59 protein-coding genes and 4 tRNA genes are annotated in these 46,408 nt (G+C 52.0%); 47 read left to right on the top strand and 16 right to left on the bottom strand.

The window, feature by feature from the left end; translation table 11 throughout:
• The first annotated feature begins 440 nt into the window (after positions 1–440).
• Positions 441–842, top strand: a complete 402-nt coding sequence (gene stpA, locus A7098_RS02175) for a DNA-binding protein StpA (RefSeq protein ID WP_000115375.1) — start codon at positions 441–443, stop codon at positions 840–842.
• A 46-nt stretch (positions 843–888) separates the two neighbouring features.
• Here the strand turns inward: stpA and A7098_RS02180 are convergent, their stop codons facing one another.
• Together A7098_RS02180 and A7098_RS02185 are read right to left on the bottom strand one after the other, a co-directional pair.
• Positions 889–1,413, bottom strand: a complete 525-nt coding sequence (locus A7098_RS02180; protein ID WP_105280263.1) for a rhodanese family protein — start codon at positions 1,411–1,413, stop codon at positions 889–891.
• Positions 1,414–1,422: 9 nt separating this feature from the next.
• Positions 1,423–1,722 carry a helix-turn-helix transcriptional regulator gene (locus tag A7098_RS02185; RefSeq protein WP_000137274.1) on the bottom strand — a complete coding sequence of 100 codons (300 nt, stop codon included), beginning with the start codon at positions 1,720–1,722 and terminating at the stop codon, positions 1,423–1,425.
• A 182-nt stretch (positions 1,723–1,904) separates the two neighbouring features.
• Here A7098_RS02185 and A7098_RS02190 point away from each other — a divergent pair, with 182 nt between their 5' ends.
• Positions 1,905–2,063, top strand: a complete 159-nt coding sequence (locus A7098_RS02190) for a YqaE/Pmp3 family membrane protein (protein ID WP_000508177.1) — start codon at positions 1,905–1,907, stop codon at positions 2,061–2,063.
• An 82-nt stretch (positions 2,064–2,145) separates the two neighbouring features.
• Entirely contained in the window at positions 2,146–2,595 is a 450-nt protein-coding gene (gene kbp / locus A7098_RS02195; RefSeq protein ID WP_000522419.1) for a potassium binding protein Kbp, read from the top strand.
• On the opposite strand, the gene csiR is transcribed toward kbp, so the two are convergent.
• The 14 genes from csiR to A7098_RS02275 form a co-directional block, all read right to left on the bottom strand.
• The gene (gene csiR, locus A7098_RS02200; protein WP_000156829.1) at positions 2,596–3,258 is read right to left on the bottom strand and encodes a DNA-binding transcriptional regulator CsiR; all 663 of its coding nucleotides are present in this window, start codon (positions 3,256–3,258) and stop codon (positions 2,596–2,598) included.
• Positions 3,259–3,278: 20 nt separating this feature from the next.
• Positions 3,279–4,679, bottom strand: a complete 1,401-nt coding sequence (gabP, locus tag A7098_RS02205) for a GABA permease (protein ID WP_010345708.1) — start codon at positions 4,677–4,679, stop codon at positions 3,279–3,281.
• Positions 4,680–4,927: 248 nt separating this feature from the next.
• Entirely contained in the window at positions 4,928–6,208 is a 1,281-nt protein-coding gene (gene gabT, locus A7098_RS02210; RefSeq protein ID WP_105280264.1) for a 4-aminobutyrate--2-oxoglutarate transaminase, read from the bottom strand.
• Between the two features lie 13 nt (positions 6,209–6,221).
• The gene (gene gabD / locus A7098_RS02215; RefSeq protein WP_105280265.1) at positions 6,222–7,670 is read right to left on the bottom strand and encodes an NADP-dependent succinate-semialdehyde dehydrogenase; all 1,449 of its coding nucleotides are present in this window, start codon (positions 7,668–7,670) and stop codon (positions 6,222–6,224) included.
• A 22-nt stretch (positions 7,671–7,692) separates the two neighbouring features.
• The gene (gene lhgO / locus A7098_RS02220) at positions 7,693–8,961 is read right to left on the bottom strand and encodes an L-2-hydroxyglutarate oxidase (protein WP_105280266.1); all 1,269 of its coding nucleotides are present in this window, start codon (positions 8,959–8,961) and stop codon (positions 7,693–7,695) included.
• Positions 8,962–8,980: 19 nt separating this feature from the next.
• Positions 8,981–9,958, bottom strand: a complete 978-nt coding sequence (gene glaH, locus A7098_RS02225; protein WP_105280267.1) for a glutarate dioxygenase GlaH — start codon at positions 9,956–9,958, stop codon at positions 8,981–8,983.
• A 794-nt stretch (positions 9,959–10,752) separates the two neighbouring features.
• Positions 10,753–11,439: an RloB family protein gene (locus A7098_RS02230; RefSeq protein ID WP_032211342.1), complete on the bottom strand. Its 687-nt coding sequence runs from the start codon at positions 11,437–11,439 to the stop codon at positions 10,753–10,755.
• Positions 11,439–12,704, bottom strand: a complete 1,266-nt coding sequence (locus A7098_RS02235; RefSeq protein ID WP_044527605.1) for an ATP/GTP-binding protein — start codon at positions 12,702–12,704, stop codon at positions 11,439–11,441. The genes A7098_RS02230 and A7098_RS02235 overlap by 1 nt, the downstream gene beginning before the upstream one ends.
• Before the next feature lie 190 nt (positions 12,705–12,894).
• On the bottom strand, positions 12,895–14,091 hold the full coding sequence (locus A7098_RS02240) for a site-specific integrase (protein WP_105280268.1): 1,197 nt from the start codon (positions 14,089–14,091) through the stop codon (positions 12,895–12,897).
• Complete coding sequence (locus A7098_RS02245; protein WP_001331174.1) at positions 14,052–14,258, bottom strand: hypothetical protein; 207 nt, start codon at positions 14,256–14,258, stop codon at positions 14,052–14,054. The genes A7098_RS02240 and A7098_RS02245 overlap by 40 nt, the downstream gene beginning before the upstream one ends.
• 59 nt (positions 14,259–14,317) lie before the next feature.
• Positions 14,318–14,533, bottom strand: a complete 216-nt coding sequence (locus A7098_RS02250) for a hypothetical protein (RefSeq protein ID WP_001331173.1) — start codon at positions 14,531–14,533, stop codon at positions 14,318–14,320.
• Positions 14,530–14,892 (bottom strand): hypothetical protein, encoded by a 363-nt coding sequence (locus A7098_RS02255; RefSeq protein WP_089566732.1) that lies wholly within the window; start codon positions 14,890–14,892, stop codon positions 14,530–14,532. The genes A7098_RS02250 and A7098_RS02255 overlap by 4 nt, the downstream gene beginning before the upstream one ends.
• Positions 14,883–15,419: a 5'-deoxynucleotidase gene (gene yfdR, locus A7098_RS02260; protein ID WP_105280269.1), complete on the bottom strand. Its 537-nt coding sequence runs from the start codon at positions 15,417–15,419 to the stop codon at positions 14,883–14,885. The genes A7098_RS02255 and yfdR overlap by 10 nt, the downstream gene beginning before the upstream one ends.
• Positions 15,420–16,163: 744 nt before the next feature.
• Positions 16,164–16,838, bottom strand: a complete 675-nt coding sequence (locus A7098_RS02275; RefSeq protein ID WP_000859460.1) for a LexA family transcriptional regulator — start codon at positions 16,836–16,838, stop codon at positions 16,164–16,166.
• 90 nt (positions 16,839–16,928) lie between these two features.
• On the opposite strand from A7098_RS02275, the gene A7098_RS02280 reads away from it, so the two are divergent.
• The 44 genes from A7098_RS02280 to A7098_RS02500 all read left to right on the top strand — a co-directional run.
• Positions 16,929–17,129 carry a YdaS family helix-turn-helix protein gene (locus A7098_RS02280; protein ID WP_000649477.1) on the top strand — a complete coding sequence of 67 codons (201 nt, stop codon included), beginning with the start codon at positions 16,929–16,931 and terminating at the stop codon, positions 17,127–17,129.
• A gap of 43 nt (positions 17,130–17,172) precedes the next feature.
• Entirely contained in the window at positions 17,173–17,724 is a 552-nt protein-coding gene (gene ymfL / locus A7098_RS02285; protein ID WP_000515860.1) for a protein YmfL, read from the top strand.
• A 145-nt stretch (positions 17,725–17,869) separates the two neighbouring features.
• Entirely contained in the window at positions 17,870–18,049 is a 180-nt protein-coding gene (locus A7098_RS24110; protein WP_016570095.1) for a DUF4222 domain-containing protein, read from the top strand.
• Positions 18,012–18,557, top strand: a complete 546-nt coding sequence (locus tag A7098_RS02290) for an ash family protein (protein ID WP_001542463.1) — start codon at positions 18,012–18,014, stop codon at positions 18,555–18,557. Before A7098_RS24110 ends, A7098_RS02290 begins: the two co-directional genes overlap by 38 nt.
• Positions 18,550–18,786: a hypothetical protein gene (locus A7098_RS02295; RefSeq protein ID WP_000933949.1), complete on the top strand. Its 237-nt coding sequence runs from the start codon at positions 18,550–18,552 to the stop codon at positions 18,784–18,786. The genes A7098_RS02290 and A7098_RS02295 overlap by 8 nt, the downstream gene beginning before the upstream one ends.
• On the top strand, positions 18,783–19,601 hold the full coding sequence (locus A7098_RS02300) for a helix-turn-helix domain-containing protein (RefSeq protein ID WP_105280270.1): 819 nt from the start codon (positions 18,783–18,785) through the stop codon (positions 19,599–19,601). The genes A7098_RS02295 and A7098_RS02300 overlap by 4 nt, the downstream gene beginning before the upstream one ends.
• A complete protein-coding gene (locus tag A7098_RS02305) occupies positions 19,598–20,092 on the top strand; it encodes a PerC family transcriptional regulator (RefSeq protein WP_072108508.1) in 495 nt (164 codons plus the stop codon). The genes A7098_RS02300 and A7098_RS02305 overlap by 4 nt, the downstream gene beginning before the upstream one ends.
• The gene (locus A7098_RS02310; RefSeq protein WP_105280271.1) at positions 20,092–20,745 is read left to right on the top strand and encodes a phage N-6-adenine-methyltransferase; all 654 of its coding nucleotides are present in this window, start codon (positions 20,092–20,094) and stop codon (positions 20,743–20,745) included. The genes A7098_RS02305 and A7098_RS02310 overlap by 1 nt, the downstream gene beginning before the upstream one ends.
• Positions 20,742–21,068 carry a LexA family transcriptional regulator gene (locus A7098_RS02315; RefSeq protein ID WP_105280272.1) on the top strand — a complete coding sequence of 109 codons (327 nt, stop codon included), beginning with the start codon at positions 20,742–20,744 and terminating at the stop codon, positions 21,066–21,068. The genes A7098_RS02310 and A7098_RS02315 overlap by 4 nt, the downstream gene beginning before the upstream one ends.
• Positions 21,065–21,454, top strand: a complete 390-nt coding sequence (locus A7098_RS02320; protein WP_000767114.1) for a RusA family crossover junction endodeoxyribonuclease — start codon at positions 21,065–21,067, stop codon at positions 21,452–21,454. Before A7098_RS02315 ends, A7098_RS02320 begins: the two co-directional genes overlap by 4 nt.
• A gap of 19 nt (positions 21,455–21,473) precedes the next feature.
• Positions 21,474–22,283: a KilA-N domain-containing protein gene (locus tag A7098_RS02325; protein ID WP_044687610.1), complete on the top strand. Its 810-nt coding sequence runs from the start codon at positions 21,474–21,476 to the stop codon at positions 22,281–22,283.
• 7 nt (positions 22,284–22,290) lie between these two features.
• Positions 22,291–23,280, top strand: coding sequence for a DUF968 domain-containing protein (locus tag A7098_RS02330; RefSeq protein ID WP_001360050.1), 990 nt, complete (start codon positions 22,291–22,293; stop codon positions 23,278–23,280).
• A gap of 13 nt (positions 23,281–23,293) precedes the next feature.
• Positions 23,294–24,046: an antitermination protein gene (locus tag A7098_RS02335; RefSeq protein ID WP_001047102.1), complete on the top strand. Its 753-nt coding sequence runs from the start codon at positions 23,294–23,296 to the stop codon at positions 24,044–24,046.
• A gap of 280 nt (positions 24,047–24,326) precedes the next feature.
• A complete protein-coding gene (locus A7098_RS02340) occupies positions 24,327–24,752 on the top strand; it encodes a hypothetical protein (RefSeq protein WP_000115362.1) in 426 nt (141 codons plus the stop codon).
• 220 nt (positions 24,753–24,972) lie between these two features.
• Positions 24,973–25,048, top strand: a tRNA-Ile gene (locus A7098_RS02345).
• Between the two features lies 1 nt (position 25,049).
• A tRNA-Lys gene (locus A7098_RS02350) sits at positions 25,050–25,126 on the top strand.
• A 2-nt stretch (positions 25,127–25,128) separates the two neighbouring features.
• Positions 25,129–25,204: transfer RNA gene (locus A7098_RS02355), tRNA-Thr, on the top strand.
• Between the two features lie 3 nt (positions 25,205–25,207).
• A tRNA-Gly gene (locus tag A7098_RS02360) sits at positions 25,208–25,282 on the top strand.
• 291 nt (positions 25,283–25,573) lie between these two features.
• On the top strand, positions 25,574–25,789 hold the full coding sequence (locus A7098_RS02365) for a class II holin family protein (protein WP_000839572.1): 216 nt from the start codon (positions 25,574–25,576) through the stop codon (positions 25,787–25,789).
• Positions 25,790–25,793: 4 nt separating this feature from the next.
• Complete coding sequence (locus A7098_RS02370; RefSeq protein WP_059336916.1) at positions 25,794–26,108, top strand: YdfR family protein; 315 nt, start codon at positions 25,794–25,796, stop codon at positions 26,106–26,108.
• Positions 26,109–26,163: 55 nt separating this feature from the next.
• The gene (locus tag A7098_RS02375; protein ID WP_059336915.1) at positions 26,164–26,697 is read left to right on the top strand and encodes a lysozyme; all 534 of its coding nucleotides are present in this window, start codon (positions 26,164–26,166) and stop codon (positions 26,695–26,697) included.
• Complete coding sequence (locus A7098_RS02380; RefSeq protein WP_001300226.1) at positions 26,694–27,161, top strand: lysis protein; 468 nt, start codon at positions 26,694–26,696, stop codon at positions 27,159–27,161. Before A7098_RS02375 ends, A7098_RS02380 begins: the two co-directional genes overlap by 4 nt.
• Entirely contained in the window at positions 27,149–27,301 is a 153-nt protein-coding gene (locus tag A7098_RS02385; protein ID WP_001139681.1) for a hypothetical protein, read from the top strand. The genes A7098_RS02380 and A7098_RS02385 overlap by 13 nt, the downstream gene beginning before the upstream one ends.
• 653 nt (positions 27,302–27,954) lie before the next feature.
• Positions 27,955–28,200, top strand: a complete 246-nt coding sequence (locus A7098_RS02400) for a hypothetical protein (protein ID WP_000122986.1) — start codon at positions 27,955–27,957, stop codon at positions 28,198–28,200.
• A 264-nt stretch (positions 28,201–28,464) separates the two neighbouring features.
• Complete coding sequence (locus A7098_RS02405) at positions 28,465–29,010, top strand: DNA-packaging protein (RefSeq protein WP_105280273.1); 546 nt, start codon at positions 28,465–28,467, stop codon at positions 29,008–29,010.
• Positions 28,985–30,910, top strand: coding sequence for a phage terminase large subunit family protein (locus tag A7098_RS02410; protein ID WP_105280274.1), 1,926 nt, complete (start codon positions 28,985–28,987; stop codon positions 30,908–30,910). Before A7098_RS02405 ends, A7098_RS02410 begins: the two co-directional genes overlap by 26 nt.
• Positions 30,907–31,113, top strand: a complete 207-nt coding sequence (locus tag A7098_RS02415) for a phage head-tail joining protein (protein WP_105280275.1) — start codon at positions 30,907–30,909, stop codon at positions 31,111–31,113. The genes A7098_RS02410 and A7098_RS02415 overlap by 4 nt, the downstream gene beginning before the upstream one ends.
• A complete protein-coding gene (locus A7098_RS02420) occupies positions 31,110–32,711 on the top strand; it encodes a phage portal protein (RefSeq protein ID WP_016234376.1) in 1,602 nt (533 codons plus the stop codon). The genes A7098_RS02415 and A7098_RS02420 overlap by 4 nt, the downstream gene beginning before the upstream one ends.
• Complete coding sequence (locus A7098_RS02425; protein WP_063120722.1) at positions 32,692–34,011, top strand: S49 family peptidase; 1,320 nt, start codon at positions 32,692–32,694, stop codon at positions 34,009–34,011. Before A7098_RS02420 ends, A7098_RS02425 begins: the two co-directional genes overlap by 20 nt.
• 9 nt (positions 34,012–34,020) lie before the next feature.
• Complete coding sequence (locus A7098_RS02430; protein ID WP_001345004.1) at positions 34,021–34,353, top strand: head decoration protein; 333 nt, start codon at positions 34,021–34,023, stop codon at positions 34,351–34,353.
• A 56-nt stretch (positions 34,354–34,409) separates the two neighbouring features.
• The gene (locus A7098_RS02435; RefSeq protein ID WP_000063252.1) at positions 34,410–35,435 is read left to right on the top strand and encodes a major capsid protein; all 1,026 of its coding nucleotides are present in this window, start codon (positions 34,410–34,412) and stop codon (positions 35,433–35,435) included.
• Positions 35,436–35,476: 41 nt separating this feature from the next.
• The gene (locus tag A7098_RS02440; protein WP_074152574.1) at positions 35,477–35,875 is read left to right on the top strand and encodes a DNA-packaging protein FI; all 399 of its coding nucleotides are present in this window, start codon (positions 35,477–35,479) and stop codon (positions 35,873–35,875) included.
• A gap of 11 nt (positions 35,876–35,886) precedes the next feature.
• Complete coding sequence (locus A7098_RS02445; protein ID WP_000752975.1) at positions 35,887–36,240, top strand: head-tail joining protein; 354 nt, start codon at positions 35,887–35,889, stop codon at positions 36,238–36,240.
• Positions 36,241–36,251: 11 nt separating this feature from the next.
• Entirely contained in the window at positions 36,252–36,830 is a 579-nt protein-coding gene (locus A7098_RS02450; protein ID WP_000975081.1) for a phage tail protein, read from the top strand.
• Positions 36,827–37,222, top strand: a complete 396-nt coding sequence (locus A7098_RS02455) for a phage minor tail U family protein (protein ID WP_000683128.1) — start codon at positions 36,827–36,829, stop codon at positions 37,220–37,222. The genes A7098_RS02450 and A7098_RS02455 overlap by 4 nt, the downstream gene beginning before the upstream one ends.
• Before the next feature lie 7 nt (positions 37,223–37,229).
• Positions 37,230–37,970, top strand: coding sequence for a phage tail protein (locus A7098_RS02460; RefSeq protein ID WP_097762128.1), 741 nt, complete (start codon positions 37,230–37,232; stop codon positions 37,968–37,970).
• A 15-nt stretch (positions 37,971–37,985) separates the two neighbouring features.
• Positions 37,986–38,408, top strand: coding sequence for a phage minor tail protein G (locus A7098_RS02465; protein ID WP_000479177.1), 423 nt, complete (start codon positions 37,986–37,988; stop codon positions 38,406–38,408).
• The gene (locus A7098_RS02470; RefSeq protein ID WP_021544911.1) at positions 38,390–38,824 is read left to right on the top strand and encodes a phage tail assembly protein T; all 435 of its coding nucleotides are present in this window, start codon (positions 38,390–38,392) and stop codon (positions 38,822–38,824) included. The genes A7098_RS02465 and A7098_RS02470 overlap by 19 nt, the downstream gene beginning before the upstream one ends.
• Positions 38,817–41,378, top strand: a complete 2,562-nt coding sequence (locus tag A7098_RS02475; protein ID WP_105280276.1) for a phage tail tape measure protein — start codon at positions 38,817–38,819, stop codon at positions 41,376–41,378. Before A7098_RS02470 ends, A7098_RS02475 begins: the two co-directional genes overlap by 8 nt.
• Positions 41,375–41,704 (top strand): phage tail protein, encoded by a 330-nt coding sequence (locus A7098_RS02480; protein ID WP_000847364.1) that lies wholly within the window; start codon positions 41,375–41,377, stop codon positions 41,702–41,704. Before A7098_RS02475 ends, A7098_RS02480 begins: the two co-directional genes overlap by 4 nt.
• Positions 41,704–42,402, top strand: a complete 699-nt coding sequence (locus A7098_RS02485; protein WP_105280277.1) for a phage minor tail protein L — start codon at positions 41,704–41,706, stop codon at positions 42,400–42,402. Before A7098_RS02480 ends, A7098_RS02485 begins: the two co-directional genes overlap by 1 nt.
• A 5-nt stretch (positions 42,403–42,407) precedes the next feature.
• Positions 42,408–43,151 (top strand): C40 family peptidase, encoded by a 744-nt coding sequence (locus tag A7098_RS02490; protein WP_105280278.1) that lies wholly within the window; start codon positions 42,408–42,410, stop codon positions 43,149–43,151.
• Positions 43,148–43,720, top strand: coding sequence for a tail assembly protein (locus A7098_RS02495; protein WP_000847666.1), 573 nt, complete (start codon positions 43,148–43,150; stop codon positions 43,718–43,720). The genes A7098_RS02490 and A7098_RS02495 overlap by 4 nt, the downstream gene beginning before the upstream one ends.
• 60 nt (positions 43,721–43,780) lie before the next feature.
• A partial coding sequence (locus tag A7098_RS02500; protein WP_105280279.1) for a host specificity protein J occupies positions 43,781–46,408 on the top strand: 2,628 nt, incomplete at its 3' end.

Consider the following 46,408-nt stretch of genomic DNA (forward strand, 5'->3'; position numbering starts at 1 on the left):
ATTACGTGGTCATTGTGAACTGTGCTGGTGGGGCGGTTAAGGGCTGTTAACGCCGTAAAGCGTAGACAATCCGGCTTAAGTAGCGGGTTGAGCTCATTTAGCATTTTTAATGACCTGAAGCCACTAATGCCAGCATAAAACTTCAGTTACTGAAACTTTGTTTTTATTCTTTATGTATGCATTTTTATTCAGTTTTCTTTAATCTACCTTCGGTGATGATGGCACAGAGGGCATCCGATTATTCGCAAATGTCTGCAATGATAAGTCAAATGGCTAATATATAAACCGAAAATAATTATTAATCTGTCTGGAAATAACGGTTGAAATAATATCGCGCGCGACTGTAAATAGATTAAATTTTGTGGAAATATAATAAGTGATCGCTTACACTACGCGACGAAATACTTTTTTTGTTTTGGCGTTAAAAGGTTTTCTTTATTATGTCCGTAATGTTACAAAGTTTAAATAACATTCGCACCCTCCGTGCGATGGCTCGCGAATTCTCCATTGACGTTCTTGAAGAAATGCTCGAAAAATTCAGGGTTGTCACTAAAGAAAGACGTGAAGAAGAAGAACAGCAGCAGCGTGAACTGGCAGAGCGCCAGGAGAAAATTAGCACCTGGCTGGAGCTGATGAAGGCTGACGGAATTAACCCGGAAGAGTTATTCGGTAATAATTCTGCTGCACCGCGTGCAGGTAAAAAACGCCAGCCGCGTCCGGCAAAATATCAATTCACCGATTTTAATGGTGAAGTCAAAACCTGGACCGGCCAGGGTCGTACACCGAAACCGATCGCTCAGGCACTGGCTGAAGGTAAATCTCTCGACGATTTCCTGATCTAATGACTGCTGCCGGATGCTGCCACTATGGCGCGTCCGGCGTCGCTTCTTACGCTCGCTGATTCCACGGCATCTTATCTAACAACCTTGCCATCCCGCAAAAACCGCTGATGCCCGCAAACATTAATCCCGCACCGACAAAGCCGCTTAATAAGAAGAACGCGCTATTCACGGCATAACCCAATACGACGCCGATTAATATTAAGCCACCAGCTGTGATCTGTACCTGACGCATTAATGGTAAAGGCTGCGATTTATTTTCAGCTACCGGCAATCCCGCTTTTTTCCAGCCATCAATACCGCCCTCCAGTAAAAAGATATCTGCGGGAGCGGCAATCGCTGCTAATTTTTGTGCATTATTACTGGTGCGTTTTCCTGCCTGACAGTGGAATATAATTTGTTCGCTACGTAATTTTGTCGGAAGACCAGACTGTTCCAGTACGGATAATGGCGCCAGATCCGCTTCAGGAATATGTTCACGAAGATATTCATCGGCATCGCGAATATCGATTAACTTTGCACCGCGTGAGATTAATTCTTGTGCATCAAGCGGTGGAATTGTTGTTAAAGCCATTGCTACTCCTTACGGACAATAGACGTTTTTCAGGGTGGCGATAATGGCATTTACCGCCTCATTTTTAATGAAATAAAGAATGCGTTGGGCATCCCGTTGGCTGTCGATAAGCCCTTCGTCACGCATCCGTGCCAGATGCTGTGACGTTGCAGAGGCACTCAGTCCGGTAATGCGCGCCAGTTCACCGGCGCTGGTGCCGGGGGAACCGCAAATCATGCACAGAATCAGCAACCGTTTGGGGTGACTCATTGCTTTCAGTAAGGCCGCAGCCTGTTCGGCGCTGGCCTGTAGTTGGGCTAGTTCAGTCATATTTATTTAAGTGTTTTCTAAATTAAGTAAACTCTAAACTAAAAATGCAACGTATACCAGCGTCAGCAGCGTAAATGAGGGTAAAAGCATGGGCTGAAACGGGCAGACTCCGCTAAAATTACTATGCTTAAGAGATAAAATCTCTTTTTAAACAATGAGTAATTTTCTTATAGGGAGGACGTATGGGGTTCTGGAGAATCGTCATCACCATCATTTTGCCACCGCTCGGCGTGCTGCTGGGGAAAGGATTTGGTTGGGCATTCATTATTAATATTTTGCTGACACTTCTTGGCTATATCCCTGGTTTAATTCACGCTTTCTGGGTGCAAACCCGCGATTGATTCTGTGCTCATCCTGCGGCGTTAACGCGCCGCGTTCCTCTGCTACACTTTCTGAGTGTTTCCATTAACGAATGAGGTAGTTATGGGTCTGTTCAATTTTGTGAAAGATGCCGGAGAAAAGCTCTGGGACGCGGTCACTGGTCAGCATGATAAAGACGATCAGGCGAAGAAGGTGCAGGAACATCTGAACAAAACCGGTATACCTGATGCCGATAAAGTGAATATTCAGATTGTCGATGGTAAAGCGACGGTTACAGGTGACGGCTTAAGTCAGGAAGCGAAGGAAAAAATCCTTGTTGCAGTGGGGAATATTTCCGGTATTGCCAGCGTGGACGATCAGGTAAAAACGGCGACGCCAGGCACTGCCAGCCAGTTTTATACCGTTAAGTCTGGTGACACTCTGAGTGCTATTTCCAAACAGGTTTACGGTAACGCCAATCTCTACAATAAAATCTTCGAAGCGAATAAACCGATGCTAAAAAGCCCGGATAAAATTTACCCGGGGCAGGTGTTGCGTATTCCTGAAGAGTAGTTAATTGCCAGCCATCGCCTGCTGGATAATCGGAATTGGCGTCAGTAAATGCTGGCGCATTAACTCACTGGCGCGCGCCGTATCTCGCGCCAGTACCGCCTTAGTCAGGGTCTGGTGCTGTTCATGTTTATCTTCCAGCATTTCTACAGAAAGCACCGTTTGCCGCAGCCAGATGAACCGATAGCGCGCCGCCAGATCAAACAACCGTTCACGCATTTGCAGTAAATAGTGGGAGCCACAGCCCGCCACAATTGCAGTATGAAATGCCTGATGGCGCTGGTCCCATTCATCAAGCATTTTCTCGCTGGCGTCACAAGCCTCAAGCTTACTGAGCAAATGCGCTTTTGCGAGAACGTCAGCCTCCCACTCATCGCCGCCACGGGCAATTGCCAGACTCACCAGCATCGCTTCCATATTGGCGCGGGCGTCGAAAATATCGAGCAGTTCTTGCTCTGACATAGACGCCACCCGATACCCTTTTTGATTCACCACCGTGACCAGCCGTTCCGCCACCAGTTGCGAAAGGGCTTCCCGCAACGGCCCGACGCCGAGTGCATAACGCGACGTTAGCGAACTCATCCGTAATTTTTCATCTGGCTGAAAATTGCCGCGAATAATATCGTTTTTCAACCAGCGGTAGCCATCCAGAGACGTAATGGTCATGGTGTGACTCCTGAACATTATCAGCGTGTATTATGAACGGGTGTTTTTTGCCACAATATCAGCTTTTTCCAGCGTGCCATAATTGGCACGGTACAGATAATCCCTATCGCTAATAAGCCGGTGGAAATTACCTCCAGTTGCTGCGCCGGGCGGAATAACATCACCACCAGTACAAAGGTAATAAAGCCAATCACCAGCCAGGTGAGCCACGGATAAAGCCACATGCGCAGGCGAATTTCGCCGCCTTCCGCCAGCAGGATTTTACGCATCCGCAATTGCGAAACGGCGATGACTAAATAAACCAGCAGGGCAATAGCGCCGGAGCTGTCGATCAGGAATTTAAACACTTTCGCAGGCGCGTAATAGTTCACTACCACCGTTAAAAACGCCGCGCCGGTCGAGAGTAATACTGCCACATACGGGGTTTTGCTGCGGTTGATTTTACCCATTGCCGCTGGCGCATCCCCGCGACGGCTTAAGGAGTAGAGCATCCTTGAGGCGGTATACAGAGCCGAGTTCAGACAACTGGTCACCGACAGCAAAATAACGCAGTCCATAATGAATTTTGCATGTGGAATATTCAGCAGCTCCAGCACGGAACGGTAGGAACCCACGGTTTTCAGTCCTGGCATATTCCACGGAATGAGTGCCACGACGACAAAAATAGAACACAAATAGAAAATGGAGATACGCCAGATAACCGAGTTGGTGGCGCGGACAATATGTTTATCCGGCGTGTCGGATTCGGCTGCCGCAATGGTGACAATCTCTGCCCCCATAAAAGAAAACATGGTTATCAGCATCGCGCTTAATACCGCGCCAAAGCCGTTCGGCATAAAGCCGCCGCTATCCCACAATCTTGAAATACCGCTCACTTCGGCATAAGGGTAAAAACCGCTAATTGCTACAGCTCCAAGGAAAATAAACGCCAGAATGGCAATCACTTTGCATATCGCCAGCCAGAATTCAAATTCACCGTAGTTTTTAACGCTTAATAAATTACTGCCGGTTAAGGCGAGGGTAATGACCAGGGAAAATAACCAGATGGGAATACCTGGAACCCACGAATGCAGGATCATGGCGGCGATGTTGGCTTCCAGCGGGATAACCAGTACCCAAAACCACCAGTACAGCCAGCCGATGGTATAGCCCGCCCAGCGACCAATGGCTTTATCGGCGTAGGTGGAAAAGGAGCCGGTGTCGGGCGTGGCGACCGCCATTTCTGCCAGCATCCGCATAATCATAACCACCAGTAATCCGGCGAACAGATAAGCCAGTAATACCGCAGGGCCCGCTTCGGCGATGGCGACGCTCGAACCGACAAACAGACTTGCGCCGATAACACCGGCAATAGACAACATGGTGACGTGGCGTGATTTCAGCCCGCCGCCTAGCTCATGTGGTTGCGATGATTGCCCCATCCTGAATCCTCTCGAAAGTGTGTCACTTGGGAGAGCGCCCCGACATTTCCCGCGTCGGGTCACGCGTTTAATTGAGGCGGTCAACAAAATCTTAAAAGCGAAAGCGTGATGGTTTTCTCCCTCTCCCCAGAGGGGCGAGGGGACAGTCCGCAGTCATTTTTAACTTTGTCGATCGCCTCATCGTTATTATTTTTTACTGTATCGTTATCATTCCCTTAGCAACGGTTAACTCTTACAAACAGACATAGCTATTGTTTCGCCTCATCAAAACACTGAGCGATGATCTCCAGACCCTGACGAATCTGAGCATCTTCAATAGTGAGCGGCACAAGGATGCGCAGCACGTTGTAATACGGGCCGCAGGAGAGAAGAATCAGGCCTTTGTCACGGGCGCGCGCCACGATCTCAGCGGTGAGTCTGGCGTTGGGTTTACTGTGATCGCCATCTTCAAACAGCTCGATGGCGATCATCGCCCCTAGCCCGCGAACGTCGCCGATCTCGGTGTGTTTTTCGGCGATCGCCAATAATCCGTCTTTTAGCTTCTGGCCCAGGTCGTTGGCTTTTTGCAGCAGATTTTCCTGCTCGAACACCTTCAACACTTCCAGCGCGGCTACGCAGGCAATCGGGTTACCGGCATAGGTGCCGCCCAGACCGCCAGGTGCGACCGCGTCCATCACTTCGGCGCGCCCGGTGACGCCCGCCAGCGGGAAGCCGCCCGCGATCGATTTCGCAAAGGTGGTAAGATCCGCCGCACCCCCCATTTGCTCCATCGCAAACAACGTGCCGGTACGCCCCGCGCCGCTCTGCACTTCATCGGCAATCAGCATGATTCCGTGCTCGTCACACAGTGCGCGTAAACGCTGCATAAAGGCTGGCGTCGCGGCGTAGAAACCACCTTCGCCCTGAACCGGCTCAATCACGATGGCAGCGATATCTTCCGGTGCCGCATCATTTTTGAAGATTCGGTGGATACTGGCGATAGCGTCATCTTCACTGATGCCGTGCAGCGGGCAAGGATAAAGCGCGCGATAAACATGCCCCGGCATCAGGCCCATGCCCGCAGAGTACGGATTCACCTTGCCGGTCAGCGCCAGCGTGTAGTGCGTGCGCCCGTGATAAGCGCCGCTAAAGGCGATGGTGCCGCTGCGTTTGGTGGCAGCGCGGGCGATTTTCACCGCGTTTTCCACCGCTTCGGAACCGGTCGTTACCAGCAGCGTTTTTTTGGCGAAATCGCCCGGCACCCTCTGATTCATTATTTCGCACAACTCCAGATACGGCTCGTAAGCCAGCACCTGGAAGCAGGTATGCGACAGTTTTTTCAGTTGCGCTTCTACCGCCGCCACCACTTTCGGATGCAGGTGCCCGGTGTTGAGCACCGCAATCCCGCCCGCGAAATCAAGATACTCACGGCCTTCAACGTCCCACACCCGGCAGTTTTCCGCACGATCAGCGAAAATCGGATGAATCTGCCCAACGCCACGAGGAACTGCCTGACTGCGGCGCTGCATTAACTCTTTATTGCTGCTCATTCGCGTTCTCCAGTTAAAGACCGATGCACATATATTTGATTTCTAAGTAATCTTCGATACCATACTTCGAACCTTCACGACCCAGGCCTGAGGCTTTGATACCGCCGAACGGGGCGACTTCATTGGAAATAATGCCGGTATTGATGCCGACGATGCCGTACTCCAGCGCCTCGCCCACGCGGAAGACGCGGCTTAAATCGCGGGCGTAGAAATAGGCGGCAAGACCAAATTCGGTATCGTTGGCCTGCGTAATCACGTCGGCTTCATCTTTAAAGCGGAACAGCGGGGCGAGGGGGCCAAACGTCTCTTCTTTCGACACTTTGGCGTTGGCTGGAACGTCCACCAGAATGGTTGGCTGGAAGAAGTTGCCGCCGCGTTCGTGCGCTTTACCACCGCAAACCACGCGCGCGCCTTTCTCCAGCGCATCGGCAATATGCTCTTCCACTTTTGCTACCGCTTTTTCATCGATCAGCGGCCCGATGGTGACGCCTTTATCCAGCCCGTCGCCGATCTGTAGTTTGCTCACCGCCTGCTGTAATTTTTCGGCAAAGCGGTCATACACGCCGTCCTGCACATACAAGCGGTTAGCGCAGACGCAGGTTTGCCCGGCATTGCGGAATTTCGAAGCCAGCGCGCCTTCCACGGCTTTGTCGAGATCGGCATCGTCAAAGACGATAAACGGCGCGTTGCCGCCGAGCTCCAGCGACACTTTTTTGATGTCTTTCGCGCACTGTTCCATCAACTGGCGGCCAATTTCGGTCGAGCCGGTAAACGACAGCTTGCGCACCAGCGGATTGCTGGTCAGTTCGTTACCGACCGCGCCCGCCGAACCGGTGACCACGTTAAATACGCCAGCCGGAACGCCCGCGCGGATCGCCAGCTCTGCCAGCGCCAGCGCGGAGAACGGTGTCTGACTGGCGGGCTTCAGCACCATCGTACAGCCAGCAGCCAGCGCCGGACCGGCTTTACGGGTAATCATCGCTGCCGGGAAGTTCCACGGCGTGATAGCGGCGGTAACGCCAATCGGCTGCTTGATAACAATCAGGCGTTTATCGGCCTGATGACCAGGAATGGTGTCGCCATAAATACGCTTGCCTTCTTCGGCAAACCACTCAATAAAGGAGGCGGCGTAGCTGATTTCGCCTTTCGCTTCAGCCAGCGGTTTGCCCTGTTCGAGGGTCATCAGGCGCGCTAAATCGTCCTGATGCTCCATCATCAAATTGAACCAGTTACGCAGAATGTTGGCACGTTCTTTGGCGGTGAGCGCGCGCCAGGCGGGCAGGGCGCGGTTGGCGGCGTCGATAGCGGCGCGGGTTTCATCTGCGCCCATTTTGGGTACGCTACCCAGCTTGTCGCCGTTCGCCGGATTGGTGACGTCGATGACTTCACCATTGTTAGCGTCCAGCCATTCCCCGTTAATCAACGCCTGCTGGCGGAATAAGTTACTGTCGTTAAGTTTCATCGTTACGTCCTGTTTTCAAAGGTTATTGATTAAATGCGGCGTGTAAGGCATCCACACTACGTGCCGCTCGCAGCGTGCGTCCGGGGTTACTCTGGCTTGCCAACAGCGTTTGTACCTTGCTGACAATATGCGCACCAATAGGAATTGCTGATGTCGCTGCCGGGGAGGGCGCATTGCAGGTGTGGATCGTGCGCGGGGTGGTGACAAACAGAAAATCGTCAATCAGCTTACCGTCTGGCGATACCGCCTGCGCCCGCACACCGGCAGGCCAGGGCTGGAGATCGCTTAACGAAAGCCGGGGACAATACTTTTGCACCAGCCGCAGATAGCCGCTTTTGCACAGCGAGTTTTTCATCTCGCCCAGTCCTGAGCGTAGATGGTTTTGCAGCACCCGGCGAATCCCCGACGAGCCCAAAATCTCCAGCGTGTCGCTAAATGAGAAGTCGCGCTTGCGATAGCCTTCACGTTTGAAAGCCAGCACCGCGTTTGGCCCAACGGTCACGCTGCCGTCGATCATCCGGGTGAGATGAACGCCTAAAAAGGGCATTGCCGGGTCGGGAATGGGGTAAATCAGGTGGTTAACAATCTGGTTATGCTCCGGCGCGAGGCGGAAATACTCGCCTCGGAACGGGCAGATGATAAAGCCCGGTTCGAGGCCGAGCATTTTCACCAGCCGGTCAGCCATCAGCCCGGAACAGCTAATCAGCGTCGACGCTTCATATTCGCCGCCCTGACGGGTACGTATCACCACGCCATTCTTATGCTCATTAAGGCCGCTGACTTCGGCGTTATAGATAATCTCACCGCCTCTGGCCTGGAAGATTTTTGCCATCGCCGCTGTCACTTCGCAGTAGCTGACAATGCCGCTGGACGGCACAAAAATACCGCCGAGCCCGGTGATATTCGGTTCGCGCTCGCGCAGTTCGTCGGCGTTTAGCCATTCGCGCTCGATACCGTTCGCCGCTGTGCGTTCCCATAGCGCGCGCATCCGTTCCATTTCGAGTGCGGATGTGGCGACTAGCATCTTGCCGCAGTTGTCGTAGCGGATGCCGTTTTGATCGCAAAAGGCTTTGGTGGCGCGGTTCCCCGCCAGGCAAAACTGCGCTTTCAGGCTGCCGGGTGTGTAATAGACCCCGGCATGGATCACGCCGCTGTTGTGGCCCGTCTGATGAAAGGCCGGGCCGGACTCTTTTTCCAGCAACGCAATGCGGGCATCCGGATAAACATCAATCAGTTGCATGGCGGTCGACATGCCGATGATGCCGCCGCCAATAATCACAAAATCATACATCCGCTCAATTCCTTTGCGCTTACTGATGCGTCTGGTAGTGGTTAGTGGCGTAAGCGAAATAGCCACGCTGACGCATCAGTTCACGGCGCAGATCCGGGTGCGGAGTAAAGCGGTCGCGACCGTGCAGCCAGAACAGATTGTTAATCAACAGGAATTTGCCAACGGGAACGGGCACAGAAAGAATGCCTTTGCTGGTTTCAATGGCATCGGAAAGCTCACTCAGCCACACGCCTTCTTCGAAGTCTTTTGGCTGGACGAACTGGTCGATATAGCGCATCACCGGGCGACCCTGCTGATCGACGTCGAACACCGGATGGAAGACATCTTTGCTGACGTTTTTACTTGGCGGCGCGGCAAAGCGCATCGGACGGCGCGCCAGCGGATGGCTGAAAAAGTGGTCCAGATGTTCCCAGTCATCGAGATGCAGCAGCAGCGAGTTTCCGCCCTGCATGTTCTGTTCGTCGATTTTCATCATCAGCACGTAATCAGTGATTTCTTCAACGTAGGTGCCGTCGTTATGCAGTTCCATTACGCGGTGCGGCTGGCGCAGATAGCTATCTGAGTTATCGACATTTTTCACTACAAAACGCGCGTAATACTGACCGCTCATGGCATCGAAATTGGAACGACCAATCAGATGCGCTACCGCCGTTGCCAGCTTCACCATCTCATCCGCTTGCTTCACATCATCGACACCCACCGCATTGATCAACAACGCACCTTCAGCGCGGTTTAGCAACGTCTTCAACAGCAGTGGTTGCAGCTGATTTGCACACAAGTCGTCAAGAATTTTGCCTACCCGAAAACGCAGAAACGATTTGTACTCCAGTGCCTGCACGGGCCACTCGGCGACCTGTTCAAGGAACTGTTTGGTCGTCTGTTCAGAGAAGGTAAGTTCCAGCAGGCGAGGGGATTGCGCCGACGGGGTGAGGGTGAATCCGCTATAGTCCTGGCCTGAATCGACAGCGTTAGTGTGTACGGCGGTCAGTGCATTCATCAGAAGCGATCCTCTTATGAGATGTAGGGTGACATGGCGATGCTCATTTCGTAGCCATAATCTAAAAATATCTACATTTCTGAAAAATGCGCACAAAAGTGACATATTGTTTTCTTATTGTGATCGAAAACAACAAATGGTTAACATTTGATTTGGTGAGTGCCAGATGCTTTTTTAGGGGAATAACGAGTTAAAACAATGCACTATTGTGGATTGTAAGGGCGTGTATAAGCATGATTTCAAACTTTAAAATAAACTTACCCTGCGATTTAATACAAGGTGAGTCAATTTGAGATAACTCATTGTAAGCAGGGTATTTTTAGTACTGCATTCTTCTTGCAAGGGGGGAGAGCAATGTGTGTCTCTATGCTTTTAGGCTCAACGAACACAAGGGGATTTTAATGGGCTAAAAAATTCGGGTTTAAGTCAGGAACGTATTAATACAATTCAGTACGGGGCACAGAGAATACAACCAGATATTTGTTACATTGGCGATGGTTTTCTCTCTATTGAAAAAGGAGTGAGAAGACTGTGATTGTAAAGCAGAAGAGCAATACGGAGTCGTTAAATCCGTCGCCATTTTGCTGCCACAATCAAAGAAAAAGGGACTACGCTTTCACGTAACCCCTTGATTTATTTGGTGGAGCTGGCGGGAGTTGAACCCGCGTCAAAATTTATATAATCTTTTGTAAAATATACGTTTTTTCTATTGTTTTTGATCCGCGTATACTTCGCGTACACTTTGCCATTTGAACTTAAACATGCTGCCGTCGCTACATCATGACATGTTATTTTTACTTCTCATTTTCAAAGTCATCACGAATGTTAATTAGATCTGTAATCAAAGCGCCAACTTTAGTTGAAGGATTTATCGAACCGTCTTTTTTGGCGGCATCTTCGACTCTTTTAGCATTGATTAATGCCGTATCGAGCCGATCTTGCAATTTATTAAATACACCTGATGCCTTTTTCTCATAATCTGGCATGTATTTTTTTAACTCAGCTAGCATTTGTGCGCCTTCACTTTTGCCTTTCTGAGGTGAAAATGATTTTCGGGTGTATCCAAAATGTAGTATCAGCCAGTACTCGAAACATGGTATGGAAGTTATAGCAACAAAAATCCCTTTTGGATTTAAGGAATTAATCCTGCTAAGAGCTTCATCATAGTTAGGGTGAGCGTCTCTATCAAAGACACAATAAACCTTATCATAAGGGTCGCTCCTTTTTTTTTCCGTATTATATTTTTCTTTTGCCCAAGATACCACATTCATAGGGCTTGAGCCGCACTCTCCAGAAATCTCAACTATGCTTGCCGTGCTTATACGGCAATGTTTTATAAAATCTGTAAAATATGCGGGCTCAGTCTTCTCTCCCTCACAGACGATAAGAATTTTCTTCATTTGAGCTCGTGCTTTACTAACTCGTTTGAATTCATTATTACGCCGAGCCTTTCTTTTTTTGAACAGATCTTCGCTTCCCATTAATATCTCTCCCATTTCCCAATGAGTGGTAAAGCCCCATATCTACCGTCAAGATAAGAAGCTTCTAAATTCTCCCTTCCTTTTCTTGGACTAAAATCCGTAAGTGGGAAAAGATTTGTTTGCTTTGAATTGTCTTTTTCTACAAACCAAATCTGATCTCGTCTGAAAACATCTTGATTTAAAATAGACGTCTCATGAGTTGTAAAGATTAACTGGGCACCATTCTTATTGATATTTTTATCGTGAAATAAACCTACAATAAACTCAACTAATTTGGGGTGTAAGTTATCATTTAATTCATCAATAAACAGGATGTTTCCTGTCTCGAGTGAATGTGATAAGGGACCTGCGAAACTAAAGATTTTTCTAGTTCCATGCGATTCATCTTTTAAATCGAATGGAATTGGCTCTCCATCCTCATTATTATGAAGTGTTTTAATGACATATTCTTCCTTGCCTTGCATATTCTTAATTACTAGTTCCTTGATGGCTGCAGGCATATCATCAGGAAGAGCATTGGGATTGAATTTTTCTTTTGTTACATGAATGTCATCAATACCTACATCGGCAGCTTTTAAAAAATTGAGAATCTCATCTTTCTTATCATTTAAGCATTGCTTTGCACTGTAATCACTATCCCAACCTGTTAATTCAGTAAATTTAACTTTGTAATAAAACCAATCGTATACAGGTTTTAGTTGTACACTGTTTAATTGTACTGCTGTAGAAAGAAAGAGCGCATTAGGCCTAGTTGATTTCAACCATGTTTGTTTTTCTCCTGTCAACGATGGCCCCAACTCCCATTCATGGGTTTGTTTTTCTTCATCCCATAGACGTAAAAACCATTTTTGTGGTCTGCCTTTGGGGAATGCAAATAACCATTCGTCGTGAATAAAATCTTCTGTTGCAGAAAAACCATACTGGTATCTGATGCCTTCGGAAATAAAGTTAATTTCAAATTCAGATGGTTGATTAATCTTCTTTGAGTCTAGTCTAAAAGGCGTGATATCAAGTTTATCACCACTTTTATAACCTGTAGCAGACCGGACAATAAGTTCAGCCATAGTTGTAATAGCGTTAATAATGTTTGATTTTCCGGCAGCATTAGGGCCATAAATCACAGCACTTTTAAGCAATTCAAGAGATTTAGGTTCATCAATACTGAACAGATTATTAGGCAAATCGTTAAGTTTTGATGCAACTAAACTCAGTGTTTGTTTCTCTGAAATAGATTTATAGTTTTGTACTGTAAACTCAATCAACATAATTTATACCCTTTTAACTTCCCATAGCTTAAAAACCACTAAAAGTGATTTTATAGCACAAATTTGACAAAAAACGTCAAATCTTTGCATTTAATGCACACTAAAACCATTGTACACTATCCTCATCATCCTGCTAACATTCTTGTAAGCTTTACTGTTTTGCGAAGGGGGGCTAGTGCTATCGGGCGTTTTACTTCTCAATTTTCATGTTCTCCGGATTTTTTGATACTTGGTCCTTACAAGCTGTCTTGCCATCATAGTCTACGAGATACGAACCATAATGCCTGAAAAGCATTTCCGGCCCTTTATGCCCCATTTGAGCTGCAAGCCAAAACAGATTTGCTCCTCGGCTGATATGGCTGGTGGCGAATGTATGCCTAGTTTGATATGGATTTCTGTATCGAATACCTGCTTTCCGTAATGTTGGCACCCATGCTTTTTTCCTGATTGCATCAGCACTTGCCCAAGGCTTATTGGTCTTTGGGTCTTCAAAGACAGTAGCATCCTTCATGAATGTAAATGGCTTCTGATTTATCAGCGCCAACATTGCCTCTTCTGTCAGTTCAACTTTACGAGTACCTGCTTTTGTCTTTGTCCCTTTGATAATACCGACAACACTTGCGCTCTGGACATGGGCAGTTTTTCCAACAAAGTCGATATCACGCCATCGAAGGGCACATAATTCAGAACTACGCAGGCCTGTATGTATAGCGAACCGGAACAGATTCTCCCATTGTTTGTTTCCGGCTGCTGCTAGTAATGCATCAACTTCTGTTGGTGATAGCGGATCAACCACGTAGCTGCTTTCTGCTTCTGACTTATCACTTTGGTAGCGCGAAGCAGTTACCAACGATACGGGGTTAATTTGAAGTACCCCATCGGTTACGGCTTCATCAAGTGCTGACCGCAGGAAAGATAACTGGTTGCGAATTGTTTTTAAGGTCGTTTTCTGGCTTTGAATCCACGCTTTCAGGATTGCTGGTGTTAATTCACTTGCAGGGCAAATGTGGAGTGAGGCTAACGCACTACGGCATTTTTTATAACCACCAATCGTAGATGGTGAAAGTTTTCTCGTTTCGCAGATTTCAAGGTATTCGTCCAGGTACATTTTTACCGTTTTGCCTGCAGCAGCATTACCAAAAATTTTCAAACGAGCAGAACGGGGAAAATATTCCGCATAAATGAATGTTCCCCTTTCGATCTTATTATGAATTTCGCCGAGTGTGCGCTCGGCGTATTTAATGTTCTTTGGTGTTACTTCCAGATTGGAAAGTGGCTCACGACATTTAACTCCTTTGTAGGTGAAAGTTATATTGATCGTTTCTCCCTGACGGTGTTTTCTGATTGTTACGCCGCGCGGTAGTTTGAGCAGTTTTGTCTGGCCCATTTTGCAACCTCACTAAGATCAATCCACCTCTCCTTAACGCCTTCAACCTTTAAAACCTGAACACCTTCACGCCAAACACCGCGCTGTACACGTTTGTTTATTGCTTCAGGAGTTTCGCCAGTTTCTTTGCAATAAGTTGAGATAGGAACGCAATCGAGGTTCAGCATATGTTTCTCCACTTAGCCCGCTGCACACGGGCAGTAATATCAAATTCCAGTCCTGATAATTAATTTTGTTCTCTGGTTGCTACCTGTTTTATTGGCCTGATGCTGTCCAGGAGCAGACGGCGACGCATGTTTGGCGCACCCCAACGGTAACCAGTCTTTTTGTCGTAGGATTCACAACGTCCGGCAACCCAGGACGTTTCAGTGGAATGTAATTTCATCCGCTTTTCACCGTCTCGGGTGATAACAATTCCTGTATGAGTTTTTATCACGCTCATTTCTTAGTCTCTGGTGCTTTCGGCATTACTGCCCAGTGAGTGATATTGACGTTTTCAAGGTCCCCGACCTGAAATGTCCACTGCCATTCTCCGGTTTCTTTTTGCCCCCATGTGTACCAGAGAGAACGCCAGCCAATCAGCCAGCCTTCTCCATTAGCATCAAATAACAGAACACTTTCATTTGCTGGCGGCAGTTCAGCTGACACTGGTATTACTTTGTTTTCCAGAGCCGCACATTTAGCTTCAAGCGCATCGAATTTACGTACCAGATACTCAGCATTTGTTTCATTCACTTTCAGATCTCGCGGTACACATTTCCCGCGAAGAACCCCTTCCATTTCGAAAACATTCATGCGCATTTGCGTAACTCCGATAACTCGTTAAAACGTTCCATAAACATCCCATAGGCATGGCCTGGCGACAGTGGAATAACTTTGAACATCTCTGTTGCCGGGATACCTTCCAGTACGGGCCAGAAAGAGCCATCATCAAGCCCGAGATCGCGGCGTTCGGTTGCCAGCATAATGAGATCGGTATATTTCACTGGCGTGCTCATAACAGGAGGTAACCCGTATTTCTCACGGATTACGGCGTCTATTTTTTCTTCCATCCGTTTATAGTCAGGAAGAAGTCGTTTCAGTGGCGCGGGGACGTCCTGGCAATATGCTTCTGTTGCATCATGCATTAACGCTTCAAAAGCAAATTTCTGCGGCACCAGCTGGCTGCAAAGCACCGCATGCTGGGCGACACTGTAGAAGTGTGAAAGATGTCCTGCAAAGCGACAGATATTTGAAAGGGAAACCGCGATATCGTTAATAACGATGTCGTCTTTATTTATCCTGTCATAATAAAAATGCTTCCCGGAAAAAGTTTTAATAAATGACATTTTGTTCTCCACGTATATGCGCTGCACCGCGCTGAATTCGGGTAAAAGGAAGCCCTCACCGTCTGGCGATTATTGAGTCAATTACATTTCCATAAATGCCCCCGTAGGGGCGGTTAGTTTCTCCACAAAACAGAGAAGAACACCTGCGGTGGCAGCCGCCCGGATGGATTGGGTTATGAGCCCGTCGTCCGGTGATGCTCTTCTCTGTTTTGTAAAAAGAGCGGTACCAGCCGGAAGCAAGTGTACAAACTGGTACCGCCAAAGCAGTGGCTGTTGTGGTGGGGTTGTCACTCAGGCGTATGGTCAACCTGACAATCCGGTGTCCTCAACGGGGAAAGAGTAACCCCGCCATACTTACCGCCGCGCCATTTCGCGGATTACCACAACGCTGAGAGCACTTAGCCAGTTACGGCACCACACTTTGTCGCGGTTCCATAAATGCCCTCATCGTTGCACCCTGGTCTCTTCCCAGGCGTCAAACCGAATCGCCACGCTGGTTAGGCGTCTTATCAGCATCATCATTGACTTGCACATTCCGGCTACCTGGTTTGTTTGCTCGAGCAAGGAGTGGATTGTCCCCTTTAACGTCACCAGACCGCTAACGACGCATGTGCCATACGCCGTGTTACAACCAAATTTTGTTTTAATCTTGCCTGTGTTATGTTTCTTTTAGATACATTATGTATCTCATGGGTACATTGTCAAGCATAAAAAAACCTGCCGAAGCAGGTTCATAAATATTGATTAGGCCTTTATTGTGTATCTTCTTGGTTTTCCCGAGAAAATCACTGTACCAATTATAGAGCAATTACCGTTAATCTTAATGTAAGGCTCAGGCCAGTTTGGGTTTAATGCTTTGAGATAACGCTGTGTTCCATCTTCTATCAACCGCTTGAAGGTGGTTTCGCCTGAATCGTGCATCAATGCAATAACGTCGTCACCGTGGCAGGCAGGGACTTCAGGATCTACAAAAATCATGTCTCCCGGGCGGTACTCATCAATCATTGAATCACCAATCACCCGCAAGATATAAGTCATTTCGCCACAGGGTACAGGGCAGGGATAAGTTTCTGCTGTGCTCAAATCAACCTCAGAATAGCCAACTTCTTTCCATGCTCCGGCCTGTACCCATGATATGACAGGGACTAACGTTATTTGTTTGTTAGTAATTGAAACATCAGGTTTTTTTGTGATGTTTGTTGTCTGGTGTTCTTGATCAAGCCATCCGACAGGCAGGTCGAAACATTTTTCGATGTGCCGTGCCATGCTGTCACCGATATTTTTAGTAGCACCATCTCCCATAAACCTGCTGGTCTGGGTTGGCTCGCGATCAATCATGGTGGCAAAGGAAGAATTCCCGCCAACACCATCTCTCAGTTTTCTGGCGTTAGACCGCCGGATGTCATGGACTGTTTTCATAACGAAATTAAAACCTTTGTACCGATAGGGTACAAGTATCTTGAAGGTTCATCTCAATCATGTAATATGTATATCGGAGGTACATATTGTATGAAAGCGTATTGGGACTCTTTAACCAAAGAACAGCAGGGCGAGTTGGCCGGAAAAGTTGGCTCAACACCAGGCTATTTACGGCTGGTTTTCAATGGTTATAAAAAAGCCAGTTTTGTGCTGGCTAAAAAACTTGAGCAATGCACGTCAGGTGCAATTACGAAATCTGACTTAAGACCGGATATCTATCCGAAAGATTAACAGAACACCTTCAATTTTTAACCACAGAACGATGAGGCTAACCGTGGGTAAGCATCACTGGAAAGTAGAAAAACAGCCTGAGTGGTACGTGAAAGCTGTCAGAAAAACTATCGCGGCGTTGCCGGGGGGGTACGCTGAAGCTGCTGAGTGGCTAGATGTAACAGAGAACGCTTTATTCAACCGCCTTCGTGCAGATGGCGATCAGATTTTCCCGCTGGGATGGGCAATGATTTTACAGCGCGCGGCTGGCACTCACTACATTGCGGATGCTGTCGCACAGTCTGCTGGTGGGGTGTTTGTATCGCTTCCTGAAATTGAGGAAGTAGAGAACGCCGATATAAACCAGCGCCTGCTGGAAGTCATCGAACAGATCGGGAGTTACTCAAAGCAGATTCGTTCGGCAATCGAAGATGGGGTAGTGGAGCCACACGAGCAGACAGCAATTAATGATGAGTTGTATCTGTCAATTTCGAAGCTCCAGGAGCATGCAGCACTGGTCTACAAAATCTTTTGCGCTCCAGAAAAGAGTGACGCCCGCGAGTGTGCAGCTCCGGGCGTCGTGGCGTTTTGTGTCTGTGGAGAAACTAACGCATGAACAGTTTAACGGCAAATAACCGTTTGTCGCAACAGCTGGTGGTCAGCGTCGCTGAACACCTGTTGTTACGGCATGAATGCAGATTACCAAATCTCCTGGCTGTAAGTAACCACAGAGAACTTTACCTGACTGTGGGGGGCGAGTTGTGCAGGAACTTAACCGCTGGTTTCGTGACGGAAGAGGACTTTATGTTCATGTTATTCGTTGGGAGCCAGAAACACAGCGCGTTATCTATCTTCGCAAAGACTACCCGCATGAGTGCTTTAGTCCTTTGTGGAAATTCAAGCGTGATTTTGTTGAGTGTGAAGGACCACCAGCACATTGATTCTGCCATTCCGGGACGTTACACTGTTCAGGCACCTTATAAAGCGGGTGCCGGGATTGGCGTCCTGGAATTGATCAAGGCGATATATGACGCGCCAGCGTCTTTTTTATCGTCCGCATTTGCTCACATCAAAGTTATGGTGGGCTGGGCGGGGGCATCGAAAGATGCGCCGGTTTCCTTGATCACCGGTTACGCCAACCCCGTTCAGTTCACCACCAGCGAAATTGGCGTTTCCGGTGGTGGAAGTATTTCACCGATCAAGGAGGCTGCCATCATGGCTACTGTCCCAGCCCTCACTCGTCTGAATGATGAAGACTTACATAAACTCAGTTATGTAACAACTGCACTACGTGCTCTGCGCAAGGTAACTCTTTCGGATCCGCAAGCACATCAGGTTCTGGTAGAAACCCTTCTTAACTTGCAAGCTGAACGTATTCGTCTGGCGGATAAGGCTAATTTTCATATTCACCGTCTCCTGAATATCAGCGGAGGGCATCGTCATGCTTAATCCGTTACTCCTCAACATTTACCGTTTATTTCAGCGTAAAAAAATATCAACACCCACAGTTGGGCAGTGGTACACCACGCCAGCAGGGCATGTTCTACGTGTCAGCCTGGTTGACCGTGAATGTCAGAAGGTGATTTGTGAACCGCTGGGCCGTAATTACCGCGTCAGTATGCCGCTTATAGCCTTTCGCTCCGGAAAAAACATGAAGCATCTCGGAGGTGCAGCATGAGTATGGAGCTGATGGTTAAAGCGATGAAAATTCGAGTGGGTAATCCATTGCGAAAACTGGTTCTGATCAAGCTGGCTGATAATGCCAGCGATCAGGGTGAGTGCTGGCCCAGCTACCAGCATATTGCTGACCAGTGCGAGATTAGCAAACGTTCTGTGATGAATCATATTGCGGCCCTTTGTGAGTCCGGGCTGGTAAAAAAAGTCACCCGGAAAGGTGAAAAAGGTAACTCAAGTAATATCTATCTCCTTCATCTGGATGGTGCAGGAGATTCACTAGGGGGTAGTGCAAATAATTCACTATCTGGTGCAGCAAATTCACCAGGTAGTGCAGGAGTTGCACTAGGGGGTAGTGCAGGAGATTCACCCAGAACCAGTCACTCTTTTGAACCAGTCAAAGAACCAGTCAATGAACCAATAGCTGTTGGTGCATCTGCTGATGAGTCTGTGCGAGTTCGTTCAAACCGACCGGAATACTCTCCGGAGTTTGAGCAGGCATGGCTGGCATACCCCAAACGTGCTGGTGGCAATTCAAAATCAGCAGCCTTCAAAGCCTGGAAAGCCCGTTTGAATGAGGGGGTAAACCCCGAAAACATGCTGGAAGGTGTGAAACGCTACTCGTGCTGGGTATCTGCGATGGGTAACAGCGGCACACAATTTGTGAAACAGGCTGTCACGTTCTTTGGTCCGGATCGTCATTTCGAAGAATCCTGGGAAGTTCCTGCGGTATCTGCAGCCAGACGCGAGGACCCGTACTTCAAAGCCAGTTACGACAACGTGGACTACAGCCAGATCCCGGCAGGATTCAGGGGGTGATTATGAGTCTTTTGAATGAAGTTCAGAAATTCATTGAAGCCCATCCGGGGTGTACTTCCGGAGACATTGCGGATGCTTTTGCAGGTTACTCACGGCAGCGCGTTCTGCAGTCAGCAAGCAAGTTACGTCAGAGTGGGCGTGTGGATCACCGTTGTGAAGGAGATACACGCAGACATTTCCCGCGCCTGACTGAGAGAGCGCAGGAACCGGAACCACAACCAGTTCGTGAAACCAGACCTGTGCGCAATTTCTATGTCGGCACTAACGATCCACGGGTGATTTTGTGCCTGACCCGCCAGGCTGAAGAACTGGAGTCCAGGGGCTTATACCGTCGTGCTGCAACCGTGTGGATGGCGGCATTCCGTGAAAGCCACTCCCAGCCAGAACGAAACAATTTTCTGGCGCGTCGTGAGCAGTGCTTACGGAAAAGCAGCAAGCGAGCTGTATCGGGTGATGAGTGGTATCTGTCAGGGAATTACGTGGGGGCTTAATGAGTAATAAATATTGCCAGGCGCTGGTGGAACTGCGGAACAAACCAGCCCATGAACTGAAGGAAGTGGGCGATCAGTGGCGCACGCCGGACAACATTTTCTGGGGAATTAACACCCTGTTTGGCCCGTTTGTTCTGGATCTGTTTACTGACGGTGATAACGCCAAATGTGCCGCGTATTACACGGCGGAAGATAACGCGCTGGCGCATGACTGGTCAGAACGTCTTGCGGAGCTTAAAGGTGCTGCCTTTGGTAATCCCCCATACAGCCGCGCCAGTCAGCATGAGGGGCAATACATCACCGGCATGCGTTACATCATGAAACATGCCAGTGCCATGCGTGATAAGGACGGGCGCTATGTTTTCCTGATCAAAGCTGCCACCAGCGAAGTGTGGTGGCCGGAAGATGCGGACCATATTGCTTTTATTCGCGGGCGTATTGGTTTTGAACTGCCTGCCTGGTTTATCCCGAAGGATGAGAAGCAGGTGCCGACAGGCGCTTTCTTCGCTGGTGCTATTGCTGTTTTCGACAAGACCTGGAAGGGACCGGCAATCAGCTACATCGGGCGCGATGAACTTGAGGCATGTGGTGAAGCCTTTCTGGTGCAGGTTCGCCAGCAGGCGGAAAAACTGGTCAGGGAGATGGCGGCATGACGACGTTAACTCAATGCCAGCAGCAGGTGCTGGATATGCTGATTTCTTACCAGAAAGAGCGTGGCTTTCCGCCAACCAATCAGGAGGTGGCAACCATGCTGGGATACCGTTCAGTGAATGCAGCGGTAGAGCATCTTCGTGCACTGGAGAAAAAAGGCGTCATCACGATAAAGCGTGGCGTGGCCCGGGGGATAACGCTTCATACCGCGGTGAAGGACGACGACAGCGAGACGGTCGGGATTATCCGCGCACTGCTTGCCGGTGAGGAAAACGCCAGGCTGCGTGCAGCCCACTGGTTACATGAGAGAGGCCTGAAAGTATGAAGCTGATCTTGCCTTTCCCGCCCAGCGTGAACACGTACTGGCGACACCCCAACAAAGGGGCGTTTGCTGGTAAGAGTCTGATAAGCGCGGCGGGGCGAAAATTCCAGAGCGCGGCGTGCGCAGCAATAGTTGAGCAGTTACGTCGTCTGCCGAAACCAACGTCGGCACCTGCTTCAGTGGAGATCGTGTTGTTTCCTCCGGATAACCGGATCCGCGATCTGGACAACTATAACAAGGCGCTGTTTGACGCCCTGACCCACGCGGGTGTGTGGGAAGACGACAGTCAGGTGAAAAGAATGCTGGTGGAGTGGGGACCGGTTATCCCGGGAGGGAAGGTCGAGATCACTATCAGTAAGTACGAGAAAACGGCGGGTGCAGCCGCCTGATTAAGAGGAGAAACGAAGTATGAATAATCTGATGGTCATTGATGGTATTGAAGTTCGTCGTGATGCTTATGGGCGTTACAGCCTGAACGATCTGCACAGGGCAGCCGGGGGAGAACAAAAAAACCGCCCGAAATACTGGCTCTCCAATAAGCAAACCTGTGAATTGATTGAACAACTTTTCACCGAGGGTGGAATTCCGCCTCTGGAACAAAATCAACCAGTTAGCGTCATTAATGGCGGAAATAACCAGGGGACGTATGTCTGCAAAGAACTGGTGTATGCCTATGCAATGTGGATCAGCCCGTCATTCCATCTGAAGGTGATCCGTACTTTCGATATGGTAACCAGCGTACCGGAAAAATTATCCGGGCAGGCTGCTGACAAGATGCAGGCTGGAGTGATTCTGCTGGACTTTATGCGCAGGGAGTTAAACCTGTCTAACTCTTCAGTGCTTGGGGCCTGTCAGAAACTCCAGGAGGCTGTTGGCTTACCGAATCTGGCACCGCGCTATGCCATTGATGCTCCTGCTGACGCGCCTGATGGCTCAAGTCGCCCGACACTGTCGCTGAGTGCACTGCTGAAACAGTATGGTATCCGCCTTACGGCTAATCAGGCATATCACCAGATGGCGAAGCTGGGGATCGTCGAGCAGCGCGAACGATACAGCCGTACCGCGATTAACAACATCAAAAAATTCTGGTCGCTGACGGCGAAAGGCTGCATGTTCGGCAAGAACATCACCAGTCCCGCAAATCCGCGCGAGACGCAGCCGCATTTCTTCGAATCCCGATTCCCTGAGCTGTTAAAGTTGCTCGATACCGTTCATTGAGGTGACCGTGAGAGCACTACTGACCCCTGAAATAGCCCCGCGTATGGGGATCGTATTGTTCAGACCAGGTTCAGAGCTGATGCCCCTGTTTATGCAGGGGCGTGTACTGCTGGAGCCTGAGCCGGAACGTTATTCATCTTTCGCCAGTGGTGCCGTTCCCGCGGCATCACAACCGCTGGCGGATGATCCTGCTGTTCGGGCCGTGTTCCGCAATGAGGCAGTGATCCGTCGTGCTGGTGGCGTGGAATGTCTTGAAAGCTGGTTACTTCGTGAAAAAGGCTGCCAGTGGCCTCATTCCGACTGGCACAGCGAGAACATGACCACAATGCGACACGCTCCGGGCGCAATCCGTCTGTGCTGGCACTGTGATAACCAGCTGCGCGATCAGTTCACGGAACGGCTGGAATCAATGGCAACGGATAACTGTGCCCGCTGGGTGTTGTCTGTTGTGCGTCGGGATCTCGGTTTTGATGATAGTCACGTTGTGACAATGCCGGAACTGTGCTGGTGGCTGATTCGTAATGACCTGGCGGATGCCTTACCGGAAAGTGCAGCCCGTAAGGCACTGAGATTACCAAAGCCTGTTGTGCCGTCTGTCACCCGGGAAAGTGACCTTGTGCCTTCGGTTCCTGCCACCAGCATCATCCAGGATAAGGCAAAAAAGGTGCTGGCGCTGAAAGTGGATCCGGAGTCGCCGGAGTCTTTTATGTTACGCCCAAAACGTCGCCGCTGGGTTAATGAAAAGTACACGCGCTGGGTTAAGACACAGCCGTGTGCATGTTGTGGAAAGCCCGCTGATGATCCCCACCACCTGATAGGCCACGGTCAGGGGGGAATGGGTACAAAAGCGCATGACCTCTTTGTGTTGCCTTTGTGCAGAAAGCATCACGACGAGCTGCATGCGGATACCGTGGCATTTGAAGAGAAGTATGGCTCCCAGCTGGAGCTGATATTTCGTTTTATCGATCGTGCGCTGGCAATAGGCGTACTGGCGTAAGTGGAGAATGAGCATGAACCTTGAAGCCTTACCAAAATATTACTCCCCAAAATCTCCAAAATTGAGCGATGACGCACCGGCGACAGGCTCTGGTGGTTTAACGATTACGGATGTGATGGCTGCGCAGGGGATGGTGCAGTCGAAAGCACCACTGGGTTTTGCCTTATTCCTGGCAAAAGTTGGTGTTCAGGATCCTCAGTTTGCGATTGAAGGTCTGCTCAATTACGCGATGGCACTGGATAACCCGACATTGAACAAATTGAGTGAAGAAACCCGGTTACAGATCATCCCTTACCTTGTGAATTTTGCCTTTGCTGATTATTCCAGGTCTGCGGCAAGTAAGGCTCGCTGTGAGCATTGTGCTGGTACTGGATTTCATAATGTATTGCGCGAAGTGGTGAAACACTCCAGAAGCGGGGAATCTGTTATCAAGGAAGAGTGGGTGAAGGAACTATGTCAGCATTGTCATGGTAAGGGAGAGGTCAGCACAGCGTGCAGAGGGTGTAAGGGGAAAGGTATTGTACTGGATGAAAAAAGAACCCGGCTTCATGGTGCGCCTGTTTATAAGATTTGTGGGCGTTGCAATGGAAACCGGTTTAGCCGTTTACCAACCACACTGGCGCGGCATCATGTCCAGAAGCTGGTACCGGATCTGACGGATTATCAGTGGTACAAAGGATATGCAGATGTCATTGATAAACTGGTTACAAAGTGCTGGCAGGAAGAAGCATATGCAGAGACACAATTGAGAAAAGTGACAAGATAAATGATTTTCTCCGAAGATGGCGACATGATGCTTGCATTTTTCAAAAAATATGGATAAGATTTTCCCAACGATGGGCTTTGTATGTCTACCGTTGATAAGATTTAAGAACCCGCCGCTGAGCGGGTTTTTTTGTGCCTGATGTCTCATGAAACTATGAAATGGATTGGTGCGTTAAACATTTTTTCTTATTATCTTTTAGATTTTGGAGAGATGGTTAACGTCTGTATTCCAGAAACTCGATGAATATTTAATAAATTAGTTTCAATGATGCTTCTAGGTTATGAGTGTAATGAAAAAGGTATTAATAGCAGCGATAGGTTTTTGTTTAGTTGGTTGTGCAGGTATGAAATTACCTGAGTATTCGCAAGTTAAAGCAAGTCCGTATTATACAGATTGCCGTGCCTTTGCCATGGATGTTTATAAAAATGATGGATACAGCAAAATTGCGAAAACCACTATCCTTAGCATGGATGATGTGAAGGCTAGATATATTGTGACAGGGTGTGTAGTTGCTATGGGGAAAAACACTGTAGAGGAAATTAAAGCTGATCTCTCTGCTAAAGGGAGTTCTTTTGGGCTTATCAGTGGTGCTTGTTCTAGTGCTGCATGTCGGGTTGATGTAGAGCAGCAAATGAACGCTTATATACTTGGTAGTTATTATGCTGCAAATAAAAAATTCCCGGATAAAATGAAAGCAGAGTTTTAAGCAAACCTTGTTTTCGATTATATGCCGAAGATAAATGTTAGTAACGGCATAATAAGTAAATATATAGCTGTGATAGCAACCCGCCACTGAGCGGGTTTTTTGTACCTGTAAACTTGGTGCAGTACAGTAAACACGCTGGTGGACAAGTGAAAAACAGCATTTAATCAGGCCTTCTGAAGATATTGCAGTATTAATTCTGTAACGTTATTATTCTGCGCGCGGCCCTTTAGCTCAGTGGTGAGAGCGAGCGACTCATAATCGCCAGGTCGCTGGTTCAAATCCAGCAAGGGCCACCAACTGCCACTAGCTCATCAGGAAAGAGCGTCAACCCTTTAAGTTGAGAGTGCGAGGTTCGAGTCCCCGGTGGCGGTCCAGTGCCGACTTAGCTCAGTAGGTAGAGCAACTGACTTGTAATCAGTAGGTCACCAGTTCGATTCCGGTAGTCGGCACCATGTGCGGGCATCGTATAATGGCTATTACCTCAGCCTTCCAAGCTGATGATGCGGGTTCGATTCCCGCTGCCCGCTCCAGTTAGAGTCTTTCAGTCTGCGATGATGGGAAATCCCGGAGTGACTGAAAGACGTTTAAGTTATGAATGATCGCTTTTTTTGCAAAATTGCTGTGCAGAAATACTAACCTTCGGGCAGGCGATCATTCATAAGCACTCTGCTTTTATTCCGATTAACTGTGGGTGGTTTGTTGGATAGAGTGCTTCCCTTACTGTATATATCGTTTCGCCCGCTTTTGCGGGTTTTTCTTTTCAAATCCCTTTCATTTCTCAGTGTAAAACTACGCCATCCGTTATTTGCGGAGGTGAGGCTATGAAATCCATGGACAAAATTTCAACGGGCATTGCCTACGGCACCTCCGCAGGCAGTGCTGGCTACTGGTTTTTACAGTGGCTTGATCAGGTCAGTCCGTCACAGTGGGCTGCGATTGGTGTACTGGGGAGTCTGGTTCTGGGCTTCCTGACTTATCTGACAAATCTGTACTTCAAAATAAGAGAAGACAAGCGTAAGGCTGCACGGGGAGAGTAATTCAATGACACAAAAATATGAACTGATTGTGAAAGGGATCCGCAATTTTGAGAATAAAGTTACGGTAACTTTAGCGTTACGGGACAAAAAACGCTTTGACGGTGAAATTTTTGACCTGGACATCTCGCTGGACCGTGTTGAAGGTGCCGCGCTGGAGTTTTATGAGGCAGCAGCCAGAAGGAGCATCAGACAGGTCTTCCTGGATGTTGCTGCCGGGTTATGTGAAGGGGACGAGCTGTTGCCAGAAACGCGCCCCTGTTCAGAGGCGCGGTATACCATAAAAATTAACAGTTCTGATAACTCGATTAAGGGTTGTTAGCTTTTTGCAGTTGGCTTTCCAGTATCTTTCATTGGTAGCATCCTGATAAATATCCATGAGCGCAAAAATCAAATACGGCCTGTCAGCTGCTGTTCTGGCGCTGATTGCTGCAGGCGCGTCTGCTCCTCAAATACTTGACCAGTTTCTGGATGAAAAAGAGGGTAACCACACTACGGCATACCGCGATGGTTCCGGTATATGGACCATCTGTCGTGGTGCCACAATGGTGGATGGTAAGCCCGTCATACCGGGAATGAAGCTGTCGAAGGAAAAATGCGACCAGGTTAACGCTATTGAACGTGATAAGGCGCTGGCATGGGTGGAGCGCAATATTAAAGTACCACTGACCGAACCACAGAAAGCGGGTATAGCGTCATTTTGTCCCTATAACATTGGCCCCGGTAAGTGTTTCCCGTCGACGTTTTATAAGCGGCTGAATGCCGGTGATCGTAAGAGTGCATGCGAGGCGATTCGCTGGTGGATAAAAGATGGTGGGCGCGATTGCCGCATACGTTCAAATAACTGCTATGGACAGGTTATTCGTCGTGACCAGGAAAGCGCATTAGCCTGTTGGGGGATAGATCAGTGAGCAGAGTCGCCGCGATTATTTATGCTCTGGTTATCTGCATCATCGTCTGCCTGTCGTGGGCGGTCAATCATTACCGTGATAACGCCATCGCCTACAAAGAACAGCGTGATAAAAAAGTCAGTGAGCTGAAGCAGGCGACCGCCACCATTACTGACATGCAGCAACGCCAGCGTGCTGCTGATGTACTCGATGCTAAATACACGAAGGAGTTGGCTGATGCGAAAGCTGAAAATGATGCTCTTCGGCGCAAGCTTGATAATGGTGGTCGGGTGCTCGTCAAAGGAAAATGCTCTGTGCCATCCTCAGCCGAAACCTCCAGCGCCTCCGGCATGGGCAATGATGCCACCGTCGAACTCTCTCCAGTTGCTGGACGAAACGTTCTCGGTATCCGGGACGGAATCATCAGAGACCAGACAGCACTGAGAACGCTTCAGGAATATATCAGGACGCAATGCCTTCGATGATAGCGATAATTTTACTCATCATCCTTCACATCTGGCTCTGTAGACAGGGTGGTGATCACTTCTGGAGTGAATCCAGATTAAACATCTCATTGCTGATGCTTGAAGTTGAGCATCTGGCGCGCGGTAAGGGGCTGCGTTGAAATAAGAGCCAGTCATTACAAATACCAGGATTTAGCCTCGTATTCGCGGGGCTTTTTATTGCCATTACAAAAGCCACTCCCTACAGAGTGGCTTTGATAATGGCTTATACCCTACACGGGATAACTTAACTGATATCCCTTTTAACGGATAAAGGTATTCAAGCCTGACACATCATGCGCTGTATCGTCGCCGTATTCCCGTATTAACAGAGACCGTAGCCCGACGGGGAACTCCTTCTGCGAGAGTGTGCGGGAATAATCAAAAACGATGCACACCGGGTTTTTACCGCGTTTATGGTTCGCGGGTTTGTCCCTCATGCTCGCCAGTCCTGTGCGGGGGTGGAAGAAACAGGGCATGTATTCAGGAGCGTGCGACCGTGGTCGCACGGTATCTTTGTCAGGAGGTTTTGATGAAAGAGTCGCATAAATTTAATTCAATAATGGAACGATTCAGTGCTCCTGAGCGAGAGGCTTACAACATGCATTCATTGAGTGCCTGTTGTAATATCGCCAAATATTAATCAGGTGCGCGAGATGTCGGCTAATACTGACCCTGACGAAATGTGGCGCTGCTTTAATCTGAAAGATGGTGCAGACGACCTGTAGTTCGCATCCATTCCTGATTACCCTATTCAACTTGATGAGACAGAAACATGACAGCAGCTAAAGAGCAGATTGAATATGAGCTAAATGAATTCTTCGCGTCCGCCCTTGGTGATGTGTTTAAAAGTTGCCGACTGGCTGAAAGCGTATCGGATTACCAGATCTCTACTGTTAGTTTTCCAACGGAAAAAAACGCCTGGCTGGAGCTAGGTGAATTACCCGTGATTATCGAGTTGTCTAACGGACGTCGCTTTGAGATTAGTGCGTCTGAATGGTTGCAAATCACACCGCTTTAAATTAAGCCCGCAGCCCACCTTGGCTACTGGCATTCGCTAGTAGCTGGGTCCTTTCCAGCGATCCGGCAGGCTACGGGGCGGAAGGCGCGCGGGTTTTCGCTATTTATGAAAATTTTCCGGTTTAAGGCGTTTCCGTTCTTCTTCGCCGTAACCTAATGTTTTTATTTAAAACACCCTATGAAAAGAAAGGAAACGACAGGTGCTGAAAACGAGCTTTTTGGCCTCTGTCGTTTCCTTTCTCTGTTTTTGTCCGTGGAATGAACAATGGAAGTCAACAAAAAGCAGCTGGCTGACATTTTCGGTGCGAGTATCCGTACCATTCAGAACTGGCAGGAGCAGGGAATGCCCGTTCTGCGGGGTGGTGGCAAGGGTAATGAGGTGCTTTATGACTCTGCCGCCGCCATAAAATGGTATGCAGAAAGGGATGCTGAAATTGAGAACGAAAAGCTGCGCCGGGAAGTTGAAGAACTGCGGCAGGCCAGCGAGACAGATTTCCAGCCAGGGACTATTGAGTACGAACGCCATCGACTTACGCGTGCGCAGGCCGACGCACAGGAGCTGAAAAATGCCAGAGACTCCGCTGAAGTGGTGGAAACCGCATTCTGTACTTTCGTGCTGTCGCGGATCGCAGGTGAAATTGCCAGTATTCTCGACGGGATCCCCCTGTCGGTGCAGCGGCGTTTTCCGGAACTGGAAAACCGACATGTTGATTTCCTGAAACGGGATATCATCAAAGCTATGAACAAAGCAGCCGCGCTGGATGAACTGATACCGGGGTTGCTGAGTGAATATATCGAACAGTCAGGTTAACAGGCTGCGGCATTTTGTCCGCGCCGGGCTTCGCTCACTGTTCAGGCCGGAGCCACAGACCGCCGTTGAATGGGCGGATGCTAATTACTATCTCCCGAAAGAATCCGCATACCAGGAAGGGCGCTGGGAAACACTGCCCTTTCAGCGGGCCATCATGAATGCGATGGGCAGCGACTACATCCGCGAGGTGAATGTGGTGAAGTCTGCCCGTGTTGGTTATTCCAAAATGCTGTTGGGTGTTTATGCCTACTTCATAGAGCATAAGCAGCGCAACACCCTTATCTGGTTGCCGACGGATGGTGATGCCGAGAACTTTATGAAAACCCACGTTGAGCCGACCATCCGCGATATTCCGTCGCTGCTGGCGCTGGCTCCGTGGTATGGCAAAAAGCACCGGGATAACACGCTCACCATGAAGCGTTTCACCAATGGGCGTGGCTTCTGGTGCCTGGGCGGTAAAGCGGCAAAAAACTACCGTGAAAAGTCAGTGGATGTGGCGGGTTATGATGAACTTGCTGCCTTTGATGATGATATTGAACAGGAAGGCTCTCCGACGTTCCTGGGCGATAAGCGTATTGAAGGCTCGGTCTGGCCAAAGTCCATTCGAGGTTCCACGCCCAAAGTGAGAGGCACCTGCCAGATTGAGCGTGCAGCCAGTGAATCCCCGCATTTTATGCGTTTTCATGTTGCCTGCCCGCACTGCGGGGAGGAGCAGTACCTTAAATTTGGCGATAAAGAGACGCCGTTTGGCCTCAAATGGACGCCGGATGATCCCTCCAGCGTGTTTTATCTCTGCGAGCATAATGCCTGCGTCATCCGCCAGCAGGAGCTGGACTTTACTGATGCCCGTTATATCTGCGAAAAGACCGGGATCTGGACCCGTGATGGCATTCTCTGGTTTTCGTCATCCGGTGAAGAGATTGAGCCGCCGGACAGTGTGACCTTTCACATCTGGACGGCGTACAGCCCGTTCACCACCTGGGTGCAGATTGTCAAAGACTGGATGAAAACGAAAGGGGATACGGGAAAACGTAAAACCTTCGTGAACACCACGCTCGGTGAGACATGGGAAGCGAAAATCGGTGAACGTCCGGATGCCGAGCTGATGGCAGAGCGGAAAGAGCACTATTCATCGCCCGTTCCTGACCGTGTGGCTTACCTGACCGCCGGTATCGACTCCCAGCTGGATCGCTACGAAATGCGCGTATGGGGATGGGGGCCAGGTGAGGAAAGCTGGCTGATTGACCGGCAGATTATTATGGGCCGCCACGATGATGAACAGACGCTGCTGCGTGTGGATGAGGCCATCAATAAAACCTATACCCGCCGGAATGGTGCAGAAATGTCGGTATCCCGTATCTGCTGGGATATTGGCGGGATTGACCCGACCATTGTGTATGAACGCTCGAAAAAACATGGGCTGTTCCGGGTGATCCCCATTAAAGGGGCATCCGTCTACGGCAAGCCGGTGGCCAGCATGCCACGTAAGCGAAACAAAAACGGGGTTTACCTTACCGAAATCGGTACGGATACCGCGAAAGAGCAGATTTATAACCGCTTCACACTGACGCCGGAAGGGGATGAACCGCTTCCCGGTGCCGTTCACTTCCCGAATAACCCGGATATTTTTGATCTGACCGAAGCGCAGCAGCTGACTGCTGAAGAGCAGGTCGAAAAATGGGTGGATGGCAGGAAAAAAATACTGTGGGACAGCAAAAAGCGACGCAATGAGGCACTCGACTGCTTCGTTTATGCGCTGGCGGCGCTGCGCATCAGTATTTCCCGCTGGCAGCTGGATCTCAGTGCGCTGCTGGCGAGCCTGCAGGAAGAGGATGGTGCAGCAAACAACAAGAAAACACTGGCAGATTACGCCCGTGCCTTATCCGGAGAGGATGAATGACGCGACAGGAAGAACTTGCCGCTGCCCGTGCGGCACTGCATGACCTGATGACAGGTAAACGGGTGGCAACAGTACAGAAAGACGGACGAAGGGTGGAGTTTACGGCCACTTCCGTGTCTGACCTGAAAAAATATATTGCAGAGCTGGAAGTGCAGACCGGCATGACACAGCGACGCATGGGACCTGCAGGATTTTATGTATGAAAACGCCCACCATTCCCACCCTTCTGGGGCCGGACGGCATGACATCGCTGCGCGAATATGCCGGTTATCACGGCGGTGGCAGCGGATTTGGAGGGCAGTTGCGGGCGTGGAACCCACCGAGTGAAAGTGTGGATGCAGCCCTGCTGCCCAACTTTACCCGTGGCAATGCCCGCGCAGACGATCTGGTACGCAATAACGGCTATGCCGCCAACGCCATCCAGCTGCACCAGGATCATATCGTCGGGTCTTTTTTCCGGCTCAGTCATCGCCCAAGCTGGCGCTATCTGGGCATCGGGGAGGAAGAAGCCCGTGCCTTTTCCCGCGAGGTTGAAGCGGCATGGAAAGAGTTTGCCGAGGATGACTGCTGCTGCATTGACGTTGAGCGAAAACGCACGTTTACCATGATGATTCGGGAAGGTGTGGCCATGCACGCCTTTAACGGTGAACTGTTCGTTCAGGCCACCTGGGATACCAGTTCGTCGCGGCTTTTCCGGACACAGTTCCGGATGGTCAGCCCGAAGCGCATCAGCAACCCGAACAATACCGGCGACAGCCGGAACTGCCGTGCCGGTGTGCAGATTAATGACAGCGGCGCGGCGCTGGGATATTACGTCAGCGAGGACGGGTATCCTGGCTGGATGCCGCAGAAATGGACATGGATACCCCGTGAGTTACCCGGCGGGCGCGCCTCGTTCATTCACGTTTTTGAACCCGTGGAGGACGGGCAGACTCGCGGTGCAAATGTGTTTTACAGCGTGATGGAGCAGATGAAGATGCTCGACACGCTGCAGAACACGCAGCTGCAGAGCGCCATTGTAAAGGCGATGTATGCCGCCACCATTGAGAGTGAGCTGGATACGCAGTCAGCGATGGATTTTATTCTGGGCGCGAACAGTCAGGAGCAGCGGGAAAGGCTGACCGGCTGGATTGGTGAAATTGCCGCGTATTACTCCGCCGCACCGGTCCGGCTGGGAGGCGCAAAAGTGCCGCACCTGATGCCGGGTGACTCACTGAACCTGCAGACGGCTCAGGACACGGATAACGGCTACTCCGTGTTTGAGCAGTCACTGCTGCGGTATATCGCTGCCGGGCTTGGTGTCTCGTATGAGCAGCTTTCCAGGAATTACGCCCAGATGAGCTACTCCACGGCACGGGCCAGCGCGAACGAGTCGTGGGCGCACTTTATGGGACGGCGAAAATTCGTCGCATCCCGTCAGGCGAGCCAGATGTTTCTGTGCTGGCTGGAAGAGGCCATCGTTCGCCGCGTGGTGACGTTACCTTCAAAAGCGCGCTTCAGCTTTCAGGAAGCCCGCAGTGCCTGGGGGAACTGCGACTGGATAGGCTCCGGTCGTATGGCCATCGATGGTCTGAAAGAAGTTCAGGAAGCGGTGATGCTGATAGAAGCCGGACTGAGCACCTACGAGAAAGAGTGCGCGAAACGCGGTGACGACTATCAGGAAATTTTTGCCCAGCAGGTCCGTGAAACGATGGAGCGCCGCGCGGCTGGTCTTAAACCGCCCGCCTGGGCGGCTGCGGCATTTGAATCCGGGCTGCGACAATCAACAGAGGAGGAGAAGAGTGACAGCAGAGCTGCGTAATCTCCCGCATATTGCCAGCATGGCCTTTAATGAGCCGCTGATGCTTGAACCCGCCTATGCGCGGGTTTTCTTTTGTGCCCTTGCAGGCCAGCTTGGGATCAGCCGCCTGACGGATGCGGTGTCCGGCGACAGCCTGACTGCCGGAGAGGCACCCGCGACGCTGGCGTTAGTCGGTGATGGTGACGGACCACGACAGGCCCGCAGTTATCAGGTCATGAACGGCATCGCCGTGCTGCCGGTGTCCGGTACGCTGGTCAGCCGGACGCGGGCGCTGCAGCCTTATTCGGGGATGACCGGTTACAACGGCATTATCGCCCGTCTGCAACAGGCTGCCAGTGACCCGATGGTGGACGGCATTCTGCTCGATATGGACACGCCCGGCGGAATGGTGGCAGGGGCATTTGACTGCGCTGACATCATCGCCCGTGTGCGTGACATAAAACCTGTATGGGCGCTGGCCAACGACATGAACTGCAGTGCAGGTCAGCTGCTTGCCAGCGCCGCCTCCCGGCGTCTGGTCACGCAGACCGCCCGGACAGGCTCCATCGGCGTCATGATGGCTCACAGTAATTACGGTGCTGCGCTGGAGAAACAGGGCGTGGAAATCACGCTGATTTACAGCGGCAGCCATAAGGTGGATGGCAACCCCTACAGCCATCTTCCGGATGATGTCCGGGAGACACTGCAGTCCCGGATGGATGCAACCCGCCAGATGTTTGCGCAGAAGGTGTCGGCATATACCGGCCTGTCCGTGCAGGCTGTGCTGGATACCGAGGCTGCAGTGTACAGCGGTCAGGAGGCCATTGATGCCGGACTGGCTGATGAACTTGTTAACAGCACCGATGCGATCACCGTCATGCGTGATGCACTGGATGCACGTAAATCCCGTCTCTCAGGAGGGCGAATGACCAAAGAGACTCAATCAACAACTGTTTCAGCCACCGCTTCGCAGGCTGACGTTACTGACGTGGTGCAAGCGACGGAGGGCGAAAACGCCAGCGCGGCGCAGCCGGACGTGAACGCGCAGATCACCGCAGCGGTTGCGGCAGAAAACAGCCGCATTATGGGGATCCTCAACTGTGAGGAGGCTCACGGACGCGAAGAACAGGCGCGCGTGCTGGCAGAAACCCCCGGAATGACCGTGGAAACGGCCCGCCGCATTCTGGCCGCAGCACCACAGAGTGCACAGGCGCGCAGTGACACTGCGCTGGATCGTCTGATGCAGGGTGCACCGGCACCACTGGCTGCAGGTAACCCGGCATCTGATGCCGTTAACGATTTGCTGAACACACCAGTGTAAGGGATGTTTATGACGAGCAAAGAAACCTTTACCCATTACCAGCCGCTGGGCAACAGTGACCCGGCTCATACCGCAACCGCGCCCGGCGGATTGAGTGCGAAAGCGCCTGCAATGACTCCGCTGATGCTTGACACCGCCACCCGTAAGCTGGTTGCGTGGGATGGCACCACCGACGGTGCTGCCGTTGGCATTCTGGCTGTTGCAGCTGACCAGACCAGCACCACGCTGACGTTCTACAAGTCCGGCACGTTCCGTTATGAGGATGTGCTCTGGCCGGAGGCTGCCAGCGACGAGACGAAAAAACGGACCGCGTTTGCCGGAACGGCAATCAGCATCGTTTAACTTTACCCTTCATCACTAAAGGCCGCCTGTGCGGCTTTTTTTACGGGATTTTTTTTATGTCGATGTACACAACCGCCCAGCTGCTGGCGGCAAATGAGCAGAAATTTAAGTTTGATCCGCTGTTTCTGCGTCTCTTTTTCCGTGAGAGCTATCCCTTCACCACGGAGAAAGTCTATCTCTCACAAATTCCGGGACTGGTAAACATGGCGCTGTACGTTTCGCCGATTGTTTCCGGTGAGGTTATCCGTTCCCGTGGCGGCTCCACCTCTGAATTTACGCCGGGATATGTCAAGCCGAAGCATGAGGTGAATCCGCAGATGACCCTGCGTCGCCTGCCGGATGAAGATCCGCAGAATCTGGCGGACCCGGCTTACCGCCGCCGTCGCATCATCATGCAGAACATGCGTGACGAAGAGCTGGCCATTGCTCAGGTCGAAGAGATGCAGGCCGTTTCTGCCGTGCTTAAGGGCAAATACACCATGACCGGTGAAGCCTTCGATCCGGTTGAGGTGGATATGGGCCGCAGTGCGGCGAATAACATCACGCAGTCCGGCGGCACGGAGTGGAGCAAGCGTGACAAGTCCACGTATGACCCGACCGACGATATCGAAGCCTACGCGCTGAACGCCAGCGGTGTGGTGAATATCATCGTGTTTGATCCGAAAGGCTGGGCGCTGTTCCGTTCCTTCAAAGCCGTCAAGGAGAAGCTGGATACCCGTCGTGGCTCTCATTCCGAGCTGGAGACAGCGGTAAAAGACCTGGGTAAAGCGGTGTCCTATAAGGGTATGTATGGCGATGTTGCCATCGTCGTGTATTCCGGACAGTACGTGGAAAACGGCGTCAAAAAGAACTTCCTGCCGGACAACACGATGGTGCTGGGGAACACTCAGGCACGCGGTCTGCGCACCTATGGTTGTATTCAGGATGCGGACGCACAGCGCGAAGGCATTAACGCCTCTGCCCGTTACCCGAAAAACTGGGTGACCACCGGCGATCCGGCACGTGAGTTCACCATGATTCAGTCAGCACCGCTGATGCTGCTGGCTGACCCTGATGAGTTCGTGTCCGTACAACTGGCGTAATCATGGCCCTTCGGGGCCATTGTCTCTCTGTGGAGAAGTCCATGACGAAAGATGAACTGATTGCCCGTCTCCGCTCGCTGGGTGAACAACTGAACCGTGATGTCAGCCTGACGGGGACGAAAGAAGAACTGGCGCTCCGTGTGGCAGAGCTGGAAGAGGAGCTTGATGACACGGATGACACTGCCGGTCAGGACACCCCTCTCAGCCCGGAAAATGTGCTGACCGGGCATGAAAATGAGGTGGTATCAGCGCAGCCGGACACCGTGATTCAGGATACGGCTGAACTGGTCACGGTCGTGGCACTGGTGACGCTGCATACTGATGCACTTCACGCCACGCGGGATGAACCTGTGGCATTTGTGCTGCCGGGAACGGCGTTTCGTGTCTCTGCCGGTGTGGCAGCCGAAATGACAGAGCGCGGCCTGGCCAGAATGCAATAACGGGAGGCGCTGTGGCTGATTTCGATAACCTGTTCGATGCTGCCATTGCCCGCGCCGATGAAACGATACGCGGGTACATGGGAACGTCAGCCACCATTACATCCGGTGAGCAGTCCGGTGCAGTGATACGTGGTGTTTTTGATGACCCTGAAAATATCAGCTATGCCGGACAGGGCGTGCGCGTTGAAGGCTCCAGCCCGTCCCTGTTTGTCCGGACTGATGATGTGCGGCAACTGCGGCGTGGAGACACGCTGACCATCGGTGAGGAAAACTTCTGGATAGATCGTGTTTCGCCGGATGATGGCGGAAGCTGTCATCTCTGGCTTGGGCGGGGCGTACCGCCTGCCGTTAACCGTCGCCGCTGAAAGGGGGATGTATGGCCATAAAAGGTCTTGAGCAGGCCGTTGAAAACCTCAGCCGTATCAGCAAAACGGCGGTGCCTGGTGCCGCCGCAATGGCCATTAACCGCGTTGCTTCATCCGCGATATCGCAGTCTGCGTCACAGGTTGCCCGTGAGACAAAGGTACGCCGGAAACTGGTAAAGGAAAGGGCCAGGCTGAAAAGGGCCACGGTCAAAAATCCGCAGGCCAGAATCAGGGTTAACCGGGGGGATTTGCCCGTAATCAAGCTGGGTAACGCGCGGGTTGTCCTGTCCCGCCGCAGGCGTCGTAAAAAGGGGCAGCGTTCATCCCTGAAAGGTGGCGGCAGCGTGCTTGTGGTGGGAAACCGTCGTATTCCCGGCGCGTTTATTCAGCAACTGAAAAATGGCCGGTGGCATGTCATGCAGCGTGTGGCCGGGAAAAACCGTTACCCCATTGATGTGGTGAAAATCCCGATGGCGGTGCCGCTGACCACGGCGTTTAAACAGAATATTGAGCGGATACGGCGTGAGCGTCTTCCGAAAGAGCTGGGCTATGCGCTGCAGCATCAACTGAGAATGGTAATAAAGCGATGAAACATACTGAACTCCGAGCAGCCGTACTGGATGCACTGGAGAAGCATGACACCGGGGCGACGCTTTTTGATGGTCGCCCCGCTGTTTTTGATGAGGCGGATTTTCCGGCAATTGCCGTTTATCTCACCGGCGCTGAATACACGGGCGAAGAGCTGGACAGCGATACCTGGCAGGCGGAGCTGCATATTGAAGTTTTCCTGCCTGCTCAGGTGCCGGATTCAGAGCTGGATTCGTGGATGGAGTCCCGGATTTATCCGGTGATGAGCGATATCCCGGCACTGTCAGATTTGATCACCAGTATGGTGGCCAGTGGCTATGACTACCGGCGCGACGATGATGCGGGCCTGTGGAGTTCAGCCGATCTGACGTATGTCATTACCTATGAAATGTGAGGACGCTATGCCTGTACCAAATCCAACAATGCCGGTGAAAGGTGCCGGGACCACACTGTGGGTTTATAAGGGGAACGGTGACCCTTATGCGAACCCGCTTTCAGACGTTGACTGGTCGCGTCTGGCAAAAGTTAAAGACCTGACGCCCGGCGAACTGACCGCTGAGTCCTATGACGACAGCTATCTCGATGATGAAGATGCGGACTGGACTGCGACCGGGCAGGGGCAGAAATCAGCCGGAGATACCAGCTTCACGCTGGCGTGGATGCCCGGAGAGCAGGGGCAGCAGGCGCTGCTGGCGTGGTTTAATGAAGGGGATACCCGAGCCTATAAAATCCGCTTCCCGAACGGCACGGTCGATGTGTTCCGTGGCTGGGTCAGCAGTATCGGTAAGGCGGTGACGGCGAAGGAAGTGATTACCCGCACGGTGAAGGTCACCAATGTGGGACGCCCGTCGATGGCAGAAGATCGCAGCACGGTGACGGCGGCCACCGGCATGACGGTAACGCCAGCCAGTGCTTCCGTAGTGAAAGGGCAGAGCACCACGCTGACCGTGGCCTTCCAGCCGGAAGGGGCAACCGACAAGAGCTTCCGTGCGGTGTCTTCGGATAAAACAAAAGCCACCGTGTCGGTCAGTGGTATGACCATCACCGTGAACGGCGTTGCTGCAGGCAAGGTCAACATTCCGGTTGTATCCGGTAATGGTGAGTTTGCTGCGGTTGCAGAAATCACCGTCACCGCCAGTTAATCCGGAGAGTCAGCGATGTTCCTGAAAACAGAATCATTTGAACATAACGGCGTGACCGTCACGCTTTCTGAACTGTCAGCCCTGCAGCGTATTGAGCATCTTGCCTGGTTGAAAGAGCAGGAAAAAAAGGCTGAATCCAGTGGCAACCTGCAGGTGTCTGTAGAGGATCTTATCAGAGGCGGGGCGTTTCTGGTGGCGATGTCTCTGTGGCATAACCATCCGCAGAAGACAAAGCTGCCGTCCATGAATGAAGCCATTAAACAGATTGAGCAGGAAGTGCTTACCACCTGGCCCACGGAGGCAATTGCTCAGGCTGAAAACGTGGTGTTACGTCTGTCCGGAATGTCTGAGTTTGTTGTGAATAATGCCCCTGAACAGGCAGATGACGCCGGGCCTGCAGAGCCTGTTTCTGCGGGAAAGTGTTCGACGGTGAGCTGAGTTTTGCCCTGAAACTGGCGCGTGAGATGGGGCGACCCGACTGGCGCGCCATGCTTGCCGGGATGTCATCCACGGAGTATGCCGACTGGCACCGCTTTTACAGTACCCATTATTTTCATGATGTTCTGCTGGATATGCACTTTTCCGGGCTGACGTACACCGTACTCAGCCTGTTTTTCAGCGATCCGGATATGCATCCGCTGGATTTCAGTCTGCTGAACCGGTGTGAGGCTGACGAAGAGCCTGAAGATGATGTGCTGATGCAGAAAGCGGCAGGGCTTGCCGGAGGCGTCCGCTTTGACCCGGACGGGAATGAAGTTATCCCCGCTTCCCCGGATGTGGCGGGCATGACGGAGGATGACGTAATGCTGATGACAGTATCAGAAGGGATCGCAGGAGGAGTCCGGTATGGCTGAACCGGTAGGCGATCTGGTCGTTGATTTAAGTCTGGATGCGGCCAGATTTGACGAGCAGATGGCCAGAGTCAGGCGTCATTTTTCCGGTACGGAAAGTGATGCGAAAAAAACAGCGGCAGTCGTTGAACAGTCAATGAACCGGCAGGCGCTGGCTGCACAGAAAGCGGGGATTTCCGTCGGACAGTATAAAGCCGCCATGCGTATGCTCCCTGCACAGTTCACCGACGTGGCCACGCAGCTTGCAGGCGGGCAGAGTCCGTGGCTGATCCTGCTGCAACAGGGTGGTCAGGTGAAGGACTCCTTCGGCGGGATGATCCCCATGTTCAGGGGGCTTGCCGGTGCGATCACCCTGCCGATGGTCGGGGCCACCTCGCTGGCGGTGGCGACCGGTGCGCTGGCGTATGCCTGGTATCAGGGTGACTCAACCCTGTCCGATTTCAATAAAACGCTGGTCCTTTCCGGTAATCAGGCGGGACTGACGGCAGATCGTATGCTGATCCTGTCCAGAGCCGGGCAGGCGGCAGGGCTGACGTTTAACCAGACCAGCGAGTCACTCAGTGCGCTGGTTAAGGCGGGGGTAAGCGGTGAGGCTCAGATTGCGTCCATCAGCCAGAGTGTGGCGCGTTTCTCCTCTGCATCCGGCGTGGAGGTGGACAAGGTCGCTGAAGCCTTCGGGAAGCTGACCACTGACCCGACGTCGGGGCTGACAGCGATGGCGCGCCAGTTCCATAACGTGACGGCGGAACAGATTGCGTATGTTGCTCAGTTGCAGCGTTCCGGCGAAGAAGCCGGGGCATTGCAGGCGGCGAACGAGGCCGCGACGAAAGGGTTTGATGACCAGACCCGCCGCCTGAAAGAGAACATGGGCACGCTGGAAACCTGGGCAGACAGGACAGCACGGGCATTCAAATCCATGTGGGATGCGGTGCTGGATATTGGTCGTCCTGATACCGCGCAGGAGATGCTGATTAAGGCAGAGGCCGCGTTTAAGAAAGCGGACGATATCTGGAATCTGCGCAAGGATGATTATTTTGTTAACGATGAAGCGCGGGCGCGTTACTGGGATGATCGTGAAAAGGCCCGTCTTGCGCTTGAAGCCGCCCGAAAGAAGGCTGAGCAGCAGAGTCAACAGGACAAAAATGCGCAGCAGCAGAGCGATACCGAAGCGTCACGGCTGAAATATACCGAAGAGGCGCAGAAGGCTTACGAACGCCTGCAGACGCCGCTGGAGAAATATACCGCCCGTCAGGAAGAACTGAATAAGGCACTGAAAGACGGGAAAATCCTGCAGGCAGATTACAACACGCTGATGGCGGCGGCGAAAAAGGATTATGAAGCGACGCTGAAAAAGCCGAAGCAGTCCGGCGTGAAGGTGTCTGCGGGCGATCGTCAGGAAGACAGTGCTCATGCTGCCCTGCTGACGCTTCAGGCAGAACTCCGGACACTGGAGAAGCATGCCGGAGCAAATGAGAAAATCAGCCAGCAGCGCCGGGATTTATGGAAGGCAGAAAGTCAGTTCGCGGTACTGGAGGAGGCAGCGCAACGTCGCCAGCTGTCTGCACAGGAGAAATCCCTGCTGGCGCATAAAGACGAGACGCTGGAGTACAAACGCCAGCTGGCTGCACTTGGTGACAAGGTTACGTATCAGGAGCGCCTGAACGCGCTGGCGCAGCAGGCGGATAAATTCGCACAGCAGCAACGGGCAAAACGGGCAGCCATTGAGGCGAAAAACCGGGGGCTGACTGACCGGCAGGCAGCGCGGGAAGCCACAGAACAGCGCCTGAAGGAACAGTATGGCGATAATCCTCTGGCGCTGAATAATGTCATGTCAGAGCAGAAAAAGACCTGGGCGGCTGAAGACCAGCTTCGCGGGAGCTGGATGGCAGGCCTGAAGTCCGGCTGGAGTGAGTGGGAAGAGAGCGCCACGGACAGTATGTCGCAGGTTAAAAGTGCAGCCACGCAGACCTTTGATGGTATTGCACAGAATATGGCGGCGATGCTGACCGGCAGTGAACAGAACTGGCGCAGCTTCACCCGTTCCGTGCTGTCCATGATGACAGAAATTCTGCTTAAGCAGGCAATGGTGGGGATTGTCGGGAGTATCGGCAGCGCCATTGGAGGTGCTACCGGTGGCGGCTCATCAGCGTCAGGTGGTGCAGCCATTCAGGCCGCTGCGGCGAAACTCCATTTTGCGACCGGAGGATTTACGGGAACCGGCGGCAAATATGAGCCTGCGGGGATTGTTCATCGTGGTGAATTTGTCTTCACGAAGGAGGCAACCAGCCGGATTGGCGTGGGGAATCTTTACCGGCTGATGCGCGGCTATGCCACCGGCGGTTATGTCGGTACACCGGGCAGCATGGCGGACAGCCGGTCGCAGGCGTCCGGGAAGTTTGAGCAGAATAACCATGTGGTGATTAACAACGACGGCACGAACGGTCAGATAGGGCCACAGGCGCTGAAGGCGGTTTATGACGTAGCCCGTAAGGCGGCAATGGATGTTGTGACCGGGCAGATGCGTGATGGTGGTCTGTTCTCCGGAGGTGGACGATGAAAACCTTCCGCTGGAAAGTGAAACCGGGTATGGATGTGGCTTCGACTCCTTCCGTCAGGGAGGTGCGCTTTGGTGATGGTTACTCCCAGCGCGCGCCTGCCGGGCTGAATGCCAACCTGAAAACGTACAGCGTGACGATTTCTGTCCCCCGTTGGGAGGCCACGGCGCTGGAATCGTTTCTGGCAGAGCACGGAGGCTGGAAAGCCTTTCTGTGGACGCCGCCTTATGACTGGCGGCAGATAAAGGTGACCTGCGCAAAATGGACGTCGCGGGTCAGTATGCTGCGTGTTGAGTTCAGCGCAGAGTTTAAACAGGTGGTGAACTGATGCAGGATATCCGGCAGGAAACACTGAATGAATGCACCCGTGCGGAGCAGTCGGCCAGCGTGGTGCTCTGGGAAATCGATCTGACAGAGGTCGGTGGTGAACGCTATTTTTTCTGTAATGAGCAGAACGAAAAAGGTGAGCCGGTTACCTGGCAGGGGCGGCAGTATCTGGCGTATCCCATTCAGGGGAGTGGTTTTGAACTGAATGGCAAAGGCACCAGTACGCGCCCCACGCTGGCAGTCTCTAACCTGTACGGCATGGTCACCGGGATGGCGGAAGATCTGCAGAGTCTGGTCGGCGGAACGGTGGTCCGGCGTAAGGTTTACGCCCGTTTTCTGGATGCGGTGAACTTCGTTAACGGAAACAGTGACGCCGATCCGGAGCAGGAGGTGATCAGCCGCTGGCGCATCGAGCAGTGCAGCGAACTGAGCGCGGTCAGTGCCTCCTTTGTACTGTCCACGCCGACGGAAACGGATGGCGTTGTTTTTCCGGGGCGTATCATGCTGGCCAACACCTGCACCTGGACCTATCGCGGCGATGAGTGCGGTTATCACGGTCCGGCGGTCGCGGATGAATATGACCAGCCGACGTCCGATATCACGAAGGATAAATGCAGCAAATGCCTGAGCGGCTGTAAGTTTCGCAATAACGTCGGCAACTTTGGCGGCTTCCTTTCCATTAACAAACTTTCGCAGTAAATCCCATGACACAGACAGAATCAGCGATTCTGGCGCACGCCCGGCGATGTGCGCCAGCGGAGTCGTGCGGCTTCGTGGTAAGCACGCCGGAGGGGGAAAGATATTTCCCCTGCGTGAATATCTCCGGTGAGCCGGAGGCGTATTTCCGTATGTCGCCGGAAGACTGGCTGCAGGCAGAAATGCAGGGTGAGATTGTGGCGCTGGTCCACAGCCACCCCGGTGGTCTGCCCTGGCTGAGTGAGGCCGACCGGCGGCTGCAGGTGCAGAGTGATTTGCCGTGGTGGCTGGTCTGCCGTGGGGAGATTCATAAATTCCGCTGTGTGCCGCATCTCACCGGACGGCGCTTTGAGCACGGGGTGACGGACTGTTACACGCTGTTCCGGGATGCTTATCATCTGGCGGGGATTGAGATGCCGGATTTTCATCGCGGGGATGACTGGTGGCGTCACGGTCAGAATCTCTATCTGGATAATCTGGAGGCCACAGGGCTGTATCAGGTGCCGTTGTCATCAGCACAACCGGGCGATGTGCTGCTGTGCTGTTTTGGTTCATCGGTGCCGAATCATGCCGCCATTTACTGTGGTGATGGCGAGCTGCTGCACCATATTCCTGAACAACTGAGCAAACGAGAGAGGTATACCGACAAATGGCAGCGACGCACACACTCCCTCTGGCGTCACCGGGCATGGCGCGCATCTGCCTTTACGGGGATTTGCAACGATTTGGCCGCCGCATCGACCTTCGTGTGAAAACGGGGGCTGAAGCCATCCGCGCACTGGCCACACAGCTCCCGGCGTTTCGTCAGAAACTGAGCGACGGCTGGTATCAGGTACGGATTGCCGGGCGGGACGTCAGCACGTCCGGGTTAACGGCGCAGTTACATGAGACTCTGCCTGATGGCGCTGTGATTCATATTGTTCCCAGAGTCGCCGGGGCCAAGTCAGGTGGCGTATTCCAGATTGTCCTGGGAGCAGCCGCCATTGCCGGATCATTCTTTACTGCCGGAGCCACCCTTGCAGCGTGGGGGGCAGCCATTGGGGCCGGTGGTATGACCGGCATCCTGTTTTCTCTCGGTGCCAGTATGGTGCTCGGTGGTGTGGCCCAGATGCTGGCACCGAAAGCCAGAACTCCCCGTACACAGACAACGGATAACGGCAAACAAAACACCTATTTCTCCTCACTGGATAACATGGTTGCCCAGGGCAATGTTCTGCCCGTTCTGTACGGTGAAATGCGCGTGGGATCACGTGTGGTTTCTCAGGAGATCAGCACGGCAGACGAAGGGGACGGTGGTCAGGTTGTGGTGATTGGTCGCTGATGCAAAATGTTTTATGTGAAACCGCCTGCGGGCGGTTTTGTCATTTATGGAGCGTGAGGAATGGGTAAAGGAAGCAGTAAGGGGCATACCCCGCGCGAAGCGAAGGACAACCTGAAGTCCACGCAGTTGCTGAGTGTGATCGATGCCATCAGCGAAGGGCCGGTTGAAGGTCCGGTGGATGGATTAAAAAGCGTGCTGCTGAACAGTACGCCGGTGCTGGACAGTGAGGGGAATACCAACATCTCCGGCGTCACGGTGGTGTTCCGGGCAGGTGAGCAGGAGCAGACACCGCCGGAGGGTTTTGAATCCTCCGGATCCGAGACGGTGCTGGGTACGGAAGTGAAATATGACACGCCGATCACCCGGACCATCACGTCTGCAAACATCGACCGTCTGCGCTTTACCTTCGGTGTGCAGGCACTGGTGGAAACCACCTCAAAGGGTGACAGGAATCCGTCGGAAGTCCGCCTGCTGGTTCAGATACAACGTAACGGTGGCTGGGTGACGGAAAAAGACATCACCATTAAGGGCAAAACCACCTCGCAGTATCTGGCCTCGGTGGTGGTGGGTAACCTGCCGCCGCGCCCGTTTAATATCCGGATGCGCAGGATGACGCCGGACAGCACCACAGACCAGCTGCAGAACAAAACGCTCTGGTCGTCATACACTGAAATCATCGATGTGAAACAGTGCTACCCGAACACGGCACTGGTCGGCGTGCAGGTGGACTCGGAACAGTTCGGCAGCCAGCAGGTGAGCCGTAATTATCATCTTCGCGGGCGCATTCTGCAGGTGCCATCGAACTATAACCCGCAGACGCGGCAATACAGCGGTATCTGGGACGGGACGTTTAAACCGGCATACAGCAACAACATGGCCTGGTGTCTGTGGGATATGCTGACCCACCCGCGCTACGGCATGGGGAAACGTCTTGGTGCGGCAGATGTGGATAAATGGGCGCTGTATGTCATCGGCCAGAATTGCGACCAGTCGGTGCCGGACGGCTTTGGCGGTACGGAGCCGCGCATCACCTGTAACGCTTACCTGACCACACAACGTAAGGCGTGGGATGTGCTCAGTGATTTCTGCTCGGCGATGCGCTGTATGCCGGTATGGAACGGGCAGACGCTGACGTTCGTGCAGGACCGACCGTCGGATAAGGTGTGGACCTATAACCGCAGTAATGTGGTGATGCCGGATGATGGCGCGCCGTTCCGCTACAGCTTCAGCGCCATGAAGGACCGCCATAATGCCGTTGAGGTGAACTGGATTGACCCGGATAACGGCTGGGAGACGGCGACAGAGCTTGTTGAAGATACGCAGGCCATTCTCCGTTACGGTCGTAACGTCACGAAGATGGATGCCTTTGGCTGTACCAGCCGGGGGCAGGCACACCGCGCCGGGCTGTGGCTGATTAAAACGGAGCTGCTGGAAACGCAGACCGTGGACTTCAGCGTGGGTGCAGAAGGGCTTCGCCATGTACCGGGCGATGTCATTGAAATCTGTGATGATGACTATGCGGGTATCAGCATCGGCGGGCGCGTGCTGGCGGTGAACAGCCAGACGCGGACACTGACGCTCGACCGTGAAATCACGCTGCCATCCTCCGGCACCACGCTGATAAGCCTGGTTGACGGACAGGGGAGTCCGGTCAGCGTGGAGGTCCAGTCCGTCACCGACGGCGTGAAGGTGAAATTGAGCCGGGTTCCTGACGGCGTTGCCGAGTACAGCGTGTGGGGGCTGAAGCTGCCGACGCTGCGCCAGCGCCTGTTCCGCTGTGTGAGTATCCGTGAGAACGATGACGGCACGTATGCCATCACTGCCGTGCAGCATGTGCCGGAGAAAGAAGCCATCGTGGATAACGGGGCGCACTTTGACGGCGACCAGAGCGGAACGGTGAACGGTGTCACGCCGCCAGCAGTGCAGCACCTGACCGCAGAAGTCACCGCAGACAGCGGGGAATATCAGGTGCTGGCGCGCTGGGACACGCCGAAGGTGGTGAAGGGCGTGAGCTTCCTGCTTCGCCTGACCGTGGCTGCGGATGACGGCAGTGAGCGGCTGGTCAGCACTGCCCGGACGACGGAAACCACATACCGCTTCAGGCAACTGGCGCTGGGAAATTACAGGCTGACAGTCCGGGCGGCAAATGCCTGGGGGCAGCAGGGCGATCCGGCATCGGTATCGTTCCGGATTGCCGCACCGGCAGCGCCGTCGAGGATTGAGCTGACGCCGGGCTATTTTCAGATAACCGCCACGCCGCATCTTGCCGTTTATGATCCGACGGTACAGTTTGAGTTCTGGTTCTCGGAAAAGCGGATTGCGGATATCAGGCAGGTTGAAACCACAGCCCGCTATCTTGGCACGGCGCTGTACTGGATAGCTGCCAGTATCAATATCAAGCCGGGCCATGATTATTATTTTTACATCCGCAGTGTGAACACCGTTGGCAAATCGGCATTCGTGGAGGCTGTTGGCCAGCCGAGTGATGATGCATCCGGCTATCTGGATTTTTTCAAAGGAGAGATAGGGAAAACCCATCTGGCTCAGGAGTTGTGGACGCAGATTGATAACGGTCAGCTTGCGCCTGACCTGGCGGAAATCAGAACGTCCATCACGGATGTCAGTAATGAAATCACGCAGACCGTCAATAAGAAACTGGAAGACCAGAGTGCAGCGATCCAGCAGATA

The sequence above is a fragment of the Escherichia sp. MOD1-EC7011 genome (genome assembly GCF_002965005.1).
In the GTDB taxonomy this organism is placed as follows: Bacteria; Pseudomonadota; Gammaproteobacteria; order Enterobacterales; family Enterobacteriaceae; genus Escherichia; species Escherichia ruysiae.

What these genes read in the sequence shown, in the direction of transcription:
- stpA (WP_000115375.1), top strand. Translation starts at nt 441, where the DNA reads ATGTCCGTAATGTTACAAAGTTTAAATAACATTCGCACCCTCCGTGCG.
- A7098_RS02180 (WP_105280263.1), bottom strand. Translation starts at nt 1,413, where the DNA reads ATGGCTTTAACAACAATTCCACCGCTTGATGCACAAGAATTAATCTCA.
- A7098_RS02185 (WP_000137274.1), bottom strand. Translation starts at nt 1,722, where the DNA reads ATGACTGAACTAGCCCAACTACAGGCCAGCGCCGAACAGGCTGCGGCC.
- A7098_RS02190 (WP_000508177.1), top strand. Translation starts at nt 1,905, where the DNA reads ATGGGGTTCTGGAGAATCGTCATCACCATCATTTTGCCACCGCTCGGC.
- kbp (WP_000522419.1), top strand. Translation starts at nt 2,146, where the DNA reads ATGGGTCTGTTCAATTTTGTGAAAGATGCCGGAGAAAAGCTCTGGGAC.
- csiR (WP_000156829.1), bottom strand. Translation starts at nt 3,258, where the DNA reads ATGACCATTACGTCTCTGGATGGCTACCGCTGGTTGAAAAACGATATT.
- gabP (WP_010345708.1), bottom strand. Translation starts at nt 4,679, where the DNA reads ATGGGGCAATCATCGCAACCACATGAGCTAGGCGGCGGGCTGAAATCA.
- gabT (WP_105280264.1), bottom strand. Translation starts at nt 6,208, where the DNA reads ATGAGCAGCAATAAAGAGTTAATGCAGCGCCGCAGTCAGGCAGTTCCT.
- gabD (WP_105280265.1), bottom strand. Translation starts at nt 7,670, where the DNA reads ATGAAACTTAACGACAGTAACTTATTCCGCCAGCAGGCGTTGATTAAC.
- lhgO (WP_105280266.1), bottom strand. Translation starts at nt 8,961, where the DNA reads ATGTATGATTTTGTGATTATTGGCGGCGGCATCATCGGCATGTCGACC.
- glaH (WP_105280267.1), bottom strand. Translation starts at nt 9,958, where the DNA reads ATGAATGCACTGACCGCCGTACACACTAACGCTGTCGATTCAGGCCAG.
- A7098_RS02230 (WP_032211342.1), bottom strand. Translation starts at nt 11,439, where the DNA reads ATGGGAAGCGAAGATCTGTTCAAAAAAAGAAAGGCTCGGCGTAATAAT.
- A7098_RS02235 (WP_044527605.1), bottom strand. Translation starts at nt 12,704, where the DNA reads ATGTTGATTGAGTTTACAGTACAAAACTATAAATCTATTTCAGAGAAA.
- A7098_RS02240 (WP_105280268.1), bottom strand. Translation starts at nt 14,091, where the DNA reads ATGGGCCAGACAAAACTGCTCAAACTACCGCGCGGCGTAACAATCAGA.
- A7098_RS02245 (WP_001331174.1), bottom strand. Translation starts at nt 14,258, where the DNA reads ATGCTGAACCTCGATTGCGTTCCTATCTCAACTTATTGCAAAGAAACT.
- A7098_RS02250 (WP_001331173.1), bottom strand. Translation starts at nt 14,533, where the DNA reads ATGAGCGTGATAAAAACTCATACAGGAATTGTTATCACCCGAGACGGT.
- A7098_RS02255 (WP_089566732.1), bottom strand. Translation starts at nt 14,892, where the DNA reads ATGCGCATGAATGTTTTCGAAATGGAAGGGGTTCTTCGCGGGAAATGT.
- yfdR (WP_105280269.1), bottom strand. Translation starts at nt 15,419, where the DNA reads ATGTCATTTATTAAAACTTTTTCCGGGAAGCATTTTTATTATGACAGG.
- A7098_RS02275 (WP_000859460.1), bottom strand. Translation starts at nt 16,838, where the DNA reads ATGAAAACAGTCCATGACATCCGGCGGTCTAACGCCAGAAAACTGAGA.
- A7098_RS02280 (WP_000649477.1), top strand. Translation starts at nt 16,929, where the DNA reads ATGAAAGCGTATTGGGACTCTTTAACCAAAGAACAGCAGGGCGAGTTG.
- A7098_RS02295 (WP_000933949.1), top strand. Translation starts at nt 18,550, where the DNA reads ATGCTTAATCCGTTACTCCTCAACATTTACCGTTTATTTCAGCGTAAA.
- A7098_RS02300 (WP_105280270.1), top strand. Translation starts at nt 18,783, where the DNA reads ATGAGTATGGAGCTGATGGTTAAAGCGATGAAAATTCGAGTGGGTAAT.
- A7098_RS02310 (WP_105280271.1), top strand. Translation starts at nt 20,092, where the DNA reads ATGAGTAATAAATATTGCCAGGCGCTGGTGGAACTGCGGAACAAACCA.
- A7098_RS02315 (WP_105280272.1), top strand. Translation starts at nt 20,742, where the DNA reads ATGACGACGTTAACTCAATGCCAGCAGCAGGTGCTGGATATGCTGATT.
- A7098_RS02320 (WP_000767114.1), top strand. Translation starts at nt 21,065, where the DNA reads ATGAAGCTGATCTTGCCTTTCCCGCCCAGCGTGAACACGTACTGGCGA.
- A7098_RS02325 (WP_044687610.1), top strand. Translation starts at nt 21,474, where the DNA reads ATGAATAATCTGATGGTCATTGATGGTATTGAAGTTCGTCGTGATGCT.
- A7098_RS02335 (WP_001047102.1), top strand. Translation starts at nt 23,294, where the DNA reads ATGAACCTTGAAGCCTTACCAAAATATTACTCCCCAAAATCTCCAAAA.
- A7098_RS02340 (WP_000115362.1), top strand. Translation starts at nt 24,327, where the DNA reads ATGAGTGTAATGAAAAAGGTATTAATAGCAGCGATAGGTTTTTGTTTA.
- A7098_RS02365 (WP_000839572.1), top strand. Translation starts at nt 25,574, where the DNA reads ATGAAATCCATGGACAAAATTTCAACGGGCATTGCCTACGGCACCTCC.
- A7098_RS02370 (WP_059336916.1), top strand. Translation starts at nt 25,794, where the DNA reads ATGACACAAAAATATGAACTGATTGTGAAAGGGATCCGCAATTTTGAG.
- A7098_RS02375 (WP_059336915.1), top strand. Translation starts at nt 26,164, where the DNA reads ATGAGCGCAAAAATCAAATACGGCCTGTCAGCTGCTGTTCTGGCGCTG.
- A7098_RS02385 (WP_001139681.1), top strand. Translation starts at nt 27,149, where the DNA reads ATGCCTTCGATGATAGCGATAATTTTACTCATCATCCTTCACATCTGG.
- A7098_RS02400 (WP_000122986.1), top strand. Translation starts at nt 27,955, where the DNA reads ATGACAGCAGCTAAAGAGCAGATTGAATATGAGCTAAATGAATTCTTC.
- A7098_RS02405 (WP_105280273.1), top strand. Translation starts at nt 28,465, where the DNA reads ATGGAAGTCAACAAAAAGCAGCTGGCTGACATTTTCGGTGCGAGTATC.
- A7098_RS02415 (WP_105280275.1), top strand. Translation starts at nt 30,907, where the DNA reads ATGACGCGACAGGAAGAACTTGCCGCTGCCCGTGCGGCACTGCATGAC.
- A7098_RS02420 (WP_016234376.1), top strand. Translation starts at nt 31,110, where the DNA reads ATGAAAACGCCCACCATTCCCACCCTTCTGGGGCCGGACGGCATGACA.
- A7098_RS02430 (WP_001345004.1), top strand. Translation starts at nt 34,021, where the DNA reads ATGACGAGCAAAGAAACCTTTACCCATTACCAGCCGCTGGGCAACAGT.
- A7098_RS02435 (WP_000063252.1), top strand. Translation starts at nt 34,410, where the DNA reads ATGTCGATGTACACAACCGCCCAGCTGCTGGCGGCAAATGAGCAGAAA.
- A7098_RS02440 (WP_074152574.1), top strand. Translation starts at nt 35,477, where the DNA reads ATGACGAAAGATGAACTGATTGCCCGTCTCCGCTCGCTGGGTGAACAA.
- A7098_RS02450 (WP_000975081.1), top strand. Translation starts at nt 36,252, where the DNA reads ATGGCCATAAAAGGTCTTGAGCAGGCCGTTGAAAACCTCAGCCGTATC.
- A7098_RS02455 (WP_000683128.1), top strand. Translation starts at nt 36,827, where the DNA reads ATGAAACATACTGAACTCCGAGCAGCCGTACTGGATGCACTGGAGAAG.
- A7098_RS02460 (WP_097762128.1), top strand. Translation starts at nt 37,230, where the DNA reads ATGCCTGTACCAAATCCAACAATGCCGGTGAAAGGTGCCGGGACCACA.
- A7098_RS02465 (WP_000479177.1), top strand. Translation starts at nt 37,986, where the DNA reads ATGTTCCTGAAAACAGAATCATTTGAACATAACGGCGTGACCGTCACG.
- A7098_RS02475 (WP_105280276.1), top strand. Translation starts at nt 38,817, where the DNA reads ATGGCTGAACCGGTAGGCGATCTGGTCGTTGATTTAAGTCTGGATGCG.
- A7098_RS02480 (WP_000847364.1), top strand. Translation starts at nt 41,375, where the DNA reads ATGAAAACCTTCCGCTGGAAAGTGAAACCGGGTATGGATGTGGCTTCG.
- A7098_RS02485 (WP_105280277.1), top strand. Translation starts at nt 41,704, where the DNA reads ATGCAGGATATCCGGCAGGAAACACTGAATGAATGCACCCGTGCGGAG.
- A7098_RS02490 (WP_105280278.1), top strand. Translation starts at nt 42,408, where the DNA reads ATGACACAGACAGAATCAGCGATTCTGGCGCACGCCCGGCGATGTGCG.